The following is a 45,544-nucleotide window of genomic DNA, read 5'->3' as shown; positions in this document are numbered from 1 at the left end:
CTTTTCTTATCACAAGTAAATTATTATCCAAAGCCTTTATTTTTGTCTGTCTGTATATCAGCTATTTAAACACATTACTTTATATTACAGCTTTGGATAATAATCATCTTCATTTAGATAGATTCCTTAGCCATATCTTAAGTTCCTGGTCTTTTTCCCATGAACGTTCTGTTATATCGTTTGGTATCATATTAACATAAGCTGATTCCAAAGCCTCTCTTTTTTGTTTAGAATCAGCCCGAGCATATATTTCAGTAGTTTGTATAGATACATGTCCTAAAATATCACGAATATAGACCAAATTTACACCAGCTTGTAACAAGTGCATAGCTTTACTGTGTCGTAAAGTATGCGGGCTTATTTTTTCCGGTATAAGTTCCGGATCTTGTATTCGGGCGTGATTAATATAATTATTCAAGATATAAGATATGCCAGAGTTTGTTAGCTTTCTGCCACAACTGTTAAAGAAAAGAGGTCTTTGATTAAAACCGGACAGGTCTAAACGATTCTCTTCCATATAACTGCGTAATAAATTCACTTGTTCGTCTTGTAAAGGGACAATTCTTTTTTTGCGTCCTTTACCAAATAAGGTGACATGACAAGGCTTTTCCAATTTCAAAGATGCGGGTGTCAAGTCTATTAATTCTTGTACTCTGGCTCCACTATCATAGAGCAGGGATATCAAAGCTAAATCCCGTCGTCCTTTTTTCGTGTTGATTGGTATTTGTGCCAATAAAAGCTTAATGCCATCTATGCTGAGATAATTGACACTTCTTTTTTCATGTGTTTTTACCTTGATGGATAATATCTCTTGCCATTGTTCCAGACGCTTTACATCCTCATATTGCATATATGTACAAAAAGAACGTAATGCCGCCAATCTTTGATTTCTAGTCGCGTTACTCGATTTTTTCGTGTCTTGTAACCAATCAAGGAAGTTTAAAACCGTTTTTCTGGTAATATGTTCCAATCTAAGATTATCAGCCTTTATGTTTACCTGTTCGTCCAGAAAGTTTAACAGCAAGCTAAATGATTCGCTGTATGACCGTATGGTATTAGGGCTTACGCCTCTTTCTCCGATAAGGTACTCTGTGAAAAAAGCCGTTAAATGCTTCGCAAAGTCAGTCGTTTTCATAAGTATCTACATTTAAATTAGTTATTATGTTTGTTTGAGGGTACACAAACCGTGTTATCGTATTTTGTTTCAATAGAATATCGGGAAACATATCTTGTGTCAGGCGCACGTAGGTTTCAGTCCCTTTCAACGTCTTATGCCCCAAGAAGACCGACAAAAGAGGAAGCGCACAATATATGTCCATTCCTTCTTGCACCATCTTTGCAAGGGAATGGACGGCAAAAGTATGTCTGAGACTATGTATGCAGGCTCCTCCGGAACGGTTGCTCGAACAAGGTATATTGCATTTTTCCAACACTTTCTTGAAACCGCCCAAAACAGTACAAGAAGATAACGGTCGTCCTGATGGGGATATTAACAAGAACTTGTCCGGGGCATCAACGTCTGGCAAGGGCATCTTGTTGCGATATTCCAAATACTGTTGTAGAACCTTGGACAGGGAGTCGCTTAAAGGAATAAGCCTTTCCATCTTGTTCTTTGTCTTCCGAATAATGATGCAATTCCTTCTCAAATCAACATCCCGATTCCTAATGGATATGGCTTCCCCGATTCTAATCCCTGTAGCATATAAGATTCTATATAAAGCAGGTAATGCAAAAAGATTACAATATATATTATGACTATGCATCCTTTGCTTGTCGCAAGCTTCAAAGATGTCCTGCATCTGTCCACGGGTAAACACATAAGGAGTAAAATCCGAATATTCCTTCTTTGGTAACTTGGGTATATAGCATTCTTTTCCTATGTGGCATAAGTATAGGCAAAACTGTCGGAACATGGACACCTTGTCATAGAGGGTTTTCTTTTTATCATGTATGCGGGTGCACTTCCATGTATCAATCATGCTTTTAGTTATGAACACATCCCTGATGTTGCTATTAACAAAGAACTTGTCAAACTCCAAGAGCATCCACTTTATCCGTCCAATGTCGGAAACCTGATTTTCTTTCATCGCAAGAAAATCCTTAAAATAAGGTGCGAACACGCTTTGATATATGAATTGTTCAGACATAGAACAAACCTCCTTTCTGTGTGTAGAAATCGGATGGGACATCCGGGACTTCAAGGACACATTTCATCAAACCATCAATGTCTATCCGAAGATAGCCCATTGTCGTTTGTGTAGTTTTGTGTCCCAATGTCTCAGAAATGACGGGCAGTGATATGCCATTACGCAATAGCTGGCTGGCTAAAGTATGTCTCATAGCGTGAGGACCTTTTTTTCTATCCCTTGTATCTATTCTTGAATGGCAGATAATCTTTCTGACCGACAAGGAAACCACCGCCCCATTCACAGGATTATATGGGGCTAAAGAGGATAGGAATATCTGTTTGGAAGAAGAACTCGGTCTGCCATATTTCACATAATTGATGATAGCTTCTCCTACATCCTTTAAGAGTGGCAATTCTATTTCACGTTTAGTCTTGTACTGTATCAGGCGGATAATGTTTCTATCCCAGTCTAAATTACTGAATTGTAATCCGGCAATATCGGAGGAACGTAGTCCTAACCGTGTTGCTAATAGGAGCATGGCGTAATCTCGTTTTCCTACAGGAGTGGATTGATTTACCGAAGATTCTATTTGCAAGACTTCTTCACAAGTGTATGTCGACGGTAGTTTTTCTTTTACAATATAACGGTTTCTTCCTATCACATAATCAATATTCTTATTGATAAGCTTTTGTTCGTACAGGTAACGACAAAATGCACGCATCGTTGCCAATACTCTTTGTTTACTGTTTTGGCTGGAAGATATAAAAGTTAGCACATCATCCTCACCTATATCTGAGATGCGGGATACATTCCTCAAAGACAAATGCCTGAGAAAATAGCTGAACACATGTTCGTAGCCATCTATCGTTTTAGGAGATAGTCTTTGTTCTTCCAAGAGATGAAGGTATTTTGTCATAATGCCTCCTATTTCTCCTGAGAATTTGCGTATAACGTATCTTACAACTGGTTTTTGGATAGTTCTATCCGTAAGATAATTAACGAATAGCAGTAATCGATAATTGGTTCCATGTATCAACCGCGTTTTTTCTTGTGGCATAGTCTTTAAAAACAAATCGATGGATTCTACATTACAGTCTTGTATGTAGTTTATATCCATGTAAACGATAAAAAGACGACAGGTCTTTTTATACTGTCGGATAGTCGATTCTGAATATCCGGCTTTACGCAACGCTTCTAAAAAATCCGAAACTTTGGATTCAAAATGATTTTTATTGTCCATAATACTATATTTGGAGGGAGCAACATTACTCTCTCCACAATATAGCATATTATTATCAGAACATTATTATCACGAGTTTGATTGATTATCTGTCAGTTATTTGGTGTATTAGCTTATAGCTTTGGATAATAATTTACTTGTGATAAGAAAAACCGAGTGTAGGCCGGGAGATAGCACGAATCGCGGGCGCGACGGAAGCGAAAGACGGGTATATGGAAGGTAACGGCTACTCGGTCACATGGGCGCTGGGACATCTGGTACAGCTCGCCCTTCCGGGCACATACGGTTACACGCGTACATCGGGCGACAACCTGCCCCTCTTGCCCGACCCGTTCCAGCTCGTCATCCGGCAGCGCAAGACCGACCGCGGTATGGCTACCGACCCGGTGGCCGCCAAACAGCTCCGCACCATCGATTCCGTGTTCAGCAGGTGCAGCGCCATTATTGTGGCGACGGATGCGGGTCGCGAAGGCGAACTTATATTCAGGTACATCTATTCCTACCTGGGGTACACGAAACCTTTCCGCAGGCTCTGGATCTCCTCGCTCACGGACGAAGCCATCCGCAAAGGGCTCTCCGAACTGAAAGAGGGAACGGAATACGACAGCCTCTACCATGCCGCCGACTGCCGGGCAAAGGCGGACTGGCTGGTGGGCATCAACGCGAGCCAGGCCCTTGCGATAGCCTCCGGCACGTTCAACCAGTCGCTCGGACGGGTGCAGACCCCGACACTCGCCATGATTTGCGCCCGTTTCAAGGAAAACCGGGAGTTCGTGCCGACCGATTACTGGCAACTCTCCGTGACCCTCAAAAAAGGGGACGATTTCAGGCAGTTCCGCCATGTGGAGAATATCCCGGAGAAAACGGAGGCCGACAGGCTCTACGACCGGATCACCATCGATTCGATGGCGGCGATTACGAAAACGGAGCGCAAACGGGGTTTCCAGGCTCCTCCATTGCTGTATGACCTGACGGCACTCCAAAAGGACTGCAACGTGCATCTCGACCTTTCGGCGGAAAAGACGCTTGCTGTCGCCCAGTCCCTCTACGAGAAGAAACTCATCTCGTATCCCCGTACCGGAAGCCGCTACATCCCGGACGACGTGATGCGGCAGGTTCCCGATTTGCTCCGCGGGGTCATCGGCATGAAAGAGTTCCGGGAATACGGCGGCACATTGGATTGGGACAATCTTTCCACCCGTAGCGTCAACGCGGGGAAAGTGACCGACCACCACGCGCTGATCGTCACCGGTGTACAGCCGGTCATGGAAACGCTTACTGAGCAGGAGCAGGCCGTTTACCGGATGATTGCCGGGCGTATGCTCGAAGCATTCTCGCCCGTATGCGAAAAAGAGACACTGGTCATCGAGGCTGCGGTGGACGGGCTGACGTTCCGTTCCCACTCCGTTTCCGTGGTCAAACCGGGCTGGAGAGCCGTATTCAACCGTTCGGAAGACAAGGAGAACGACGAAGAGACGGAAAACAAAGGCACGGCCCGATTCGACGAATCGGAAACCGTCCCCGTGTCGGGGCGCAGTCTTGCAAAGAAAAAGACCATGCCCAAGCCGCTATACACGGAGGCCACCCTGCTCGCGGCCATGGAGAGTTGCGGCAAGGAGCTGGCAGACGAGGAGGCGCGCGAGGCGATGAAGGAGCTGGGCATCGGAACTCCGGCGACCCGTGCGGCCGTCATCGCCACCCTTTTCAAGCGGGAATACGTCGAACGTTCCGGGAAAGCACTCGTGCCGACCGACAAGGGAATGGCCGTCTATGAAGCCGTCAGAAAAATGCGCGTGGCGGACGTGGAACTGACCGGCAGTTGGGAAAAGACGCTCATGCAGATCGAGCGGCACAAGCTCTCCCCGGAAACCTTCATGCGCTCCATCAGCGTCTATGCCCGCCAGGTCACCGAAGAGGTACTTTCCATCCGTTTCCCCGAAACGGCAAGCGGCGGCATCGTATGCCCCAAGTGCGGAAAAGGGAAAATCATCCTCCGGCAGAAACTTGCCAAATGCAACAACGAGGGGTGCGGACTGCTCGTTTTCAGACGCTTTCTGAACAAGGAGCTGACCGACCAGCATCTCGCGCAGCTCTTTTCTTCGGGAACCACCAAGCTCATCAAGGGCTTCAAGGGCAAGAAAGGGACGGCGTTCGACGCTGCCCTGGCATTCGACAAGGAGTATAACGTTACGCTCTCGTTCCCCAAACCGCAGGCAAGGAACGCCCCGAAACAGTCGGGACGGAAGAACACGGGCAGGAAGTCCACGGGACATTGACGGACCATACAACCGGTAAGATATAGCGTGGAGCCGTTACACGCTATTCTTGTAGAAGACGAAAGACGGAGAAAGGCATCCCGCCGTTCCGATTCTTGGCAAATGTAGCTCCGTGCCCTTTTCCGCAGCGCAAGGTCGGGGCCTTTCAGGTTTCGGCAAAAATCATCCTCGCTCCGCTCCGGTATTTTTTCCGAAAACCTTGCGTGCGGGGGCGCTCCGCTGTCTTGCCCCCGAATCGGAAACGACGGGATGTTTCACATAAATAAGGAATACAATGAAGACAACGACCGCATCAAAAAGGAAGAAACGGATATGGAGAATTATCCTCATACTGCTCACGGCACTTGGTTTCAGCTATCTCTACACGCGGGGAGTATCTCCCGTGTGGGCGGCTGTCGCCATCGTCTTTTGCAGGGGATTCTTCCGGTTCCTCTACGCGATAGCCTGCCTCCTGGTAACACTGGCCATCATCGCCGCCATACTGAGTTTTCTAATCTTCTAATTATATAATGTATGGAAATAAAAGCAATCACTTTGCCCGAAAGCCGTGACAAGGATGCCTGTTACGACTTCTTTTTTCGCGTCTACCGCTGGTGGTACAACCATAACAACGATGAAGCCCTGTCGGAAGAACTGTTCCGGGAACGTTACGGCAGACGCATGGGAAGCCACTATCACGAGAAATGGAAATCCTATGACCGGAATATCTGGCGGATGGTCGGGTATTTCGGGAACGACCGTAAGAACGGCGCATTGTTCATGGATATGGTCATGGCCAGGGTGACGCAGTACGAGAACCGCATCAAAGAAGAAAGTTATGAACAGGTCGTGTGAATACAAACCGTGCATGATTCATCCGTTCAGGGGAGCTGCCTTTTCAGGGCGGCTCTTTTTGCTTTGGGAGGATAAGGACAACCGGCACCGGGAGAATCCCGAAAGGAAAAAGGGAACACATCAGCCCTTGGCAACCCGCATTGAACTAACGGGCAAAGGTAGCGACCGCTTCTGTACGGCAGGCAAGGTCGGACCTTTCAGGTTTCGGCAAAAATCATCCTCGCTTCGCTCCGGTATTTTTCCCGAAAACCTTGCCTTGCCGGAAGCGGCCGCTGTACCGCCCTTATAGTTCAAAGGGGCTGCCAAAGCCCCGAGTATCCACAATTTAATAAATGAAAATATGGAACAACAAGCAATGACAACTCAGACAAGGCCGATGATGCCCCTGACAGTGGGAATGCCGGCAAGTATCCGGATCAGGAAAAACACGCCTCCGACCGCACCCGCTGTACCCGAAATGCCGGAAATCAAACTTCCGCCCCGTGGAACGACCGGACCGGTGCATATATCAAAACTGCTCGAACCCTTGCAGCAGATCATACGCCACCCGGACAGGAACCGGCTGTTGGCGGAATTTTTCAAGGACGCATAAAATCAATGTCTAACATTTAATACTTCAAGTTATGTTTTTTACTCAAATCAATCAATTGATGGCCCAGAGCGTGGATATCACGATGGTCATCCGCAAGTCAGCCACCGGCATGACGGTATCCGTATTGCCGAAGTCGAACGGTCTCAAGGACGAGGCCCAGAACCACATCGTCCCGCTTACGCTGTCGGGACTGCCCGAAGAACTTGACGCGGGATTCATGAACGCGATTGCCAATCCTGTACGGAAGGTTTCCGGACTCCTGACCAACATGGCGGAGTTCGAGAAGCAGGCGGACAAGGCTGCGGCAAACAGCAAGGCCTCGAAGGAAGAGAAAGCCAAGGAGACGAAGGAAGAGAAAGATAAGCGTGAGAAATACGAGAAGCACATGAAGAAGGCGGAGGAACTGATTGCCGCGAAGAACCACAAGGAGGCCATCACCGCGCTGGGACAAGCCCGGTTATACGCCACCGAGCAGAACCGGAAGACGGTGGACGAGAAAATCGAGGAGCAGAAAAGGGCGATGAATCAGGGCAGCCTGTTCGACCTCATGGAGCAGGCCGAGCAACAGCCTCCGCAACAGGAAGTCCAGTATGTAGCGGAACAGAAACCGGTGGCCCAGCAGCCGGTCGGACAGATGCCTCCACAGCAACCCCGACAGTATGTACAACAGCCTCCACAGCAACCTGCACCGCAGCCGATGCAGGGACAGCAACCGGCGTATCACCGGCCGGCACAACCGCAGATGCCGCCGCAACAGCCGTACCCGTATCCGCAGCAGGGAGCCTATCCCCAGGACGGACAAGGCGGACAGCAGCCGCATTACGGGGAGCAAATGCCGCCTTATTACACTGAACGGCAGGCGTCGTACCAGCACCAGCAATATCCGCCACAGGATGAACCGACTTACCGGCCGGAGGATTACGAGGAATACCTGGACTTCCCGGCAGACATGATTCAGACACCCCATTACCAACATCAAACAGCATAAGTTATGGCAATGACAGTAAACGGTCTCAATCGGACCTTCAAATTCAGGAAAGGAAGTGAAACAATCGTACTGGCCGACCCGATGCCGGGTGAGATGCCGGACGCGGTGATGAACTATTATGCCAACATGTATCCGGAGCTGACAACGGCAACGGTACACGGTCCGGTCATCGAGAACGACACGGCAGTGTACGAGTTCAAGACGACCATCGGAACCAAAGGTTAGGAGATATGGATAAAAAGAAAAGCAAAAGAAAGGAAAAGTCATGTACGCCCTTGAAAAAATATCAACTGGAACAACTCGCGAGGCTGGCCATCAGCCAGACGGAACGGAATATCCGGCATGGAGTGGACAGGACGGAAAGAATTACGGCTCCGAGCGGGGCTGTAATTCTTTTCTAAACGTATCATTCGTCCCGATAGCCCCGCAATCGGTCACGAGGGAAGACCATGACGGGATATCGCACAATCTGATCACGCAGGAGAATTACGAGTTCCTGCGTGATTCTTATTTCCGCTATGCCGGACTGCTGAATGTCGATGCACCGCATGACCGGGGCAAAAGTATCGGGGAAGGCATTGCCAACCTCTATAATGAATTCGCGGCACTCCTGGATGAAACGGTGCATGTAAATTATGAAGAACGGAACGGCCGGTTGTATTTCAACTTGTGGCAGGCCCATACGTGGGGAAAGTATACCCTGTATTATTTCCCGGTCAAATTCGTGGAAGCCCTGAATCCGAAATTGAGACGCATCGCGTTGTCCTTCCTGCATCACCTGATGAGTGCGAACGGTTTTTCCACCATAAACGACGAGGAGGATACGAACTGGGTGTTTGAAATGTTCTCGCAGGATGATGACGGCGAGGACAAGAAAGAACGTGCGGAACGGCACAGGTTGTTGCAATCATACAAGGAGGGCAGGATTTACAAACTGCTCGACAGGGTGTGTCGCAAATCCTATTACAAGAATCTGCCGGAAGCCATTGACAAGTACGAGTGCCGGAACGGCTTGGAACAGGAACTCATCGCCCTCATGAGGCAAGGGCTGGAATTCGTCAACCCAGACAAATCCATCATGTCCTATGCCTATGACCCGTGGTTCGATGAAGAGCCGGAGTATTATCCTAAGGGGCTGGAGCAACAAATCCGGGTGGTTTATAATTGTGAGGACATAATGACGGAATACCTGATTGATTTCTATAATTCGAGCAGGCAGGAGACGTATGACATAATTCCCATTACGACATTTGCCTTGTCTCCGGAAACGGATAAGGTATTCTCCAAGGAAGACAACTATCCGGAACGTTTCTTCAGATGGGCGGACAGATTCATAAACTTTATTTACTGACAGCATGGAGACGAACAAACTTACCAAAGAAATCAACGACATACTGCATCCGCGTGTTGCGTTGATTGCCTATGCTTCCCGAGAGGGAGAATCCTTTTTTGTGGAAGCGAGGGAAATAGACGGAAAAGGTAAAATGGGTGAAGGTGTGCCCGTGACGGTAGAGTTCATGAACGAACTTGTACGGGGGTATTCCGAACATCGCAGCAATACCCCTTACGGGAGAATCCCCTCCAATATGCTGTGGTGCGACTCACGCAAAGGCAGCGAGAAGTACGTCTGGTACAATCCTCCACGGAAAAGAATGATGTTCTTCAAGGAATCGCTCAAGGTTGAGAATGCGGAATACAACCTGCCGGGAATCATTTACGAGACAAACGGGAACAGCCTGAATGTCTATGCCTGCAAGGGCAAGGTTCTGACGGATGAGACAGAACTGTATACTGCACCGTTCTTCAATGTCACAGGCGCGAGCGTCTGTTTAGGTTCGGCTAAAATAGAGAAACCGAAAAACCTGACCTATGAAAACCTGTTGGAATACTGGGAAAAGAAATTCTGGCTGACGGAGTTCTCGCATCTGGGAGGTGGCGGGAACCCCACCAAGTCCAACCTGGTGCTGGTGACGAAAGCGGCCAAAGACAAGCCCTTCGACCTTGAAGAGTTGAAACCGTTAAGAAATTTGAAACTTAAAGACATACTGAAATGAAAAGAGTACATTATATCGACAACTACCTGATAAACCCGCAGCATCCGGTAACGGTTAACCTGATCGGTGCGGGAGGAACCGGCTCGCAGGTGCTGACCGGCCTGGCACGGCTCGATGTGACACTCCGGGCACTCGGACATCCGGGATTGTTCGTGACACTTTACGATCCGGACATTGTAACCGAGGCCAACATCGGACGCCAGTTGTTCGGGTATTCCGACATGGGACTGAACAAGGCGCAATGCCTTATTACCCGTATCAACAACTTCTTCGGAAACGACTGGAAAGCAGTACCGGACATCTTTCCGGCCATGATGAAGAATGCTTGCCGGGATAATATGGCAAACATTACCATCACTTGTACGGACACGATCAAATCACGCCTTGATTTATGGAACATCCTGAAGGCCGTACAAATCCCGGATTACCGCGATTATACAACCCCGCTTTATTGGATGGATTTCGGGAACACGCAGACATCGGGACAAGTCGTTCTGGGAACCGTACCGAAAAAGATAAAGCAACCCGCATCTCAGTTATATGAAACGGTAGGCTCCCTAAAAGTCATTACCCGATTGGTTAAATACGCAAGAGTAAAGGAAGAGGATTCCGGTCCGAGTTGTTCGCTGGCGGAGGCATTAGAAAAGCAGGATTTGTTCATCAACTCTACGCTGGCGCAACTCGGATGCAACATTCTCTGGAAAATGTTCCGGAACGGAATGATTGAACATCACGGACTATTTCTGAATTTGGGAACGATGAAAGTAAATCCGGTTTTGATTTAAATGTCATATCCCTGAAACTCAAATTTCTGGGTCACTTATGGATTCAGTTGCTGAAATTTTTATTGGGTTAATAATTGGACTTTAAAACATTTTTGTTACCTTTGTGGCGTTGTAGTTCCTTGACGGTCTGAAGACCCGACAAGGATTAAAAGGGAATCCGGTGAGAATCCGGAACAGTACCTGCTGCTGTAAGTTCCAACAAAAGGTTGCCGCAACCTGCCACTGGTCGTAAGACTGGGAAGGCGTGGCAAACTGGAATAAGTCAGAAGACCTGCTGCAAACGCGATGAGATAACCGCCACGGGTATTTGGCGTTTGTTCAATTACAGCATAATAGACTGTGGGCTTCCGGCTTCAAGGCTGACTCCCCGAAATTGATACAGGCACTGCATCCGTTTGATACGATTATCCATCGTGACAAACGGATTTTTTTGTATATATATGTTTCACTAAAACAACTGAATATGAGAAACTTTTACAAAATCATGGCAATGGCCGTTGTAGCAATGGCCGCCGCAGTGTTCACGGGATGTTCGTCCGACGATGACTTCCTTACTCCGTATGAGGAGAGTGCGATTCAAACCCGCGCGATAAGTTCTACCAATGCGATTATCGATTTTGATAACGTACCATCCAGCGTAATGGCTTCCGATCAGTATGGAAACAATCTCTATTCTGCCACAGCCAACGGCAATCAGGTAACGACCGGCTACATCACTCAAATCGAGCAAACCGGTACGTACATTCAGTTCCCGATTAACTATTTGAAACAGGAATGGGTAAGCGGACAACCTTGGGAATATGAGTTTTGGAATGGTGGTTTTGCCATCTCTAATTTTCATAATCTGACACAGGGGGATTATCAAAACCAATGTAGCGTGTACTGGCCCAACGGCGGTCATAGCGGTAAAAATTTTGCTGTAGCTTTCGGTTATAGCGATTCATACAATGATTCACAAGCAACTTATGACAAATGTGCGAAGATTTACCTGACCGATGCAACCGGCTACAGAGTCGTTACCACAAACACTCCTGTCAAGGGTACACCGAAATATGGTAAATTCAACAGCGTATGGGTTTGCAATACGACTTATACCTACTTAGTCATGAAGGATGGCAACTCGTTTACACAAGGCTCTTTGTCGGCACAAAAAGGATGGTTTAAGGTGGTATTTGTTGCGTTGGATGCGACGGGTAAACCTACAGGTAAAGAAGTAGAATACTATTTGGCAAACTTCGATTCCAGTAAAGATGCAGAATCAGGTTTGACCAATAAAATCCGCACCGGATGGAATCAATTGGATTTAAGCGGTTTAGGTGACAGCGTATGTACTGTAGCTATCAATTTCGAAGGAAGCGATTCAAGCGCATACGGATTGAACACTCCTGCTTACGTTGCTATAGACGATATTGATGTAACCGTAAACGAATAACATGAATTTGGGGCAAATGCTTTTTAACGGTAAGTGCAAAGTATTTGCCCCTTTTTATTATATCCCAATGGAGATTGAAATCAAATACTTTCTTCAAGGGAATTTCAGCGTTAAAATTATAAATATAATGAAGAAGTATTTGCTTTTATTCTCCTTGACGATATTTCTATTTGCTTGTAACAAAGACGAAGAAATATCGCAGGACGTGGTCGTGCCTCCTGTCATTGAGTTGGATAGCGAGGACGGAATCTATGTTGTAAAGATAGGGAAAGAGATCGTTATTGAGCCGACCTATCAGAATGTCGATTACGCCGTTTATTCATGGAAATGCAACGGTCGTATTATTTCCGACGAGCCTCAATTGAAATACATTTTTAACGAATGCGGCTCGTATTATGTTACTTTGCGGGTAGATACAAGAGACGCCAGCGCGGAAGAAGAAATCCGCGTGGATGTCAATGAATTGGCTCCGCCCGTCATTTCATTGGTAACCCCCTCTATAGGGCTTAAAGTCGTCGCAGGACGTGAATATATCCTTACTCCCGACATTCAAAATGCAGAAGGAGCTACTTATTTGTGGACTCTTAACGGGAACGAAGTCGGAACGGAAAATACTTATACATTCAAGCAAGATGAGTTGGGAACTTATGAACTGATCTTAACCGTAACAAATGAAGACGGACAATCAGAGAAGACAGTTTCTATTGAGGTTGTCGATAAACTTCCGATTGAAATCGTAGTTCCGTCATCTTTATATTTCACCGAGGATAATACCAAATACGTAGAATTAGGACGTACTTTGTTTGTCCGCCCCTTTGTATCAATAAGTGCCGAGCCTTCTTATCAATGGAGTTTGGACGGGCAACCGATTGAGGGAGCCAATTCCTTGGTTTACGGTTTCAAACCCGCTAAAACCGGAGAACACACGCTTACCTTTACTGTGAAATACGACAATCAAAGAACAAAAGCAGCCCTCACTCGTAATATTGCTGTTTCCGGTGTCGATGAAGTCAGTGTCAATATTCCGGTGAAATGTTGTGAAGCGACCGGAAAAAGACCTTTTGCTGCCGGAAATTCCATTTACAGCAATAAAGTATATGAATTTGTTCCGGCTCCGGGACAATTTGTAAACGAAACGAATACAGCAGGTTTCAATGGGGAAAGCACGCACGAAGCAGCCTGTGCTTACGCACAAAAACGTCTTGATAATGAACAATATGTTTCTCTCGGAGGTTGGGGAGGATATATTGTAGTAGGATTCGACCATAGTATCGAAAACAAAGGCGGTTATGATTTTTCCATCAAAGGAAATGCCTTTGATTCGTCAAATGAACCGGGCATTGTATGGGTAATGCAAGATGTCAATGGAGACGGCTTGCCCAACGATGAATGGTATGAACTGAAGGGTTCTGAATATGGAAAACCCGAAACCATTCAGGACTATGCCGTAACTTATTTCCGTCCCGGTCCCAACATGGACACCCAATGGCAAGACAACAAGGGAAATAAAGGGGCGATTGACCGTCTCGGCAACTATCACCCGCAAGAGTTTTATTATCCTTTGTGGATTGAAGAGGATTCCTATACGCTATACGGCACATGCCTGAAAGCACGTACCGAACAAAGCCCGTCGACAGGTATGTGGTCCAATAATCCGTTTGGATGGGGATATGCCGATAATATCGGTGATGATATGCCCAATAAAGACAATCCTAACGCGGGAGCACTTGGAAACTATTTTAAGATTTCCGATGCAGTCAATATCGACGGCACGTCTGCAAATCTTTCCCATATTGACTTTATCAAGGTGCAGACCGGTGTCAATGTAAAAGCTGGATGGTTAGGGGAAAATTCCACAGAAGTTTTCAAGTTCTGTGATGAAAACAACAATAACGACAAATAAAATTCATTATGAACAAAATATATCATTTCATCCTATTCTGTTTCGCTACGCTCTGCCTTGCTGCATGTAGTGATGACGACCCTGAAGTAAGCGGAATAGACGGCAAGGATCACTTCATCTCCGAGTTTGCTCTAACTGTAGATGGCATTACCTATCAAGCCATGATAGTCGGGGACAAGATTACAATTGAGATACCTTATAATGCCAGTCTGAAAGGGGCTACCGTAGAGTATGCCCTTTGCGAGGGAGTCTCTATTAACCCGAATCCATCGACCATTGAGGATTGGGAGAATGAATGGAAATTCGTAGTTACCTCCAAAATGCAGGATAGCAAAGTATATTCCTATACTTATCAATATGCAGACATCGAACAGAGCGGCAGCGTAGTACTTGCCACGCAAGCCGAGGTTGATAATTTTGCAAAGACAGGAATAAACAAAATCGAAGGCAGCCTGACCATCGGAACGGCAGACGGAGAAGAAATCACCAATCTGGACGGACTTGCCAACCTGAAACAAATCAGTAACTCTCTTGTTATCAATCCGTCTTACAAAGGAGCGGATTTGACGGGGTTGGATAATCTGGAACAACTCGGAAGTTTCAAATTAGGATCGACAACTTCTACCAGTAAAAACATAACGCTCAAAACGGTTAATCTGCCCTCTTTGCTTGGAGTGACCGGCGATTTTGTCGTTAACAGTTCTGTCATTGAAAAAATATCCATACCCAAAGTCGAGTTCATTGGTGAGGATATGTATATAACCTCCGATGCTTTGCTTGATTTGGATGCAAATGCCGTTGAATCTGTCGGAGCTTCCTTAATTGTCAAAGGTTCGGTAGCACAAAAAGAATCAGCGACAACCGAAGCCATTGTTTTCTCAGCACTAAAACAGATCGGGAATGAACTTACAATCCAATATTTTCCCAAACTGCAAGGAATTTATCTACCGGCATTGGAAAGTGTGGCCGGTACTGCCTCATTCTCCGATATGTCCTCCATCGGAAGTCTTGCAATGACCGAATTACATTCGGTTGGAGGACTGGCTATAAAAAATTGCAAAGAGATTTCCATTGTTGAACTTCCCGGTCTTATTTCCTGCGGAGAGACCAGTGTGGATGCGAATAAAGTCAATAAACTCAATATAGCTTCTTTGAAAGATGTACTCGGTGATATGACTTTAACTAATCTGCTCATAGAAGAACTGGATTTGTCCCAGATAAATTTTAACGGGAATACACTTACCCTACAATGTAAGCAACTAAATAAAATCGTAGGATCGGAAACATTTAACGGTAGCCTTTTTCTACTTCCTAAAGATTGTCGATTGACAGAATTGACTCTTGAGGGAATCTCAAATATACAGGGAGACTTCCAATGCAAAGATTATTTTTATGTAAAAGAATTTGTTATGCCATTTATTCGTGTGGCAGGAAATATGACTATTGCATTGAATTCGGGAAGTGTTAATACGGAGGCGGAAATCGAATTTCCTAATTTGCTGGAAATTGGAGGAACCTTAACATTAGAAAATAATAAGAATGCAAATAATATTACCTTTCCGTCATTGAAAAAAATTCTCGGTTCATGTTCAGTTACGACTTCCCACCTTAAGAATGATATTGAGTTTACCAATCTGGAAAGCATTGGAACGGATGGAGCAAATGCACAAATTAAGTTTGAGATTGATGGTACTAATATTCTATGTCCCAAATTAAAAACAATAAATGGGAAGTTTGATATTACAACATCTACTGTTATATTTGATATGGAGGCAGATCAGGTATCTTATCCTAACGTAGAATCAATATCCGAAAATCTTTCAATAACATGCCCGTATTCTGATTTTGGTTCTAATGGTATTTTGTCCATTGATTTTTCAGGTCTCAAATCAGTAAAAGGGATTAGTATAAGCGGGCAAGGAGATGTTACCGATTTTAGTTCTTTCAAATACCTGTTTGAAAACAATGTTCTAACAGGAGAATCTCAATGGTCTGTCAGAGAATGTGCTTATAACCCCACATACCAAGACATGAAAAACGGGAAGTACAAGCAATAAATAACCAAACAATAAATTTTCTGCCAATCCTCGGTATGCTTACCGTAAGGTAAGACTACCGGGGATTAACTATAAAAATAACGGTATGACCTATCACCAATTGAAATATCTGCTATGGAGCGTAGTTGTCGGAGTGACACTATCCTTGACATCCTGCATGGAGTGGGACTACGGCGATGCCGTAGAAGACTTCAATGCCACGGGAGCCGGACTGTTCATCACCAACGAGGGCAACTTCCAGTACGGCAATGCTACCTTGTCCTATTACGACCCGGCAACCAAACAAGTGCAAAACGAGGTCTTCTTCCGAGCCAACGGCATGAAGCTCGGCGACGTGGCGCAGTCGATGACCATCTACGACAACAAGGGCTGGGTCGTGGTGAACAACTCCCATGTGATTTTCGCCATCGACCTGAACACCTTCAAGGAGGTAGGACGCATCGAGAATCTGACCTCCCCGCGCTACATCCATTTCCTGAGCGACGAAAAAGCCTACGTCACCCAACTGTGGGACAACCGCATCTTCATCATCAACCCGAAGAAATATGAAATTACCGGCTACATTCAAGTGCCGGACATGACGATGGAGAGTGGCTCCACCGAACAGATGGTGCAATACGGCAAATACGTCTATTGCAACTGCTGGAGCTACCAAAACCGCATCATCAAAATCGACACCGAAACCGACCAAGTGGTCGATGAACTGAAGGTCGGCATACAACCGACATCGCTGGTCATGGACAAGTACAACAAGATGTGGACGGTGACTGACGGCGGTTATGAGGGCAGCCCCTACGGTTACGAAGCCCCGTCGCTCTACCGCATCGACGCCGGGACATTCACGGTGGAGAAGCAGTTCAAGTTCAAGTTGGGCGACTGGCCCTCGGAGGTGCAGCTCAACGGTGACAGGGACAAACTCTACTGGATCAACAAGGCCATTTGGAGTATGGACGTGACAGCTAGCCATGTGCCGGTGCGTCCGTTCCTCGAATACAGCGGCACGATTTATTACGGACTGACGGTAAACCCCGCCAACGGGGAAGTATACATCGCCGATGCCATCGACTACCAGCAGCAGGGCATGATTTACCGCTACTCGCCCGAAGGGAAATTGATAGATGAATTTTATGTCGGGATTATTCCCGGTGCATTCTGTTGGAAATAAGAAAGGAGGCAATATGAAAAGACTATATCTGTTATTCGCTTTGGCGGCATGTCTCCCCACGGCACTCTTTGCGCAGCAGACGGAAAGCAAAAAGCGGTCGACCTGGCATCTTACCATACCGGAAGTCACGGTCGTCGGCCATCGGCCGATGAAAGAAATCGGCGTGCAGAAGACGAAGTTCGATTCGCTCGCACTGAAAGAGAACATCGCCCTCTCGATGGCCGACATCTTGACGTTCAACTCGTCCGTATTCGTCAAGAGCTACGGACGCGCCACGCTCTCGACCGTCGCATTCCGAGGAACGTCGCCTTCACACACGCAGGTGACATGGAACGGCATGCGCATCAACAACCCCATGCTCGGCATGACGGACTTCTCCACCATTCCGTCCTACTTCATAGACAACGCATCGCTGCTGCACGGTACTTCATCGGTGAACGAAACGGGCGGCGGACTGGGCGGTCTGGTTAAGCTTGGTACCACCCCCACCGTTGCCGAAGGGTTCAACGCCCAATACGTGCAGGGCATCGGATCGTTCCGGACATTCGACGAGTTCGCCCGCTTCACCTATGGCAGCGAGAGGTGGCACGTCTCCACTCGTGCGGTCTATTCTTCCTCGCCTAACGATTACAAGTACACCAACCACGACAAGAAGATAAACATCTACGACGAGGACAAGAACATCATCGGGCAGTATCATCCTAAAGAGCGCAACCGCTCCGGGGCGTTCAAGGACCTGCACCTGCTTCAAGAGGTCTATTACAACACCCGCAAAGGCGACAAATTAGGCCTGAACGCATGGTATATCAATTCCAACCGGGAACTTCCGATGTTGACGACCGACTACGGAGATGCAACCGACTTCGAGAACCGCCAGCGGGAACAGACTTTCCGCAGTGTCCTTTCGTGGGATCATATCAAAAGCAACTGGAAACTCGGCGTGAAAGGCGGTTACATACACACATGGATGGCCTACGACTACAAGCGTGAGGTCGCACCTGATAACTGGGCGTCGATGACCCGTTCCCGCAGCAAGGTAAATACGTTCTACGGGCAAGCTGAAGGTGAATACAGTCCGACAAAACGTTGGTTTTTCACCGCTAACGTATCGGCTCACCAGCATTTGGTACGCAGTGAGGACAAGAATATCATCTTGCAGGACGGAGGCAAAGCCATCGTGGGCTATGACAAAGGACGCGTGGAACTTTCAGGCTCCGTATCTGCCAAGTGGCAACCGATAGACCGGCTTGGCATGTCGGTTGTGTTGCGAGAAGAAATGTACGGTTTCGAGTGGGCTCCGCTTATACCGGCTTTTTTTATTGACGGCATCATTTCTCCGAAAGGGAATGTGATGCTCAAAGCTTCTGTTTCACGCAATTACCGTTTCCCGACGCTGAATGACCTCTATTTCCTGCCCGGTGGCAATCCCAATCTGAGAAACGAGCATGGTTTCAGCTACGATGCAGGTGTAAGTTTCGAGGTCGGCAAAGAAAATGTCTATAAGTTGAACGGCGGCGTGAACTGGTTCGATTCCTACATCGACGACTGGATTATCTGGCTGCCCACCACCAAAGGATTCTTTTCGCCCCGCAACGTGAAGAAGGTACACGCCTACGGCATCGAGGTCAAGGCGAACCTGGCCGTGCAGCCGGCAAAGGATTGGCTCATTGACCTGAACGGTTCCTATTCGTGGACACCCTCTATCAACGAGGGCGAGAAAATGTCACCTGCTGACCAGTCGGTGGGCAAACAGTTACCCTACGTGCCGGAGCATTCCGCCTCGCTGACAGGACGGTTGTCGTGGCGGTCGTGGGCGTTCCTTTACAAGTGGACGTTCTACTCGGAGCGTTTCACCATGTCGAGCAACGACTACACATTGACAGGACACCTGCCCGAATATTTCATGAGCAACGTCTCCTTGGAGAAAAACCTCTTTTTCAAACCGGTGGACGTGCAATTGAAATTCGCTGTCAACAACCTTTTCAATGAAGATTACCTCTCGGTACTCTCGCGCCCCATGCCCGGCATCAACTTCGAGCTGTTCATCGGTATCACCCCGAAGTTCGGGAAAAACAAGAAAAAGTCCGTAAACACAAATTTGTAACGATATGAAAGCATTGAAAAATCTGAGCCTGATATTGCTGCTTGTACTGACATTCACAGGCTGCCATGATAAGAGTTCCAAACTTGCCGATTTCAACCGAGCGGTCTATACACCCGAATACGCTTCGGAGTTTGACATAAAAGGTGCAGACGGTAAAAAGAGCGTATTGGTTACCGTCACGAACCCTTGGCAGGGAGCTGACAGCATTACCACATACCTGTTCATCGCCCGTGACGGAGAAAGCGTACCCGAAGATTTCACAGGTCAGGTGCTCGGAAAAGATGCCGAGCACATCATCTGCATGTCCTCTACCCATATCGCCATGCTCGATGCTATTGACGAAGACCGTTGCGTCGTTGGCGTATCGGGTATCGACTACATTTCCAATCCCGATATTCAGGCTCGTCGTGACAGCGTCGGCGACGTGGGCTACGAAGGGAACATCAATTACGAACTGCTGCTCTCGCTCGACCCCGACCTCGTGCTGCTTTACGGCGTGAACGGCGCGAGCTCGATGGAGGGAAAACTGAAAGAACTGAACATCCCGTTCATGTATGTTGGCGATTACCTGGAAGAGTCTCCGTTGGGCAAGGCCGAATGGCTGGTGGCATTAGCGGAGGTTACAGGGAAACGGACAGAGGGAGAGAAAGTGTTTGCCGATATCCCGGTTCGCTATAACGCTTTGAAAAAGCGAGTAACCGATGCAGCCATCGATGCCCCTTCAGTGATGCTCAACACGCCTTACGGCGACAATTGGTTCATGCCCTCGACCGAAAGCTATGTCGCCCGGTTGATCAAAGATGCCGGAGGCGATTACATCTACAAGAAGAACACGGGAAACGCTTCTGCGCCCATCGACCTCGAAGAGGCGTATCTGCTGGCCTCGCAAGTCGATATGTGGCTGCATGTGGGTATGGCGAACACGCTCGACGAACTGCGAGCCGCCTGCCCGAAGTTCACCGACACCCGGTGCTTCCGCAACGGATACGTCTATAACAACAACGCCCGCACGAATGCCGCCGGCGGCAACGACTACTACGAGTCGGCCGTGGTGAATCCCGACCTCGTGCTACGAGACCTCGTAAAGATATTCCACCCCGAACTGGTCGCAGAAGATTTCGTCTATTACAAGCAATTGAAATAAATGCGCTCCCGTTCCGTCCTATTATTTACCGCACTGGTTGCCCTCACCCTCTTCCTGTTTCTGCTGGATTTGGCGGTGGGGGCTGTCGCCGTGCCGCTCGGCGATGTTTGGGCGGCCCTGACGGGTGGCGATTGTCCGCGAGCGACGGCGAAAATCATACTGAATATCCGACTGATTAAGGCGGTGGTCGCGTTGCTGGCCGGAGCCGCCCTGTCGGTCAGCGGTCTTCAGATGCAGACCCTCTTCCGCAATCCCCTTGCCGGGCCTTACGTGCTCGGCATCAGTTCGGGCGCGAGCCTCGGCGTGGCACTCGTCGTACTTGCCGGTGTCGGCTCGTCGATAGGCATCGCTGGGGCGGCATGGCTCGGAGCGGCAATCGTGTTGGTTGTCATCGCCGCCGTCGGACACCGCATCAAGGATATCATGGTAATTCTGATTCTCGGCATGATGTTCTCGTCGGGAATCGGTGCGGTCGTCCAAATATTGCAGTATGTTGCCAACGATGAATCCTTGAAAATGTTCGTCGTCTGGACGATGGGGTCGCTCGGCGATGTGACCCTCAACCAGCTTACAGTGCTTATCCCGTCGATTGTCACCGGACTGTTGTTGGCGGTGGTGACGATCAAGCCGCTCAACCTGCTGCTGTTCGGCGAGGAGTATGCCGTGACGATGGGGCTGAACGTCCGTCGCTCACGCGGACTGCTGTTCCTCTCCACGACGTTGCTAGCCGGCACTGTGACCGCCTTTTGCGGTCCGATAGGTTTCATCGGGCTGGCCATGCCCCACGTCACGCGGATGCTGTTCCGCAACAGTGACCATCGGGTGCTCGTGCCGGGAACCGTTCTTTCGGGTGCTTCCGTGCTGCTGCTTTGCGACCTCGTTTCCAAACTGTTCACCCTGCCGATCAACGCCATCACCGCATTGCTGGGAATCCCCATTGTGGTGTGGGTGGTCTTGCGCAACAAATCCGTTACAGCATGATAGAGTTACACGATTTTTCCATAGGCTACGGCGAGCGAACTTTGCTCTGCGAGGTGGAAACCACCATAGAAAAAGGCAAACTGACAGCCCTTATCGGGCGCAACGGCACGGGCAAATCGACGCTGCTCCGCGCCATCGCCGGACTGAACCGCCGTTATGCCGGTCGAATCCTGCTCGACGGGCATAACGGCGCCGATATGCGGGTTGCAGAGAGGGCAAGAACACTGGCATTCGTCACGACCGAGCGCACTCGCATCGCCAACCTCAAATGCGAGGACGTCGTGGCTATCGGCCGCGCACCCTATACCAATTGGATAGGAAGGATGCAGAAGGCCGACACGGAGATCGTTATGCGGTCGCTCGCCTCGGTAGGCATGGAGGACTATGCGGAACGCACGATGGACAGGATGTCGGACGGCGAGTGCCAGCGCATCATGATTGCCCGCGCATTGGCACAGTCCACACCCATCATCCTGCTGGACGAGCCTACCTCGTTCCTCGACATGCCCAACCGTTACGAACTCTGTTCGCTGCTCGCCCGGCTGGCCCATAACGAAGGAAAGTGCATCCTGTTTTCCACCCACGAACTCGACATAGCCCTCTCCCTGAGCGACAGAATAGCCCTCATAGACACCCCCGGACTTCATTGTATGCCAACAGAGGAGATGCGCCGGAGCGGTTATATCGAACGGCTGTTCAGCAACCAAGCCATGCGGTTCGACCCGCTGAGCGGAATCGTAAAGGCTCAATAGTATATAATAAAGACTCAAAAGCTAATGAAATTACTATTGCAGCATAAGATATTCATAGGATATTTTCTTCTAATGGCGATTATCGGTAGTATGGTCGCCATCGTTTTACACGAGCGTAAACGTGTGGCGGAGATAGAGCAGGAGTCGATAACCATATTCCAGACACAAAGCAATATCAGCACTACCCATCGCCATATCACCGTGCTTGCTACTTTCGGGGAATCCGTCATGACGTGGACAGATAAAGATTGTGAGTTATACCGTACACGTCGTCTGAAGGCGGATTCCCTGCTGCAAATTTTACGTGAACAATGCAAGGAATTTGTACGTCCGGAACAAGTGGATTCCCTCCGTTCCCTACTGCTCAACAAAGAGGAACATCTGTTGCGGATGAAAGAGATTTTCCGGCAACAAAAACAAATCGACAGCCTGCTGGCCGGCCAATATTCACTTGTCACATCACAAGCAAATACCTCCCGTACTGTCACCCGCAAGAAAAAAGGGATAGCCGGATTATTCGGAGGCAAGGAAACCGTACAATTGCCATCCGCTAATACCAAAGTGAGAGCACGGGGGAACGAGCTTATTTCCTTGCAGGAAGAACGCAGAAGAAACATCGAGACCTATACGGACAGTCTGCGGTTGCATAACCGTGAACTCAACGGTAAGTTGCGCACGTTAATCACAAGCCTGGATGAGCAGGCATTGTCCGCCCTCCGGAACAAAGAAGTCCGTTTGAAGGATTCATACGAGCATTCCACCCTTGTAATAACCGGCCTGATAATCTTCTCCATAATCCTGTTGTTTGTCTTGTATCTTATCATACAACGGGATATCAAGATTAAGGCAAGGAACAGGAAACGCCTGGAAGAAACGATAGAACAGAACTATGCGTTGCTGGAAATGCGGAAGAATATTATCCTGACCATTTCCCATGACATCCGCGCCCCGCTGAACATCATCAGCGGGAGTGCCGAACTGGCTATGGATACTCGTGAAAAGAAACGCAGGAACAATCACATGAACAACATCCGAATTGTATGTAAACACGTGGTACACTTGCTCAACAACCTGCTGGACGTGTACCGTCTGAACGAGGCCAAAGAAACCCGCAACGATGTGCCGTTCAGCCTTAAAGACTTGTTGGAACGTACCGTTTTCGGATTCTCCCACGTGGTCAATAACAAGGGAATCCTGTTCTGTCACGATTTCAAGGATACCGATGTCAAACTTTACGGCGATGTGGACCGTATCGAGCAGATTATAGACAACCTGCTCAGCAATGCAGTCAAATTCACGGAAGCCGGTACAATCAGTCTGAATGCCTGTTATCATGAAGGAGAGCTGCTGTTAGAAGTCAAAGATACCGGTATTGGTATGAGTGAGGAGACGCTCTCCCGTATCTTCCGTCCGTTCGAACGTTTGAGTTCAGTGGCCAACGCCCATGGATTCGGATTGGGGCTGCCAATCACGAAAGGACTTGTCAACCTGCTTGGCGGAACCATCAATGTGACAAGCAGTATAGACCAAGGCAGTACTTTCCGCGTGACACTTCCCATGAAGATGACGGATGAACCGATAGAAAGCGAGAACCGGATAATCCCACACCCGGTGCACCTGCCCCAAAATGTACTTGTCATTGATGATGACACCATGTTGCTGGATGTGATAAAGGAGATGCTGGAGCGTAACGGAATGAACTGTACAACCTGTGCCACCTCCAAAGAGGTCGTAAAGGCAATGCGGGGCAAGGATTATGACTTGCTGCTGTCCGACATCCAAATGCCGGGCACCAACGGCTTCGATCTGCTGACTCTGTTGCGGAACTCAAATATCGGGAACTCCCGTACCATACCTGTTGTGGCCATGACAGCACGCGGTGACAGTGACAAGGAGGCATTTCTCCATGCCGGATTTACAGACTATATCTACAAGCCTTTCTCTTCCTCCGAGTTGCTCAGCCTGCTTTCAACGATAAGAAGAAACCGGCAGGAAGAGACCCATAGCGTCGATTTCAGTCTGATACTCTCTGAAGTCAGCGACAAATCAAAAACGCTTCTTTCCTTTATATCCCAGTCAGAAAAAGACCGGGAGGAACTCGGTACGGCAATGAAAAACGGTGACAGGCAGAAATTGCGTGAAATCACCCACCGGATGCAACCGATGTGGGAATTACTGCAAATGGAAGAAGCCTTGTCGGCTTATCGCGCTTTACTGAAAAACGAGACTATAAACGATAAGATATTGAATGAACATACCCGGCAGATTATGGATTACGCCGCCATACTGATTAAAGTGGCGGAAGCCGAGATAAAAAGAGTGACGAATGAAACGGAAAATACTGATAGTTGAAGACAATGTAGGTCTGTCACAGATGCAGAAAGACTGGCTCTCACAGGCCGGTTATGATGCCGTGACGGCCATGAACGAGACGATAGCACGCTCGTTGATACGCAGAACGCAGTTCGACCTGATATTGTCGGATGTGCGGTTACCTGAAGGGGACGGCATTTCCCTGCTGGAATGGTTGCGCAAGGAAAGGAAGGACATCCCGTTCATCCTGACCACGGAATATGTTTCCGTTTCGGATGTGGTGCGTACCATCAAGCTCGGAGCCAGGGATTACCTGCCCAAACCGGTACACCGGGAGCATCTGCTGGAGTTGGCGGAAGATGTGTTCCGCCCGGTGGCTACGGTGCGCAGGAAAGAGAAGGAGCTGTTTCACCGAACAAGCCCCAGGATTCTGCAAGCGGAAAAGTTTGCCAGGCTGGTTGCTCCGTCCGATATGTCGGTAATGATTCTCGGTGCCAACGGAACCGGCAAAGAATCGATAGCACAAACCATCCATAACAACAGCGAACGCTGGAATATGCCGTTCGTCGCGATAAACTGCGGGGCGTTACCGCGTGAACTGGCCGCCTCGCTCTTCTTCGGGCACGAGAAAGGGTCGTTTACCGGTGCCGACAGCGCCAAGACCGGATATTTCGACATGGCGAAAGGCGGCACGCTGTTTCTGGACGAAATAGGGACGATGTCCTACGAGATACAGTCCTTGCTCCTGCGGGTATTGCAGGAGAATACCTATGCTCCGGTAGGCGGCAGGGAACGGACAGCCGATGTGCGGATAATTGCCGCCACGAACGAGGATATGCAACTGACCATCCGGGAGGGACGTTTCAGGGAAGACCTCTACCACCGGCTGAACGAGTTCGAGATTCGGCAGCCGTCGTTGGCAGAGTGTCCGGAAGACATCCTGCCGCTGGCCGAATTTTTCCGTGAACGTCATTCCAAAGAACTGAAACGGGAAACGCAAGGCTTTACGGACGATGCCAGGCGCAGGATGCTCGCCTATCACTGGCCGGGCAACGTGCGGGAGTTGCAGAACCGAATCAAACGTGCCGTACTGGTCACGGAAACGCCGATGCTGAATATGGAAGCGTTGGATATGGAAATCCGTCCATGCGTAAATGACGATGCCCCTTCACGTACCGTCCTGCCCCTGAGAGATGAATCGATGGAGAAAGAGAGCATTATCAATGCTCTGAAGGTTTGCAACGGACACCGGGAACAAGCCGCGGCGATGCTGAATATCAATCCGGCAACGCTGTACCGGAAAATGAAGAAATACGGGCTGAAGTGAAATTGATAACTGTAATTAATGGAAATATCGCTGAATATATGTAATTTTGCAATTAAATAGAGAAAAATCGGCTTACTGTCAATAGGGCAGTTGCCGACGATATATAACATAAGACCGCAAGGCGTTTCTAATGGGAATCTGGTAAATTAACATTAACAGGAACTATTGCGTGATTGCTTATGCTATGCCTACGCATAGCGTGCATTCACCTATTCCTGTTAAGGCATTCCAGAGCCTCCATTAGAAGTAGCGTGTTTGCACGCTTCTTTTTTTTGACGGCTTCCGGTTGAGAGTAAAATTAAAAACCGGGGTATATGCCAAAAATCCAAGCAGTAACGGCTATGACACTGGACGGCTTTCTGCCGGATGCCGCCGATATGTCGATGCGATGGGTAATGAACCACAGGAAAGGTTTTGCCCATTGGCGGGAACGCTGTGACGCAAGGATTTTACCCCATTCCATTTTGGACCTGCTTTGCGAAAAAGACGGCAAAGGCAATACCTTTACCTATTTGGCCGAAGTTTCCGATTCCGAATCGTTGGAACTGCTCCGAGGGCTTTCCTTTTACAACCTCGTGGACGAACTGATCGTTTACCTGCTTCCCATTTCCTCCGGCGGGGGAACTTCCATACAAAACATTCTTCCTACTCTGCAATGGCGGTTGCATGAAGCCACTACCTTTTCCAACGGTATCTGCCGGTTGATTTATCGCAACCCTCGCAAGATGTAACTTGCACATTGCGGGAATCCTTGCATTTTGCAAGACCGTTTTTTCATTTCAACTTTCCTCTGATAATTTTTATTTCGCTGTATTTCAGCGGAATGCCTGTGTTATTCCGTGAAATGCAGGGTCATTGGTATGCCATTAGCCCTATATCATAGTATAACCTGTTGCGCGACAAGGTGTAATCAGTCATTATTTACACTCAAAAGACAGATCATATTATGATACAGATAGACCGTGAGACGTTCCAGATGATGCTTCACCAAATCATGGAACGGTTCGACAAGATTGAAGACAAGCTGAGCCGCATGAACCGGCAGACCTCTGCCCTTGACGGCGACAAGCTGCTGGATAACCAGGACATGTGCGAGTTGCTCGGTATCACGAAACGTACCCTTGCACGGTACCGCCAGAAAAAACTCGTGACTTACTACATGATAGACGGGCGTACCTATTACAAATCATCCGAGGTCAAGGAATTTCTGAACCGGAAAGGCAGGCTCTCCCTCGCGGAAATGGAGCGAAACAGAATCAATGTTTAACAAATTAAAATGAAGAATTGCAATGGAAATTATCAGTATGGACATCCGGACTTTCGACGCGCTCATGACGCGTGTGAAAACCATCGAGGAAAAGGCCGACATACTATGTAAACGGCAGGAAGACCTCGGCTTGAAAAAATGGCTGGACAACCAGGAGGTATGCGACATTCTTGGCATATCGAAGCGTACCCTACAGGAGTACCGGGCCAAAGGATTACTGCCTTTCGGCAGGATCAAGAACAAGCTGTTCTACAAGCCTGAAGACGTGGAGAAAGTATTACAGTCGTATTATCATGCTAATTCAAAGAAACTATGAACCATTATTTCATTGACAAGCAAGACCCGCGTGTAGCCGACCTTCTCCGCCGTCTGGAGAATACCGGCAGGGCACTGAAGAAAATGGAACCGAACTGTCAACGCTCGTTCAACGGCGAACGTTTCATGAATGATGTGGAACTGGCAAAACTCCTGCGTATCAGCCGCCGCACCTTGCAGGAATACCGGTCATTGCGCATCCTGCCTTACTACCTGATACAAGGCAAGGTGCTGTACAAGGAATCGGAAATTCAGCAACTGCTGGAAGAGGCGCATAGAAAGTGCCTTGACGAACAACAGAAATGGTTATGATCTGAGCAAGCGGTTCCAACGGAACAGTACGAGAGGAACAGCCCGATAATACGGATTGTTCCTCTCATTTTTATTGCCGCTTGTTTACACAGTCTTTCTTTTCCGCTTGGGCTTGGCGATAACTTCTTCTTCGTAGAGGTTTACCGGCCGTTTTGCCGACATTTCACGTAATGCTTTCGTGTCCTCGTCCACTTTCCGGCTTTTCACCTCAGCATATATCTGGGTAGTCGTGATGCTGGTATGTCCCATCATGCGGCTCACGGTTTCTATCGGAATACCCAACGAGAGCGTGATATGCGTTCCGAAATTATGCCTCGCCTTGTGGAAAGTCATGTAGAATCCGTATTGTTTTCCGACCTCTTTCGTGAGTTTAATCAAATATCCGCGACAATACACGTTGAAAATCTTGTCGCTCCGACGTTCCGGCTTGTACTTCTCTATAATCCGCAAGGGAATATCCAACAATCGGATATAAGAGGCGACATCCGTTTTTTTTCGCCGGATACGAATCCACTGACTTCCGTCCTCCTTCTGTATGATATCCTTTTCCGACAAGCGTTTCAGGTCGGCATAAGCCAGACCCGTGAACGTCGAAAAAATGAACCAGTCACGGACACGTTGCAGGTTGGGTTTATCGAGTTGTGTCGCCATCAGTTTCGTCAGGTCCTCGTATTTCAGATGGCGGCTTTTGCGCTTCGGAAGTGCCGGATGCAGTTCATCGTAAGGGTCGCGGCGTAATGTTCCCTGGCTCACCGCTCGTTTGGTCATCTTTTTCAAGCGGTACAAGTGTTCATGCACGGTTTTCTGCTGCATACCGCAATTGCTTCGCAGGTACAACTCGAAATCATCATAAAAATCCTGGTCGAGACTTTTCAGGGTGACATCTTCCGTTTTCTTTTTATCCCGTATAAACTCATGCAAGTGTCTGTAGGAACGGGTATAGCTTTCGTAACTCCCTTCCTCCCGGTCCACGCCGATTCTTTTCTTGAACTCCTCGTTATGTTCCGTAAACAGTGCCAGTAAGGTCAGTTTTTTCTCACCGATACCCAGCATGGCATTCTTGATCAATTCCGCTGTAACGAAACCCAGACTGTTTTTGATACGCTTGTAATGTCCACGGATCTGTTTGTCCAGGTCGACTATGGCGCGGTTCACGGTAATGGCATTTTCGCTTCTGCCGTCGGCACGTCCTGTTTCCGGATTCCACAGGGCGGGATTTACGGCTACCTTGATGCCTATTTGTTCCCATTTGGCATCGACACTTACCTTGCACAACAGCTGGCATGTTCCATCTTTGCGTACCTTTGTGCGGTTGATATAGAACAGGATGGCAAACGTGCTGCGGTGCTTTATCTCTTTATTCCGAATGTTGTTATTTACGTTCATGGCTGATAAGTTTAATATTAGACATACAGGTTAAATGGCAACCGAGAACCGCTCGGCAATCTTGGCATCGAGCATACGGGTGTCGTTCTCTACTTTATCATCGGTCACATGGGCATAAATCTGGGTGGTGCTTATCCGTTCATGCCCCAATATCTTGCTCACGGTTTCAAGCGGGACTCCGTTCGACAGAAGTACGGTCGTCGCGCTGGTATGGCGGGCCTGATGGAATACGAGTCGTTGCTTGATACCGCACAGGTCTGCGATGGTTTTCAGCGCGTTATTCAATTCGCTGTTGCTGTACATCGGCAGCAGTTTTCCTTCCGGTGCGGCATCCCTGTACTTTTCAAGGATATAGAGCGGAATATCCAGTAAGGGGACCTCATAGCTGATTTTTGTTTTCTTGCGGGAGGTCTTAATCCACAATGTGCCGTCCTCGACAGCCACGAGGTCTTCATCCGACAAGCGGCACATATCCCCGTATGGAATGCCGGTAAAGCAGGAAAAGAGAAACAGATCACGGATATGGTAGAGTTTCCTGTTATGGAGCGGTGTCGACATGATGCGTTCCAGTTCATGCTCCGTGAGATACTTTATTTCCCTTGCCGGTCGTTCCGCCTCATAGCCTGCAAACGGATTGGACGTCAGGATACCTGCCGACTTCGCTTTCCGGATAACCGTCATCAGCTGTGTGGTCAGCAGCAGAATAGTTCCCGCACTCAGTTGGCAGTCCGTCCGCAGGTATAGATCATATTTGTCTATGAAAGACCTGTCCAATGCCGTGAAGGGAATGTCCGAAAGGTTGTATTCCTTGTTGAGAAACTGCATGAGTTGGCCACAAGCATACTTGTAGGATGTGGCCGTGCTTTCCTCACGATTGATTCCGACTTTTTTCTCGAATTTCTTTATGAAACTGAGGAAGAACGCCACCAAAGTTTCCTGCCCGTAAGCCATGCCCAAAAGGATACATTTCACCTCCTCGGCTGATACTTTCTCCCGAAGGGCAAACAAGTCCTGATAGATGGAGAGTGCCGAAGCGCGTATCTCGTCCAACTGCCGGTTGATTTCCCTTGACCTTGCGCTCTTCCCCGTGGCACGACCGGAAAGCCATGCCGATTCCGGAGCCGTCATCTTCATGCTGAAGGCCGCCTCGGAATACTTGCCTACATTCAACCTGCCCATAATCGGGCACTCTCCCTGCTCGTCCGCTTCGCTCTTTTTCAGGTAGAACGAAACCCTTACATCTTCTTGATTCATAGCTCTATACTTTTAATTGCAAAATTAACCGGTATAGAGTTACCTGTCAGCATGAAAAATATGGCAGAACATAGAAACAGCCCCTTGAAACAGAAAACAATAGGCATATTTTACCGATATACGGAAAATTCTGCGTATCTTTATTCTCTCAAACAAGGGTTCTTTGAGATGGCAGAGGCGAAATCAGAGTAGTTTCACGTTTCATTTTCGATGTCGTTCGACACTAAAAAAGGCAACGGATAGGTAGCAAAATTACCTCACAACTCCTCAATATCCCGCTTTTTTGGAAAAAGGAAGAATACAGTCATTCAACACCCAATTCCTTTAGTCTCCAACCACTTACTTTATTCCGCCAAAATCTGCCTGAATCTCACGAATTCTTCGTATATTTGTTACAAAGAAAATCCGACTGACAGAACCATTTAAAATAGCACTTACAATAGTTGCATCAAGTTTATAACGACTGATAATCAGACTTTCAGTGGAATACTTTGCTTCCATCCACCATTGCTCTTCCTTATCTGGATAAGGTTGATAACCAAACACTAAGGCTACAGCATCTTTATTGCCATCGCGTGTTTCGCCAGTCTTTTTCCATGTAGAATTGGGATATTTTTCCTGTACATAAGTATAGGCAAGTTCTTCAAAAGTTCTGAATCCATCTTTTATATTTTTCCAGTCTACAGATATTCCCATTTTACTATTTGCATGATAATATTAAGTTATCAGTTGTTCACCCTCCTACTTTCTACCTGATAATTAGCTTTATATATGTTATTCACGTTACTTCGCAGCATTATTAAATTTTATGATGAATATGGAAATACAAACAGCTGACTCAAAAGGAGCAAAAAAGGTAAGTAGCGCTCTATCTGACTTCATATTTCACTGCCAATATGAAAAAGCATTGAGCAAGAAAACTATAACAGCTTATCAAATTGACCTGGAACAATTAAAAGACTTTCTCTATGAAGTATACTCCATAGAAGTGATGGAATCTGTCTCAAAAGATATGATAAAAGCCTATCTACAAAAGATTTCAGACTTCAAGCCCAAGACCATAAAGCGAAAAATCGCATCATCAAAAGCATTTTTCTCTTTCTATGAATTTGAGAATGACACATTTATCAATCCTTTCCGAAAAATAAAAATACAGATGAAGGAACCTTACATTTTACCGACTGTCATGTGCAGTAACGAAATAAAACTGATATTGGAATATTTATATAAAGAACGAATGAAAGAAGCCAACCATGACAGTTATACATATAAAGCTAAAACCCGGAATATCGCAATAATTGAATTACTATTTGCCACAGGTGTCCGAGTCTCTGAACTATGTCAGCTTCAATGGAATGATATTGATTTGACACAAGGTACAATTAAAGTATACGGGAAAGGAAGTAGAGAACGGATAATACAAATTTGTTCCAAGGGGATAATTACAATTATGAAAGAGTATTATAAACAAACTCAACCTACAACGTCATTTTTCACGAATAGGCTTGGCCATGAAATATCACCCCAATCGGTAAGGCAGCTTGTAAAAAGATGCATTAAAGAACTTAATCTATCAAAACATATCACGCCACACACTTTTCGCCACACTTTTGCCACATTATTATTAGAAGAAGATGTAGATATCAAGTATATTCAAAGCCTATTAGGGCATAGCAGTATTGTTACCACCCAAATTTACACACACGTCAATTCCAATAAACAGAAAAAGATTCTACACAACAAACATCCAAGGAACAAAATAGAAATCAAAATATGATACATCATGTTAAGTAAGCCAAAACGGATAAGATTGCCGATTTCTGCTACGACAAAGAAAATAACCGTATTATCATGTGCATGAATGACGATATACAGTTCGGTTATCTGGATTTGGATTGAATTTTAGGAATACTTTGAATATATTTACAACAAACAGAGGTTATTTTTTATAATAGCCTCCTGTTTTACGAGAGCCTCTATATTCTATTAGTCCTTTCTCTTTCAGCGATTTGATATAGCGTTCTGTTGTAGCAATACCTTTATTTATGTGCTTGGATATATCTTTTACTTTAGGTTGTGAATTTTTTTCCAAAAAAGATAGAATGAGAGTTTCAATCTCATTTATTCCCTCATTTATTCCCTCATTTATTCCCTCATTTATTCCCTCATTTATTCCCTCATTATAGGATCGTCTAATAATCGAGATGAACTGCAAGCCATCTAAATCATTGACAAATTTTAAATCGGGCTCTTCTTTGAGTGCACGTATAATACCTGAACCTAAGCCACGATAAGGCATTGTCTTTGCACAAAAATTAGCAATAAACGGATTACGAACAACTGCATTCCCAAACTTTATGTTCTCCACAGTCAGTCCATCGGGAAGGCATCCCGGGCTAATAATCTCTATACGATCATCAAAAATTAGTAGCCTCACTGGGGCATTCTTTGTATAATCACGATGCACAAGTGCATTTTGGAGTATTTCTTCTAATGCAATTTCTGAAACTTCGAGCTTACCAATTGAATTAAAACCCTGCCCAGCTTGGATATTACGCAGATTAGCTTTAAAGAAAGACATTCCTCTTTCAAAAAGTTCAGGCAAAGTACCTGAAATATCTTTGCTATCTCTATAATTAATTCCAGCCATATCAATACCCCAAAACGCAACAGCTTTTAGAACAAACGTTGGGCGGTATTGCTGAGGATATTTCCCAAAAAACAACAAGCCCGCCAAAGTCATTTTACCGTCTCTTATTATATTTAGATTTTGTAGCAATTCCAAATAAGGAATTCCAAATGTATCTATTTCACGTCCATATTCTTTTCGCACAAAATCATCCAATACGCTACTATTAATATCTTTATCTGATGTAAAAGGAATAGGTTGCTCGTCGGCGTACATCATACCCGAACATTGAAATAAACGAACTATTTCACTATTCTCCATCACCTTACGCTTGTCCGCCCCTTGCTTTGTCCAAATAACTCCACTCAAATCTTTATATGGTTTATTGTCTCCTTCGTCTATATGGGCAACAAGGATAGATCGATCTTCTATTATTACAGTTTCTGTTTGTATGTAAATTACTGGACGTAATAAGTTTGTGGCAACATTAGCCAACATTGAATTGATTTGTTGTATCTCTTGATAAGACAGTCCTACCACTTCGCCTGTTTTGTCTTTGATCCCAAACAAGATCATACCTCCACGTGCATTAGACATAGCAACCATTTCAGCAGCAATACTGTCCTGATTTGAGAAACGTTCTTTGAATTGTACTGTACTAGTTTCTCCACATCTTACAAGGAGTTGTAATTCTTTACTATTCATATTCTTATCTTGTTTGTGACAGACACACAAATGTAGAACAAAAAATGAGGAATAGAAAATATCAAAACTATAAGATTGCCGATTTCTGCTACGACAAAGAAAATAACCGCATTATCATGTGCATGAATGACGATATACAGTTCGGTTATCTGGATCTAAATAGTTACTACCAGATAAGCTAACCGATATCCTGACAACCCGACCTATTCCGATTTTGTGTTTTGGGCTGATAGTAACTTCCGTTATGGGGTAGGCTCGACAGGGGCTGTTACTGAAGAGGGATTTGAAACATCTATGATCAAAACCCCACGAATCGTTTTCACACCCGGCTCTGCCTTGCGTAAAGCCCGTAAGGAGACCGATTTCAAAAAAGCAGGAGTCGTAACAACAGAGAGCAAACCGGGAGGCGAGGATGACAGACCGGTGATCGAATAGGCTGTAAAATAGACAGAAAATCTCATAATAATTCAGATATTTCTTCATTGAAAAGTCCCGGGTTAGATCCTGGGACTTTTTTATTATGGATCTCAGATCGGGTCTTTTATTTAAATAACGAGACATGATACAAGCTATTGGATTTGCAAGAATAAAAAAGGACATAGTATCTGTACAGCAGAAAGGTAAAAATAAAAATCATTCCGGTTAATTTGTTTTTACACAAGAACTTCAATATTTTTGTTGAGAATCACATTTACTCTGGTTTGGAGGTAAAATTATTCTAATACATTTTCATGAGTTCGTTTTCAAATTTGCGTTCGATATATATCAAACGAATAAAACACATATATGTTCTTTTCGTTTGACAATTGAGTTTCTTTTGTTTAATAATTATGAAACGAAAATTTGTAAGGAGACTTTTTTCCCGCACCTTACCAATCAATAATACTACACTTCTTTATCCTCTATCCGTTCTATTCGTATTTCCATCTCATCCTTTCCCTTGATTTGGTATCCTTTAGCCCGTATAGTTTCAATACTCAAAACGGGGATAGCCTGGTTCAAATCTTTCCGCAAACGAAACACTAACTGTTCCACTGTTTTTTTATCGGCATCAACATCTCCATCCCCAAGAGTTTGATAGAGAGATTCATACGATTGAAAAAGGTCTTTTCCCTGCAACAAAGAATAAAACAACTCAAAGACTCTAGGAGCAAGTTGTATCGTTTGATCACCATACATCAAAGAACATAGTCTTTCGTCATACCGAACAACATTATCAATTGGTAGCAAAGGCAACTCCAATGATTCCTCCAACGATTCTACCTCAGGTTCTGCCACAAGTTCTGTCTCAGGTTCTGTTAGCAGTTCTACCTTTTGCCCAACAGGTTCAACAGGTAAAACCAGCTCTGTTTCCATGGGCTGTTCATTTTCAGAAACAAATTGATCCGGATATTTTGAAGACTTATTGTTCTGTCTTCTTTTTACTATCAATATTCCCAAAATCACAAGGGCTATAGACAACACAATATAATAAGATGTCCCCCACACCAAGTTTTCTATCCAACCACCCTTAACATATCCTTCCAAAAGAATAATATCCTGAATATCTACTTTGTATGTCAACTTCAAGTAATCATGTAAGACTTTCACATCCTCTTGGCCGTAAAATGTCTTTTTATCTGTATCATTATTATAAAGTGATACTGCCGTTTTATACTCCAGCCCATTCCCTCTCAACTTTAACTGAAAAAGACTATCCAACTTTTCCAGTTTTACAGGGTTCTTGAGTGACAAATACTGCTGATCAGCCAGAAAATCTCTTTCATCAGGAGTATAAGGTTTAATACTATCCTTTTTAAAATGCAAAGTCTGACCTTCAGTTATTATTTTAATATCAGGGGAAGCTGTCGGAACAAATATATATTTCGTCTTTACTTTGGCTTCTCTCATCCTGTTCGTGCGATCTTCCCATAAAGTCTGCTTCCAGATTTCAGTCACTTGGGTTCGCAAACTACAAGAATACCAATATCCTCCACTTATAAAGATAAGCCAAACCACAAAAATCCCCATTAACCCATATAATGAACCATTCTTCATTTTCACATTCTATTTGACTGCAAAAATAGAAAAGAACCGTTCAAAAAGAGATAAAACGAATAAATAAATGCCTTTATAAGCATAATATAGGAGATTTATAAGAGAATTATAGGAGTTCATCCGAAAAAGACTCTCTATTTTTGCATCAACAAACACGTAATACAAATATGGAGAAAAAACTAAAATTAGTAGGATTTGTAACTTGCCTGATCGCTGGTTGTTATTTTGGGTCCACCCCAAAAAACGATTTACCGTCTCTATTATTAGAAAATGTGGAAGCATTGGCTTACGGTGAACATGGAGATGGAGCCAAATGTTATGGCGATGGCTCTGTAGACTGTGACGGAGATTGGGTCGAAATGAGAATTGAAGGATTAAGCCTCGAATAAACAATGAAGCATCTCCTATATATATTAATAGGTATTAGCTGCCTGGGCGCCTGCACGAGCTCTCCGGATTCGCACTTCCCGAGATACTCAGACTTTACCGAAACCAAGGCGCTCAGTGCACAGGTTATCAACCTGGATACTATCCTGTTCCGTTATCCATTCCGGGTAACGGTCAGAGATAGTATTGCCGTTGTAATGGATCTGCATAATATAGATCATTATTTACATGCGTTTACCTATCCGGCGTGGAAACATATTGCTTCATTCGGCAGACGTGGAGAAGCCCCGGAGGAGATGCTATCAGCAGCGAACATTCAATTTAACTCCTTAGATTCTTTATGGGCTCTCGATCCCAATAAGATGGAGATTACCCGCTGGAAAATATCTCCTTCTACCGGTTCTGCGGAACGGGTAGAGGAGATTAAACTAGACAAAAAACTTGTCCGTTCTTTAGACTTTCGCACGATGGAATCGGGCTTTTTGATTCCTGACTATATGGGAGAGCATCGTTTTTGGGAAGTAAACAAGAATGGTAAAGCGACCAAAAGTAATGGTACAATCCCTAGTGAAATTGTCAATAAAGAGACATCACGCCCGGCATTGGCACAGGCATGGCGAAGTTTTATGGACTATAATCCCGACAATGGTGTCTTAGCTATGGCTACCCAGTTAGGAGAAACAATCGAAATTTATAACTTAAATGACAATACACATAAAGTCCTGTATGGTCCGGCAGGAGAACCTGAGTTTCAAACGGGTAAAGACGGTTCGGGTATACCTAGCGGAATTATGGGGTTTAGTGACATAAAAGTAACAAACAAACATATCTACGCTGTATTTCAGGGTATTAAATTCAAAGACAAGCTAGCCACCTATCAGCGTGGAGAACGGCCGGAAGACGGAGGAAGATTCATCTACGTTTTCGACCTGCAAGGGAACCCGGTTTGCAAATACACCCTTGATCATGCTATATACGGCATCGACATAAACGAAGAAACGAATACGATCGTCGCAACCGAAGTGAAAAGCGATGATCCAATTATAGAATTCAAAATTTAAAGAACAAGATGAAAACTTTAAATCTGATCATACTAGTATTATTACCGATCTTCTTCTCCTGTAAAAATGAACAGAAAGAAAAGGAAACACGGATTGTACAACTTGTCAACGAATGGCAAGGGAAACAAATTGTGTTTCCAGAAAGCATAACCTTCACACGTTATCTGACAGATACAACTGACTATCAGATTCCAAATTCGGAATATAAGGTATTGATATATGTAGACTCTATCGGCTGCACCAGCTGTAAACTACAACTACCTAAGTGGAAAGAACTGATTGAATATACAGATTCCGTAACACAAGGGAAAATTCCTTTCCTCTTTTTCTTCCACTCAAAGGATTACAAAGAAATACGTTATTTGCTGAAACGTGATGGCTTTGACCGCCCTGTGTGTATCGATATGGACGATCGGCTGAACAAACTGAACAAGTTCCCGGCTGATATGACTTTCCAAACTTTCTTGCTAGACAAAAATAATAAAGTAGCAGCTTTAGGAAATCCGGTACACAACACAGCCATAAAAGACCTCTATCTAAAACAAATAACCGGAAAAGAAAGTCAGACTAAAAATATGTTGAAAACAACTGCTGAAGCTATACAAACAGAGATAGACTTCGGCACATTCGACAAATCAGAAATAAAAGAGGCTACCTTCGAAATAAAAAACACCGGGGACAATCCTCTCGTAATAGTGGACGTAAGTACCACCTGCGGCTGTACAGCAGCCACCTATGATAAACGACCAGCAAAATCCGGAGAAACTCTCCGAGTAGGAATTAAGATGACACCGAAAGACACAGGATTTTTCGATGAAGTCGTAACGATCAAGTACAATAGTATTAACAACCAACCTATCAAGGGTAGGATAAAGGGGAATGTTCGGTGATCGAACAAAAGGGAGTTTGCTGCACGACCTCAAAATTGTACAAGCAAACTCCCAGGGACCCCGAAAAGGAGGTGTATGATGGTAATATAACCGACAGAACAAAATGGTACAGGTGCCATTCGGCTATCTAATCTGAAAAACAGTAGGCAAAGATAGAAAATAACCCGATCAAATAAAGTTTTAAAATAAACAATTAAACAGATACGAATATGAAAAAGTTATTTGGTATCATTGCTATAGCAGCTATCGCAGCAGCAGGCTGGAATTACGGCCTGAGTCAAAACGAGGTGGAACTGTCAGACTTGGCACTGGCTAATGTGGAAGCGTTGGCTAGATACGAAATCGAAGTAGGAGTACCTTGCATTATATCAACTGCAACGTGCTACGAAATTAATGATGATTTAGGTCATACTATTATACCTGGATACAAATAATAATTATCCTGATTAAATTATTATTACTTCAATTCCTAAGAGGAGTTACGAGAAACTCCTCTTAGGACTAATACAATATATATGAAAATCAATGATATTTTAATAGTCATCCTATTCTTTATGTTTCTTTTATCGTGTGAACATAAAGAAACTGATCCAAAAAATCATTTTAAACATGCATTTAATATAAAGGCTAAAAAACTCAATGTCAATACTTACAAATTAAATTCTTTTGGTAGGATGATTCCATTTGAAGATCATCAATGTATAATTAAAGAGAACTACTTAGGGCAATCTCTTTTAGATAAAATTTATTATACAAAAGATAGCCTTCAATCATTTGCACAACTAGGAGAAGGACCAGATGAGAGTATTATGCCACGTTTAATGCAGAAGAAAGATAAGTCAAGCATTAACATATTCGATTTGCAAAAAAAACAAATAGTAACAAAAGATTTATCAAAAAACATTTCAGATATAACAAAATTGAAATGTATGCCTCTTTCGATAATACAAACAAAATATGGATATATAGTTTCAGGTCTTTTGGATAAAAATGAAAATGATAATAATAGATATGCAATATTAAACAATGAAGGGGAATTTATAAAATCTTTTGGGGGCTTTCCTAAAGATGGAAATGAATCTGGAATTAAAAGTAAAACACTTGCTTATCAAGGTTGGATAGTTTATAATCCATTATTAGATAGGTTTGCATCAGTAACATCATCGGGAGCCATATTTGAATTATATCAAGTAAACGCAACTCCTAATCTTATAAAAAGTTATCACGATATATATCCTATATATATAAACGACAGTAGTCCTGGGATTAATAGCATTAAACACGGACAAGAAAATGTTATTGGTTATACAGATATATATGCAACCGACAAATACATCTATACTTTATATTCTGGAAAAAAATTAGCGCAACACAATAATGAAGGAATGATGGATGCTATGCTAAGTAATAATATTCTTATATACAATTGGAACGGAGAGTGTGTATGTAGACTATTTTCCGATAAAAAACTATTTAACATTTGTATAACAGATGATGATAAAGAATTAATTGCAATAGGATGGGAAAAAGATTTCTGCCTATATTCTTTCAACTTATCGAAAGTTCTCTGATTTCATTTAGCAAAAAAAGAAATTACATTTAAAAACAATAAACAATTTAACACCATGAGCAACAAACTCCAAGGCTGGTTAGCCCCTAACACACTGACAGAAGACACGAACGATCGTATTTTAGTTCTTAACTCCGCCGGCACAGTAGATAACGAACAACTCTACGAAGACATGCGCGAAGAAGATACCGGTTTGCGTCGGGAAACACTCGTTCACGTAGTAACTCTCTACGAACGCATCGTGGCACGTGCTTTGATGAACGGACACAATGTCAACACCGGATTGTTCTACGCCGTTCCCCGCTTCATCGGGCCGATCGAAGAAGGACAATGGAATCCGGCAAAAAACGACATCTATGTTTCATTCACTCAAAACCGCGTCCTGCGTGAAGAGATACGAAACACCAAAGTTGAAATCCTGGGCGAAAAAGCCGACGCTATTTATATCACCGGCGTTCAGGATTGCAGTAACAACGTAAAAGACGGACATATCACGCCGGGACGTAACTTCCGCATCACCGGTTCGCGCATCCGTATCGAGGGAACAGATGAAAATGTCGGCATCTCCTTCCGCAGCCTGACAGACGACGCGGTGACGAAAGTTACTCCCGACATGTTCGGCACAAACAATCCTTCGGAACTGATATTCATTGCTCCGACGGGCCTGGCTGACGGAGAATATGAAATGACGCTGACAACACAATACTCCGGGAATACTCAGCGTATCCTGAAAACGGCGCGCAGTGTCAGCCGTATTGTGTACGTTGGTACCAACAAGGGAGAAGAAGGGGAAGACGACCGTCCCGTAATTGAATAAAAGAGGCATTTTTGTTTACCAACCCAAACAAGGCCTGTTTAGGCACCGCAAACAGAGGTGTTTAGGGATGGCAAACAACGGTGTTTGAGGATCACAAACAGGAGAGGTAAGTTCAAAGAACAAAAGGGAGTCTGCCTATAGGTTGACAACTGTTACGGCAAACTCCCCGACTGCTCTCCTAAAAAGGAAAGGAGGTATATCAAAATCATTTAAGATCAACAACCAGAATGATATCGGTATCAACTGATACTTGTATCTTTCGAATATCTAAACTGAATAAGAGTAGGCAAAGGTAAAAAATAAACTAACTTATAATTCAATAAAAGAAAAAGAACATGAAGAAAAAAATCTTCGGGGTAGCTATTATCGCTGCTATGGCTGTTGCAGCAAGCTGGAGTTTCAGCCAAAGTCAAAATAATAAAAATAATATTAGCCTTATATCCACAGACATAGAGTCAATGGCTGCATGTGAAAGTATTGGCTGGTGGGATAATGATGGTAATTGTGTTAAGAATGATGCTGGGACCTATTTCTGCAAATCAGATTCTTGGCCAGCACTAACGGATTGTGAACAATAACATCCTGATTTTATGAAAAATAATGGAGAATCGAAATCTTTTAGGAATGATGGAGATTCTTCATTATTCTCACTATTAAACTAATTATATAAGAGGGAAATAGCATGAAAAAAGTTGCAATATTGTTACTATCTTTATTGTTCTTCAATTCTTGTGAAAAAAAAATTATTCAGGTAAAAAATGAAGGAACTGTTGCTGCTGATTCAACATTGTTTTGCCGACAGGACTCAACAATAAAAATACAGATAGGAGACCATTTAATACCTAAGCCATTAGTTTCACAATTTGTAGAAAACGAGAAAGGAAATATATTTTATGTTATACTGGATGAAAATACGTTACATTGGTTTGATGTAAAGACAAACGAATTATTACGAACAAACAAAATAAATAATTGTGGTAATCTGAATAATTATTCTGGATTCCTTTGCAAAGGAGACACCACTTTTGTGTATAATTATAAACAGAAAATGGTATATATGTTAGATCCTTCATTCAAAACAATCAAACATTGGAGTGTTATAAATGGAGAGAGTCATAAAAACACTTTCGATCCGGAAGCTTTAACAGATTCTCCCATTTTGTATTTCCAAGACAGAATCATATTGTCAGGAACCAAATTAGGACTATTTAAGAAAGACGAAAAAGAACATCCAGTCAGTTGTAATATCAACATATCGAATAACAAGATTATATATGGGATAAATTATCCCGATCAATATGTAGAGGGTGATTTCGGAGGAGTTTATTTTAACACAATCTATCACGCTTTGGGTGACGACAATAATTGCCTCTACAGTTTTCCTGCCGATCATTATGTTTATTCTTATTCAACGGATTTCTCCACATATCGGAAATTTTATATGGGAAGCCGTTATACTCCAACGATTAATTCATCTGATTGCAATTCTCTGGAATTGATGAAAGACAAAGATTTAAGAATAAAGTATTTCATCAGTCAACATTCTTATTCGAATCTGTTGTATGACCAATATAGAAAAGTTTATTATCGGATAGCCCAGCATCCTTTGACTGGATGGGAACGGGGAGCATTTCTTAAACCTTTTTCAATTATAGTCATGGATATCAATGGGAACTTGATTTCTGAAACTCCCATCCAAAAAAATTATAAGGAATTGAATTTACACAATATGCATGTAACTAAAGATGGATTATTGATACAAATGAATACTCTAGATGAAAATGTTATCGAATTTGCTATCTACAAATTATTATCCAATGAAAAATAAAATTTATTTGCTGTTATTATTATGCATTATTGTTATCTCTTGCAAAGAAAAAGACAAGACAACAAATGAGGTAACAAAGTTTTATCAAGAAAAAGGAATATCCTTTGATAAAGAATTGGAATATTGCATAATATTACCAGAAGTTGGCTGTATAGGATGTATTGCCTCAGGTGTAGGCTTCTTCTTAAACAACAAAGACTTTTTTTTGAAGACACAGAAAAAAAATTTTATTGTTTTTACGGCAGTAAACTCAAAAAAGCAATTGTTTCGCACATTAGAACTAACTTCTCTAGCGGATTTCAATTGTTATTTAGATTTGGAAAACAATTATTTAGTCGGTGGAAATAATTCAATATACCCCTTAGTACTGCATTTGAAGAATGGAAAAATCATAAAAGCAGAATATCAATCACCGTATTCAGAAAATATATTGGAACAATTAGAAAAAGATTTAACGAAATGAAAAATAAAATCACATATTTAGTATTCCTGCTTTGGGGAATGTTATGCGCATGTACCGATAGTAGTTTTATAAAGCAAGGGAATGTCCTCAACCTTGAAATGGCAATGCATACAGAAAAGCAGATTGTATTGAGCGACTTGTGTGATTCTTTAGAATGCATTCCTCTGGAAACCAATGATTCTTCATTGCTTGGAAACAGAGCTTATTTATCTTATGCGGATGAACAAAATTTATTTATAATGTCCAATAATGTATTATACCGTTTTAGCTCGAACGGAGATTTTCTGAACAAGATCGGTCGGCGCGGAAATGCTCCCGGTGAATATAATAGGGCATATTCTATTTCAGCGGACAAAGAGCGCAAATGTTTCTTGTATTATATAGGACAGAATAAAATACAGTTTTGGGGATATGACGGAGAATTCATGAAAGAGATTAAGCTACAAGATGATGGAGAATTGACGGCCGTCAATATTTTGGGGCAAGATCAAATAATAGCCGAAAGCAGAACCTATTCGGACAATGGGTTAAAGATAGATATAGATATTTTCAACCAAGAAGGAGAACTGTTGAAAAAAATTCCAATCTGTGAAGACGAACAAACGGTAAGTCGGAGCATGCATACGGTTCCCATTCTGTATCATGCGAGGGACACCATAAAATACAAAGATATTAATGGTGATATTCTATACTCATTCAGTAAAAATTCTTATGATCGCGAATGGGTTTTAAATTTAGGAGGTTATGCTCCTTCAAGGGAAGTTCTGGAAAATGTAGCTCAAAAAGAAGCTCTGATGAGAGATTTTGCGCAATTGGTCGATATAAAGGAAACGAAAAAACAATTCTATTTTCTGATTGTGCATGACAACACTCTCAGGGGGATTATTGCAAATAAAGAAACGGGACATTTGGAATACAATCAGGTTATAAATATTCCACAAATGGGTGGAGGTTTGAAAAATGACTATATAGACAAATCCTGTTTTTGGCCGTCATTCGTCAGCGATTCTGATGAGATGTATTGTTTGCTCCCTGTCGAAAAAATGACGACTAAAGGAAAGCAGGATGTGGAAAGGCACACATCCTCTACGGTCAACTTATTAGAAGAGTCGAACCCGATAGTACTCAAAGTGTATACCTCTCCTATTAGGTCGGCATCTGAATTGTAGGTATATTGTAACAAACAGCAAAAGAGCCATGAAACAGTCATTGCCGCTAAATATTATTCTTATCTTGACTTTTTTCTTGACAGCATGTACTTCTCCGAACGATAAACGCCTGGAGCAAGCTTTACAATTTGCCAGGGATAACCGTAATGAATTGGAAAAAGTACTGAAACATTATAAAAATGACACTTTAAAACTGAAGGCTGCCCAATTTCTTATAATGAATATGCCAGGTCATACAGGATACGATCCTGCCATCATTCCCGTTTTACAGCCTGTTTACAAAAAACATGTAGCCATATCTGAAAAATACGATTGGAAACGACCGGACGGCTGGCGAAAAGAGGTCAACGAACTGTGGAATGAAGAAAGGATGAAAATAGATTTATACAAATATTCAAACAAACAGGATATACAAACCATCAAAGCCGATAGGTTGATAAAAGAGATCGATCTGGTGTTCAAGGCATGGAAAGAAAATACTTATACAAAAGATGCTCCTTTTGATGAGTTCTGCAAGTATATCCTACCCTATCGCTTCAGTGACAAATTTTGTTTCGATAATAACCGGGAGTTTTTTTATAACCAACATCACGGAATATTCAATGATACATCGAAAGATTTCAAGGAGATTACAGATTCACTACACTTTATATATAGCGACATCATGAACAGTGTCGGCTATGCTGCCTCCATGCCGATATGCGATATTGCCAGTTATAAACTGATTAAAAGAGGGACATGCGATATCCAGACCCAATTCAATGCACACCTTATGTCTGCTTTGGGAATGGCTGTCACTATAGATTTTGTACCCACGTGGGGGAATCGGACAGAAGGCCACAGTTGGAATACACTAATCGTTGATGGGAAAGCATATCCTTTCGAACCATTTTGGGATAACGAAAGATGGAAGTATGACAAACTTTACAACAACAAATCATTTGATTTGAGAGCAGGGAAATTCAGACTTCCCAAAGTGTTCCGCAAATCGTTTGAATATTACCTGGACGGTCCTATGAGTGACAAGGGCGAAAATAACAACAACATTCCCGGATTATTTAAAAACCCTTGGATACGGGATGTCTCATCCGAATACTTTCAAACGTCCGACATTACGGTTGATATATCGGAAACCATTCCTGATAAAACCGGTTATTGTTATTTGTGTGTTTACAATGCACAAAATATGACTTGGAATCCTGTCCAATGGGGGAAAATAAATAAGAAAAAGGCGACATTTAAAGGAATGGGACGCGATATTGTTTATTTACCGGCTTTTTTCCGAAACGACGCTATTATACCCGCCGCCCCGGCATTCATTCTTGATAAAGACGGTAATTACAAACAGCTAAAACATAACCGGAATGAAAAAGAAAAT

45 protein-coding genes, 1 pseudogene and 1 riboswitch (1 of these 47 cut by a window edge) are annotated in these 45,544 nt (G+C 44.4%); of the genes and pseudogenes, 38 read left to right on the top strand and 8 right to left on the bottom strand.

The genetic code is table 11. The features are described 5' to 3' along the window. Positions 1 to 109: 109 nt before the first annotated feature. From HMPREF1536_RS11725 to HMPREF1536_RS11715, 3 genes are all read right to left on the bottom strand, one after another. On the bottom strand, positions 110 to 1,135 hold the full coding sequence (locus tag HMPREF1536_RS11725; RefSeq protein WP_007754523.1) for a site-specific integrase: 1,026 nt from the start codon (positions 1,133 to 1,135) through the stop codon (positions 110 to 112). After that, positions 1,122 to 1,799: a tyrosine-type recombinase/integrase gene (locus HMPREF1536_RS11720; protein WP_192916423.1), complete on the bottom strand. Its 678-nt coding sequence runs from the start codon at positions 1,797 to 1,799 to the stop codon at positions 1,122 to 1,124. The genes HMPREF1536_RS11725 and HMPREF1536_RS11720 overlap by 14 nt, the downstream gene beginning before the upstream one ends. Positions 1,800 to 2,139: 340 nt before the next feature. Continuing rightward, positions 2,140 to 3,045 (bottom strand): site-specific integrase, encoded by a 906-nt coding sequence (locus HMPREF1536_RS11715; RefSeq protein WP_158236838.1) that lies wholly within the window; start codon positions 3,043 to 3,045, stop codon positions 2,140 to 2,142. A gap of 470 nt (positions 3,046 to 3,515) precedes the next feature. Here HMPREF1536_RS11715 and HMPREF1536_RS11710 point away from each other — a divergent pair. The 24 genes and pseudogenes from HMPREF1536_RS11710 to HMPREF1536_RS11595 form a co-directional block, all read left to right on the top strand. Then, positions 3,516 to 5,645, top strand: a pseudogene (locus HMPREF1536_RS11710) (DNA topoisomerase); the annotation flags it as partial. 274 nt (positions 5,646 to 5,919) lie between these two features. Then, positions 5,920 to 6,147, top strand: a complete 228-nt coding sequence (locus HMPREF1536_RS11705) for a hypothetical protein (protein ID WP_005834122.1) — start codon at positions 5,920 to 5,922, stop codon at positions 6,145 to 6,147. A gap of 11 nt (positions 6,148 to 6,158) precedes the next feature. Continuing rightward, positions 6,159 to 6,479, top strand: a complete 321-nt coding sequence (locus HMPREF1536_RS11700) for a hypothetical protein (RefSeq protein WP_028728124.1) — start codon at positions 6,159 to 6,161, stop codon at positions 6,477 to 6,479. After that, the gene (locus HMPREF1536_RS11695; RefSeq protein WP_137569090.1) at positions 6,463 to 6,768 is read left to right on the top strand and encodes a hypothetical protein; all 306 of its coding nucleotides are present in this window, start codon (positions 6,463 to 6,465) and stop codon (positions 6,766 to 6,768) included. The genes HMPREF1536_RS11700 and HMPREF1536_RS11695 overlap by 17 nt, the downstream gene beginning before the upstream one ends. 51 nt (positions 6,769 to 6,819) lie before the next feature. After that, positions 6,820 to 7,071, top strand: a complete 252-nt coding sequence (locus HMPREF1536_RS11690) for a hypothetical protein (protein ID WP_028728122.1) — start codon at positions 6,820 to 6,822, stop codon at positions 7,069 to 7,071. A gap of 31 nt (positions 7,072 to 7,102) precedes the next feature. Further along, positions 7,103 to 8,059: a PRTRC system protein E gene (locus HMPREF1536_RS11685; RefSeq protein WP_028728121.1), complete on the top strand. Its 957-nt coding sequence runs from the start codon at positions 7,103 to 7,105 to the stop codon at positions 8,057 to 8,059. Between the two features lie 3 nt (positions 8,060 to 8,062). After that, the gene (locus HMPREF1536_RS11680) at positions 8,063 to 8,284 is read left to right on the top strand and encodes a PRTRC system protein C (protein WP_005834114.1); all 222 of its coding nucleotides are present in this window, start codon (positions 8,063 to 8,065) and stop codon (positions 8,282 to 8,284) included. 40 nt (positions 8,285 to 8,324) lie between these two features. Then, complete coding sequence (locus HMPREF1536_RS11675) at positions 8,325 to 9,410, top strand: hypothetical protein (RefSeq protein WP_028728120.1); 1,086 nt, start codon at positions 8,325 to 8,327, stop codon at positions 9,408 to 9,410. A gap of 4 nt (positions 9,411 to 9,414) precedes the next feature. Next, positions 9,415 to 10,113, top strand: coding sequence for a prokaryotic E2 ligase family D protein (locus tag HMPREF1536_RS11670; protein ID WP_005834110.1), 699 nt, complete (start codon positions 9,415 to 9,417; stop codon positions 10,111 to 10,113). Further along, entirely contained in the window at positions 10,110 to 10,898 is a 789-nt protein-coding gene (locus HMPREF1536_RS11665; RefSeq protein ID WP_005834107.1) for a PRTRC system ThiF family protein, read from the top strand. Before HMPREF1536_RS11670 ends, HMPREF1536_RS11665 begins: the two co-directional genes overlap by 4 nt. 95 nt (positions 10,899 to 10,993) lie before the next feature. Beyond that, positions 10,994 to 11,191: riboswitch (cobalamin riboswitch) on the top strand. Positions 11,192 to 11,361: 170 nt separating this feature from the next. Then, positions 11,362 to 12,330, top strand: a complete 969-nt coding sequence (locus HMPREF1536_RS11660; RefSeq protein ID WP_028728119.1) for a DUF4465 domain-containing protein — start codon at positions 11,362 to 11,364, stop codon at positions 12,328 to 12,330. 1 nt (position 12,331) lies between these two features. Beyond that, the gene (locus tag HMPREF1536_RS11655; protein WP_005834103.1) at positions 12,332 to 14,233 is read left to right on the top strand and encodes a PKD-like domain-containing protein; all 1,902 of its coding nucleotides are present in this window, start codon (positions 12,332 to 12,334) and stop codon (positions 14,231 to 14,233) included. 8 nt (positions 14,234 to 14,241) lie between these two features. After that, positions 14,242 to 16,290: a DUF4971 domain-containing protein gene (locus HMPREF1536_RS11650; RefSeq protein ID WP_028728117.1), complete on the top strand. Its 2,049-nt coding sequence runs from the start codon at positions 14,242 to 14,244 to the stop codon at positions 16,288 to 16,290. 85 nt (positions 16,291 to 16,375) lie between these two features. Then, a complete protein-coding gene (locus HMPREF1536_RS11645; RefSeq protein ID WP_005834100.1) occupies positions 16,376 to 17,455 on the top strand; it encodes a glutaminyl-peptide cyclotransferase in 1,080 nt (359 codons plus the stop codon). Between the two features lie 13 nt (positions 17,456 to 17,468). After that, positions 17,469 to 19,559, top strand: a complete 2,091-nt coding sequence (locus HMPREF1536_RS11640; protein WP_005834098.1) for a TonB-dependent receptor — start codon at positions 17,469 to 17,471, stop codon at positions 19,557 to 19,559. A 4-nt stretch (positions 19,560 to 19,563) separates the two neighbouring features. Beyond that, on the top strand, positions 19,564 to 20,703 hold the full coding sequence (locus tag HMPREF1536_RS11635) for an ABC transporter substrate-binding protein (protein ID WP_005834096.1): 1,140 nt from the start codon (positions 19,564 to 19,566) through the stop codon (positions 20,701 to 20,703). Beyond that, positions 20,704 to 21,684 (top strand): FecCD family ABC transporter permease, encoded by a 981-nt coding sequence (locus HMPREF1536_RS11630; RefSeq protein ID WP_005834094.1) that lies wholly within the window; start codon positions 20,704 to 20,706, stop codon positions 21,682 to 21,684. Beyond that, positions 21,681 to 22,436 carry an ABC transporter ATP-binding protein gene (locus HMPREF1536_RS11625; RefSeq protein WP_028728116.1) on the top strand — a complete coding sequence of 252 codons (756 nt, stop codon included), beginning with the start codon at positions 21,681 to 21,683 and terminating at the stop codon, positions 22,434 to 22,436. Before HMPREF1536_RS11630 ends, HMPREF1536_RS11625 begins: the two co-directional genes overlap by 4 nt. Before the next feature lie 24 nt (positions 22,437 to 22,460). Beyond that, complete coding sequence (locus tag HMPREF1536_RS11620) at positions 22,461 to 24,788, top strand: ATP-binding response regulator (RefSeq protein ID WP_005834090.1); 2,328 nt, start codon at positions 22,461 to 22,463, stop codon at positions 24,786 to 24,788. Beyond that, on the top strand, positions 24,763 to 26,076 hold the full coding sequence (locus tag HMPREF1536_RS11615; protein ID WP_028728115.1) for a sigma-54-dependent transcriptional regulator: 1,314 nt from the start codon (positions 24,763 to 24,765) through the stop codon (positions 26,074 to 26,076). The genes HMPREF1536_RS11620 and HMPREF1536_RS11615 overlap by 26 nt, the downstream gene beginning before the upstream one ends. 314 nt (positions 26,077 to 26,390) lie before the next feature. Further along, positions 26,391 to 26,807: a dihydrofolate reductase family protein gene (locus HMPREF1536_RS11610; RefSeq protein ID WP_028728114.1), complete on the top strand. Its 417-nt coding sequence runs from the start codon at positions 26,391 to 26,393 to the stop codon at positions 26,805 to 26,807. A 215-nt stretch (positions 26,808 to 27,022) separates the two neighbouring features. Further along, positions 27,023 to 27,343, top strand: coding sequence for a helix-turn-helix domain-containing protein (locus tag HMPREF1536_RS11605; protein ID WP_005834085.1), 321 nt, complete (start codon positions 27,023 to 27,025; stop codon positions 27,341 to 27,343). 22 nt (positions 27,344 to 27,365) lie between these two features. After that, positions 27,366 to 27,659 carry a helix-turn-helix domain-containing protein gene (locus tag HMPREF1536_RS11600; RefSeq protein ID WP_005834084.1) on the top strand — a complete coding sequence of 98 codons (294 nt, stop codon included), beginning with the start codon at positions 27,366 to 27,368 and terminating at the stop codon, positions 27,657 to 27,659. Next, positions 27,656 to 27,970 carry a helix-turn-helix domain-containing protein gene (locus HMPREF1536_RS11595; RefSeq protein WP_005834083.1) on the top strand — a complete coding sequence of 105 codons (315 nt, stop codon included), beginning with the start codon at positions 27,656 to 27,658 and terminating at the stop codon, positions 27,968 to 27,970. The genes HMPREF1536_RS11600 and HMPREF1536_RS11595 overlap by 4 nt, the downstream gene beginning before the upstream one ends. 84 nt (positions 27,971 to 28,054) lie before the next feature. On the opposite strand, the gene HMPREF1536_RS11590 is transcribed toward HMPREF1536_RS11595, so the two are convergent. The 3 genes from HMPREF1536_RS11590 to HMPREF1536_RS11575 form a co-directional block, all read right to left on the bottom strand. Continuing rightward, positions 28,055 to 29,356 carry a site-specific integrase gene (locus HMPREF1536_RS11590; protein WP_005834082.1) on the bottom strand — a complete coding sequence of 434 codons (1,302 nt, stop codon included), beginning with the start codon at positions 29,354 to 29,356 and terminating at the stop codon, positions 28,055 to 28,057. Positions 29,357 to 29,386: 30 nt separating this feature from the next. Beyond that, positions 29,387 to 30,610, bottom strand: coding sequence for a site-specific integrase (locus tag HMPREF1536_RS11585; protein ID WP_005834081.1), 1,224 nt, complete (start codon positions 30,608 to 30,610; stop codon positions 29,387 to 29,389). Between the two features lie 339 nt (positions 30,611 to 30,949). After that, positions 30,950 to 31,306 (bottom strand): hypothetical protein, encoded by a 357-nt coding sequence (locus HMPREF1536_RS11575; protein WP_028728112.1) that lies wholly within the window; start codon positions 31,304 to 31,306, stop codon positions 30,950 to 30,952. Between the two features lie 121 nt (positions 31,307 to 31,427). Between HMPREF1536_RS11575 and HMPREF1536_RS11570 the strand changes: the two genes are divergently transcribed. Next, entirely contained in the window at positions 31,428 to 32,387 is a 960-nt protein-coding gene (locus HMPREF1536_RS11570; RefSeq protein WP_044192380.1) for a tyrosine-type recombinase/integrase, read from the top strand. Between the two features lie 162 nt (positions 32,388 to 32,549). Here HMPREF1536_RS11570 and HMPREF1536_RS11565 read toward each other — a convergent pair whose 3' ends face one another. Next, positions 32,550 to 33,944: an RNA-binding domain-containing protein gene (locus HMPREF1536_RS11565; RefSeq protein ID WP_028728110.1), complete on the bottom strand. Its 1,395-nt coding sequence runs from the start codon at positions 33,942 to 33,944 to the stop codon at positions 32,550 to 32,552. 44 nt (positions 33,945 to 33,988) lie between these two features. Here HMPREF1536_RS11565 and HMPREF1536_RS27865 point away from each other — a divergent pair, with 44 nt between their 5' ends. Then, the gene (locus tag HMPREF1536_RS27865; protein WP_157395719.1) at positions 33,989 to 34,126 is read left to right on the top strand and encodes a hypothetical protein; all 138 of its coding nucleotides are present in this window, start codon (positions 33,989 to 33,991) and stop codon (positions 34,124 to 34,126) included. Between the two features lie 34 nt (positions 34,127 to 34,160). Next, the gene (locus tag HMPREF1536_RS27650) at positions 34,161 to 34,379 is read left to right on the top strand and encodes an HU family DNA-binding protein (RefSeq protein ID WP_150115619.1); all 219 of its coding nucleotides are present in this window, start codon (positions 34,161 to 34,163) and stop codon (positions 34,377 to 34,379) included. A 450-nt stretch (positions 34,380 to 34,829) separates the two neighbouring features. Here the strand turns inward: HMPREF1536_RS27650 and HMPREF1536_RS11555 are convergent, their stop codons facing one another. Further along, positions 34,830 to 35,981, bottom strand: a complete 1,152-nt coding sequence (locus HMPREF1536_RS11555; protein WP_028728109.1) for a helix-turn-helix domain-containing protein — start codon at positions 35,979 to 35,981, stop codon at positions 34,830 to 34,832. Positions 35,982 to 36,148: 167 nt separating this feature from the next. On the opposite strand from HMPREF1536_RS11555, the gene HMPREF1536_RS11550 reads away from it, so the two are divergent. The 11 genes from HMPREF1536_RS11550 to HMPREF1536_RS11500 all read left to right on the top strand — a co-directional run. After that, positions 36,149 to 36,370: an NVEALA domain-containing protein gene (locus HMPREF1536_RS11550; protein WP_028728108.1), complete on the top strand. Its 222-nt coding sequence runs from the start codon at positions 36,149 to 36,151 to the stop codon at positions 36,368 to 36,370. 3 nt (positions 36,371 to 36,373) lie between these two features. Next, a complete protein-coding gene (locus tag HMPREF1536_RS11545; protein WP_028728107.1) occupies positions 36,374 to 37,429 on the top strand; it encodes a BF3164 family lipoprotein in 1,056 nt (351 codons plus the stop codon). Positions 37,430 to 37,437: 8 nt separating this feature from the next. Continuing rightward, positions 37,438 to 38,319, top strand: a complete 882-nt coding sequence (locus HMPREF1536_RS11540; RefSeq protein ID WP_028728106.1) for a DUF1573 domain-containing protein — start codon at positions 37,438 to 37,440, stop codon at positions 38,317 to 38,319. Between the two features lie 209 nt (positions 38,320 to 38,528). Next, a complete protein-coding gene (locus tag HMPREF1536_RS11535; RefSeq protein ID WP_028728105.1) occupies positions 38,529 to 38,753 on the top strand; it encodes an NVEALA domain-containing protein in 225 nt (74 codons plus the stop codon). 81 nt (positions 38,754 to 38,834) lie between these two features. Then, positions 38,835 to 39,890, top strand: a complete 1,056-nt coding sequence (locus HMPREF1536_RS11530; protein ID WP_028728104.1) for a BF3164 family lipoprotein — start codon at positions 38,835 to 38,837, stop codon at positions 39,888 to 39,890. A gap of 54 nt (positions 39,891 to 39,944) precedes the next feature. Then, positions 39,945 to 40,706, top strand: coding sequence for a DNA-binding domain-containing protein (locus HMPREF1536_RS11525; protein ID WP_028728103.1), 762 nt, complete (start codon positions 39,945 to 39,947; stop codon positions 40,704 to 40,706). 335 nt (positions 40,707 to 41,041) lie between these two features. Continuing rightward, positions 41,042 to 41,284 carry an NVEALA domain-containing protein gene (locus tag HMPREF1536_RS11520; protein ID WP_044192354.1) on the top strand — a complete coding sequence of 81 codons (243 nt, stop codon included), beginning with the start codon at positions 41,042 to 41,044 and terminating at the stop codon, positions 41,282 to 41,284. A 104-nt stretch (positions 41,285 to 41,388) separates the two neighbouring features. Further along, positions 41,389 to 42,534, top strand: a complete 1,146-nt coding sequence (locus tag HMPREF1536_RS11515; RefSeq protein WP_028728102.1) for a DUF4221 family protein — start codon at positions 41,389 to 41,391, stop codon at positions 42,532 to 42,534. After that, the gene (locus HMPREF1536_RS11510) at positions 42,524 to 42,997 is read left to right on the top strand and encodes a hypothetical protein (protein ID WP_028728101.1); all 474 of its coding nucleotides are present in this window, start codon (positions 42,524 to 42,526) and stop codon (positions 42,995 to 42,997) included. The genes HMPREF1536_RS11515 and HMPREF1536_RS11510 overlap by 11 nt, the downstream gene beginning before the upstream one ends. Next, positions 42,994 to 44,166 carry a 6-bladed beta-propeller gene (locus HMPREF1536_RS11505; RefSeq protein ID WP_028728100.1) on the top strand — a complete coding sequence of 391 codons (1,173 nt, stop codon included), beginning with the start codon at positions 42,994 to 42,996 and terminating at the stop codon, positions 44,164 to 44,166. Before HMPREF1536_RS11510 ends, HMPREF1536_RS11505 begins: the two co-directional genes overlap by 4 nt. Positions 44,167 to 44,194: 28 nt before the next feature. Beyond that, positions 44,195 to 45,544: the 5' portion of a hypothetical protein gene (locus tag HMPREF1536_RS11500; protein WP_028728099.1), read on the top strand. 666 nt of this gene lie beyond the right edge of the window; the window shows 1,350 of its 2,016 coding nt (coding positions 1-1,350); it begins with the start codon at positions 44,195 to 44,197; its stop codon lies off the right edge, out of view.

It is taken from the genome of Parabacteroides gordonii MS-1 = DSM 23371 (assembly GCF_000969825.1).
Lineage (GTDB): Bacteria > Bacteroidota > Bacteroidia > Bacteroidales > Tannerellaceae > Parabacteroides > Parabacteroides gordonii.
Note: the sequence above shows the minus strand (reverse complement) of the source record. Positions and strands in the feature narration are given on the sequence as shown.

Bases quoted from the DNA above. Each gene is read 5' to 3' on its own strand.
- HMPREF1536_RS11725 (WP_007754523.1), bottom strand. From the start codon at position 1,135: ATGAAAACGACTGACTTTGCGAAGCATTTAACGGCTTTTTTCACAGAG.
- HMPREF1536_RS11720 (WP_192916423.1), bottom strand. From the start codon at position 1,799: ATGCAGGACATCTTTGAAGCTTGCGACAAGCAAAGGATGCATAGTCAT.
- HMPREF1536_RS11715 (WP_158236838.1), bottom strand. From the start codon at position 3,045: ATGACAAAATACCTTCATCTCTTGGAAGAACAAAGACTATCTCCTAAA.
- HMPREF1536_RS11705 (WP_005834122.1), top strand. From the start codon at position 5,920: ATGAAGACAACGACCGCATCAAAAAGGAAGAAACGGATATGGAGAATT.
- HMPREF1536_RS11700 (WP_028728124.1), top strand. From the start codon at position 6,159: ATGGAAATAAAAGCAATCACTTTGCCCGAAAGCCGTGACAAGGATGCC.
- HMPREF1536_RS11695 (WP_137569090.1), top strand. From the start codon at position 6,463: ATGAACAGGTCGTGTGAATACAAACCGTGCATGATTCATCCGTTCAGG.
- HMPREF1536_RS11690 (WP_028728122.1), top strand. From the start codon at position 6,820: ATGGAACAACAAGCAATGACAACTCAGACAAGGCCGATGATGCCCCTG.
- HMPREF1536_RS11685 (WP_028728121.1), top strand. From the start codon at position 7,103: ATGTTTTTTACTCAAATCAATCAATTGATGGCCCAGAGCGTGGATATC.
- HMPREF1536_RS11680 (WP_005834114.1), top strand. From the start codon at position 8,063: ATGGCAATGACAGTAAACGGTCTCAATCGGACCTTCAAATTCAGGAAA.
- HMPREF1536_RS11675 (WP_028728120.1), top strand. From the start codon at position 8,325: ATGTACGCCCTTGAAAAAATATCAACTGGAACAACTCGCGAGGCTGGC.
- HMPREF1536_RS11670 (WP_005834110.1), top strand. From the start codon at position 9,415: ATGGAGACGAACAAACTTACCAAAGAAATCAACGACATACTGCATCCG.
- HMPREF1536_RS11665 (WP_005834107.1), top strand. From the start codon at position 10,110: ATGAAAAGAGTACATTATATCGACAACTACCTGATAAACCCGCAGCAT.
- HMPREF1536_RS11660 (WP_028728119.1), top strand. From the start codon at position 11,362: ATGAGAAACTTTTACAAAATCATGGCAATGGCCGTTGTAGCAATGGCC.
- HMPREF1536_RS11655 (WP_005834103.1), top strand. From the start codon at position 12,332: ATGAATTTGGGGCAAATGCTTTTTAACGGTAAGTGCAAAGTATTTGCC.
- HMPREF1536_RS11650 (WP_028728117.1), top strand. From the start codon at position 14,242: ATGAACAAAATATATCATTTCATCCTATTCTGTTTCGCTACGCTCTGC.
- HMPREF1536_RS11645 (WP_005834100.1), top strand. From the start codon at position 16,376: ATGACCTATCACCAATTGAAATATCTGCTATGGAGCGTAGTTGTCGGA.
- HMPREF1536_RS11640 (WP_005834098.1), top strand. From the start codon at position 17,469: ATGAAAAGACTATATCTGTTATTCGCTTTGGCGGCATGTCTCCCCACG.
- HMPREF1536_RS11635 (WP_005834096.1), top strand. From the start codon at position 19,564: ATGAAAGCATTGAAAAATCTGAGCCTGATATTGCTGCTTGTACTGACA.
- HMPREF1536_RS11630 (WP_005834094.1), top strand. From the start codon at position 20,704: ATGCGCTCCCGTTCCGTCCTATTATTTACCGCACTGGTTGCCCTCACC.
- HMPREF1536_RS11625 (WP_028728116.1), top strand. From the start codon at position 21,681: ATGATAGAGTTACACGATTTTTCCATAGGCTACGGCGAGCGAACTTTG.
- HMPREF1536_RS11620 (WP_005834090.1), top strand. From the start codon at position 22,461: ATGAAATTACTATTGCAGCATAAGATATTCATAGGATATTTTCTTCTA.
- HMPREF1536_RS11615 (WP_028728115.1), top strand. From the start codon at position 24,763: ATGAAACGGAAAATACTGATAGTTGAAGACAATGTAGGTCTGTCACAG.
- HMPREF1536_RS11610 (WP_028728114.1), top strand. From the start codon at position 26,391: ATGCCAAAAATCCAAGCAGTAACGGCTATGACACTGGACGGCTTTCTG.
- HMPREF1536_RS11605 (WP_005834085.1), top strand. From the start codon at position 27,023: ATGATACAGATAGACCGTGAGACGTTCCAGATGATGCTTCACCAAATC.
- HMPREF1536_RS11600 (WP_005834084.1), top strand. From the start codon at position 27,366: ATGGAAATTATCAGTATGGACATCCGGACTTTCGACGCGCTCATGACG.
- HMPREF1536_RS11595 (WP_005834083.1), top strand. From the start codon at position 27,656: ATGAACCATTATTTCATTGACAAGCAAGACCCGCGTGTAGCCGACCTT.
- HMPREF1536_RS11590 (WP_005834082.1), bottom strand. From the start codon at position 29,356: ATGAACGTAAATAACAACATTCGGAATAAAGAGATAAAGCACCGCAGC.
- HMPREF1536_RS11585 (WP_005834081.1), bottom strand. From the start codon at position 30,610: ATGAATCAAGAAGATGTAAGGGTTTCGTTCTACCTGAAAAAGAGCGAA.
- HMPREF1536_RS11575 (WP_028728112.1), bottom strand. From the start codon at position 31,306: ATGGGAATATCTGTAGACTGGAAAAATATAAAAGATGGATTCAGAACT.
- HMPREF1536_RS11570 (WP_044192380.1), top strand. From the start codon at position 31,428: ATGGAAATACAAACAGCTGACTCAAAAGGAGCAAAAAAGGTAAGTAGC.
- HMPREF1536_RS11565 (WP_028728110.1), bottom strand. From the start codon at position 33,944: ATGAATAGTAAAGAATTACAACTCCTTGTAAGATGTGGAGAAACTAGT.
- HMPREF1536_RS27865 (WP_157395719.1), top strand. From the start codon at position 33,989: ATGAGGAATAGAAAATATCAAAACTATAAGATTGCCGATTTCTGCTAC.
- HMPREF1536_RS11555 (WP_028728109.1), bottom strand. From the start codon at position 35,981: ATGAAGAATGGTTCATTATATGGGTTAATGGGGATTTTTGTGGTTTGG.
- HMPREF1536_RS11550 (WP_028728108.1), top strand. From the start codon at position 36,149: ATGGAGAAAAAACTAAAATTAGTAGGATTTGTAACTTGCCTGATCGCT.
- HMPREF1536_RS11545 (WP_028728107.1), top strand. From the start codon at position 36,374: ATGAAGCATCTCCTATATATATTAATAGGTATTAGCTGCCTGGGCGCC.
- HMPREF1536_RS11540 (WP_028728106.1), top strand. From the start codon at position 37,438: ATGAAAACTTTAAATCTGATCATACTAGTATTATTACCGATCTTCTTC.
- HMPREF1536_RS11535 (WP_028728105.1), top strand. From the start codon at position 38,529: ATGAAAAAGTTATTTGGTATCATTGCTATAGCAGCTATCGCAGCAGCA.
- HMPREF1536_RS11530 (WP_028728104.1), top strand. From the start codon at position 38,835: ATGAAAATCAATGATATTTTAATAGTCATCCTATTCTTTATGTTTCTT.
- HMPREF1536_RS11525 (WP_028728103.1), top strand. From the start codon at position 39,945: ATGAGCAACAAACTCCAAGGCTGGTTAGCCCCTAACACACTGACAGAA.
- HMPREF1536_RS11520 (WP_044192354.1), top strand. From the start codon at position 41,042: ATGAAGAAAAAAATCTTCGGGGTAGCTATTATCGCTGCTATGGCTGTT.
- HMPREF1536_RS11515 (WP_028728102.1), top strand. From the start codon at position 41,389: ATGAAAAAAGTTGCAATATTGTTACTATCTTTATTGTTCTTCAATTCT.
- HMPREF1536_RS11510 (WP_028728101.1), top strand. From the start codon at position 42,524: ATGAAAAATAAAATTTATTTGCTGTTATTATTATGCATTATTGTTATC.
- HMPREF1536_RS11505 (WP_028728100.1), top strand. From the start codon at position 42,994: ATGAAAAATAAAATCACATATTTAGTATTCCTGCTTTGGGGAATGTTA.